This window comes from Fibrobacter intestinalis (genome assembly GCF_900167415.1).
Taxonomy (GTDB): domain Bacteria; phylum Fibrobacterota; class Fibrobacteria; order Fibrobacterales; family Fibrobacteraceae; genus Hallerella; species Hallerella intestinalis.
In genome coordinates this window covers 57,672-98,228 of sequence record NZ_FUWU01000005.1, presented here as the reverse complement: position 1 = coordinate 98,228, position 40,557 = coordinate 57,672, and the positions used below count along the sequence as shown (strand labels likewise).

The following is a 40,557-nucleotide window of genomic DNA, read 5'->3' as shown; positions in this document are numbered from 1 at the left end:
GGCTTGTTTGGCGCACCCATCTTTTCGTCGAACAATTTGGAAAACTCGGTCTCGAACTTGTTCCAGTCAATCTTGTTCGCGAGAACGTAGAGGGGGTGCTTGTGGTTCAACTGCTCCTCAAGGGAACAGAAAAGGCTTGTCTGTGCGTGGGATTTTGGCGGTCTGTACATAAAAAATGCAAGGTTTTCAATCATATTTTAGAAATCCTTGCAATATTTTCACAGGGTAGAAATCAGTTTTTCCCAATAGTTATGCGGGCTGGGCGGGATTTTAAGGGAGGACTAGATAGACGCACCACATTACCAATGTGGCGATATATTCAGCAGTATTCACAAAAGTCATCGCCCACATATATACGGAAGCAGCATCAATTATAATCCAAACTATCCACTGTTCGGCAAAACGTTTTACAGATGCAAACAAGGCATAAATCGACGCGATTGTGGTGAAAGCATCCACAAAGGGGAGTGAGTCCCCCATTTTCTTCAGAATAAAAGCGTACAGAATCGTTCCAGCAAGAATTGCAACAAAGGAAATCAAACGGCCTGTTTTTGTCAAGCGGCGTTTCAACACTTCTCCATTATTGGAATCCATGTGTTTTTTCCAAGAAAACCAGCCGACAAATTGCATCGGCAGATAATACAAGAGGTTTAGCATCGTTTCTCCGTAAAGAGTCGCCCGATAGGCGATATCCGCATAAAGCAGCACATTTATCAAGCCCAAAATATAAGCGGACAGTTTGCCCTTACCCGTAAGGATCACGCAGATAGTTCCCGTAGTCGCAGAAATGATTCCGAGCAAGGTTTCTCCCTGGATGAGAGAAATAGCAACGACAGCAAGGAGAGCAAACAACAACCATACCACCTCCCAAGGCTTCCAGCCCGCCAGTTCCAGTCGAATGAAATCTTTCATAAAAAAAACATAACTTTCAGCATAAAAACCAGGTCGCCAGACAAGCGACATTTTCGACAAGTTCCATGAAAACGGATAAATTCCCGACGCTAATGTCCTCGATATTGGAGCCATACAGCGGATTAGAACACAATTTATCATGTCCAGCACTTGAGAAGGCTCTTCCTTGTCGGCATATCAAATACAATTCCCATCATAGCTTATCATTCTTTTTTGCATAGAGCCATTTGGCGCATACTTTGTCCCAGCAGTAACATCTCCCCGTCCTACCGACAGAAAGCCTCTTCACAACGCCATTTTCCACCGTTTTCAAGCATGTCCGAATCGCCTTGGGCTATATTGCAGTCTTTTGCGCAGTTCCGAAGTCTTCCTGCCTGTTCGCGGAGTTTCCGTTTTTCCCTCCGCAGTTCGTACCATTCCGTGACCGGGATTTGTACCATGTACATTTCGCCTAATGAGAAGTCCGACAACCTTCGCAAATTTTATAGCAGTCATTCAAATTCCTCATCGTTGTTGCGTTTTTGAAACAATCCATGCAATAAGTTCTACCGAAAAGCATCATTCCCCTATTGATAGGCCTACCCTGAAGCCCTCCTTGGTCTTTTATCCAACTTAGAGCATTATGCCGTCCTATAGCGCCCGGATTTCCTCAAGTGAAAGGCCTGTGTTTTGGGAAATGGCTTCAATGGGGAAACCGTTATCGCGGAAGGCTTTGGCCAATTCCCTATTTTTTGCATCAGCTCCTTCGGCCCGCCCTTCCGCAACGCCCTCGGCACGGCCTTTTTCGAGCCCCCTCTTGTATCGGATGTCGAGTTCCTGTTCCAGTGTCATGTATGCCTTCCTCGTGACGGGGTCCTGGCGGTACCTTTCCACCAGGCGGTGTATCTTTCAAATCAGGGTTTCCCTACAGCGCCCGGATTTCTTCGGAAGTGAGGCCTGTGGAAGTAGCAATAACATCGATGCTTACGCCTTGATCGCGGAACGCCTTGGCTAATTCCTTTCTCTCATCAGCCCGCCCTTCCGCAACGCCCTCGGCACGGCCTTTTTCGAGCCCCCTCTTGTATCGGATGTCGAGTTCCTGTTCCAGTGTCATATATGCCTTCCTTGTGACGGGGTCCTGGCGGTACCTTTCCACCAGGCGGTGGATGCGCTCCATCTTCTCGGACCGGTGTTCCTGGGTGGCGAAGTACTGCATGTACTCGCGGATGGAGGCGTCCTTGATTTCGTCGAACTTCTTAAAGATATAATAATTCTTGTAGCAGAGGTCGCCCATCAGGATGCCCGGGTCGGAATCCTCGCGGTTCTGGAACCGGTAGATGGGCTTGCCCTTCCCGAAGATGTCCTTCGAGCACAGGAAGAGGATGTATTGCTCCTGGAGTTCCTCGTAGTTCGCGCCCTTGCCTAGGGCGTCCAGGTCGCACATCCCCTGGTAGTATCGCGCCCGCTTGGGAAGCTCGCCCGTGTCGTCCATCTGCAGCTCGATGTCAAAGTAGCGGCCTGTCCCCGATGCAGTTCTCGGAGTCTTGGAGATCCAAGAGTTAGGATTTCCCGGAGATTTCGGCAGACTTGCGGATTTCAATTCGCTGGCGGATTCCGATGCGCTCAAAGGTTCCTCCCTGACAAGAACGTCGAAGCGGACGCTCTTGTGGAAGGGGTCCTCCTGGGCGGAGGCCTCCGTGACGACTTCGATTTTCTCGATGGTGATTTTCAGGATGTCCTGTAGGAAGTCCTTCGCCACGTCCTCGTTGCTGAACACCTTGGCGAACATGAAGTTGTCGGTGATGTCCAGGTCTTCGTATCTTTTCATTTTTCTCTCCTGTCGCTACAAGCTTAGAAAGCGACGGCTTTGGTTTTGCGTAATGAACATTTGTTCACCACAAATCTAGTATGGAAAAATCGGATTGTCAAGAGGCTTTTGAAAATTTTTGAGCGATTAAGCATCGGGCCTCTCCCATGAGGCTATGCACAATTCATCTAAGTGCTCAAAGAGCCCAAGATTCATGGGTCTTGGGAACTTGTTCCCTTAGACGAATTGGCCATAGAGAGTCCCCTTCATACTAAGGAAACAAAGTTTCCAAGTATTCAGTGTGCAAAGTCGCCGCTTGGCACTACTTGCCCAAGCAAAAATAAGACCGTTGAATTTGGCAGAAAATTTTTCCTTGGCGCACCAAATTCTTTGGACGGTCGGGAGACCGTCCTGACTGCCGGCTGGCCGTCCTTCCTTGGAGTTCACATCGCCAGCCGAAAATTTGCCATTCCTTTTCTCCATATCGCAGGATTCTGGCAAACAGAAAACGAATAGACCTTCCAAAGATTTCCGCCCTAGAAATTTATGCACTTGAAAACTCCGGCTTTTGAGGAAATTGCCTACGCCTTTGGGAACATAAACTCCCACAACGATGACGCCGACTCCCAAGTCTCCATCAAAACCAGAAACAGCCTTATTTGCTAGATTTCACGTTGAATAAAATCTTTCCCCAAACAGTAAAATCATGAAGCCATCAAACTTTTCATTTTTACTTTTCCTTATTGCAGTAGCGACATTCAGTTTATCCGCCTGTAGCGACGACACCTCGTCTTCCTCCAGCAACACCATCGATTCCGCTTCCGAATCGGACTTCGCGTTCAACGTGGAAACTCTCGACGACCTGCCCAATTGCACCGCAAAACACGAACAGGACACCGCATTCATCCAGGAAAACAACAAAATCTATGTTTGCGAGGACAGGCGCTGGGAATACCTCTATTCTATCATCGACTCCGTGGCGACCGTTGATGACCTTTTAACTTGCACAGAGAAGCGCGAAGGCGACAAAACATTTGTGGAAAGCGAAAAAGCCACGCTCATCTGCTCCGACGGCAAATGGACCCTATTAGACACCAAAGAAACGAATCCAGAATCCAGCGGCTCCATATCGCCAAGCTCTTCGTCGGATGGCAGAAAAGAGGAAACATTGTCATCCAGCTCGGCAGCCCTTTCATCCAGTTCTTCGGCAAAAGCGGAATCCTCTTCCGGCATGGAGGAATCTTCCAGCGCCGTTGTCGCATCCTCTTCAAGCGAAGCCGCACCATCCAGTTCCGCGGCATCAAGCGTCTCCAGCAGCGCAAACGAAAAATCCTCCAGCTCCGTGATAATTCCGGAATCCTCATCCAGCCACGTCCCATCTTCCAGTTCCGAGGCAATTCTTTCCAGCTCTAGCGACGAAATCTCCAGCAGCTCGGCAGTCCCTTCCTCCAGTTCTTTGGCAAAAGCAAACTGGCAATACCTGAACCCCGAAATTTCCTACAGCGAAATGATCGACTCCCGCGACGGACAAATTTACAAGACCGTCAAAATCGGCTACCAGACTTGGATGGCAGAAAACCTGAACTACCCCTACAGCGAAAACACCGCCAAAAGCTATTGCTACAACAACAGCGCCGATTCCTGCGCCAAATACGGACGACTCTACCTGTGGAGTGCCGCCATGGACTCCGCAGCGAGATTTTCTACAACCGGAAAAGGTTGCGGATACAAAGCAACCTGCAACCCCAGCGGAACCGTTCGTGGCGTTTGCCCGGAAGGCTGGCACTTGCCCAGCGGCAGCGAATTAGAAACATTACGCACCTTTACAGGAGCAACCAACAACGTTACCACCAAAGCGCTCAACTCCATCACTGGCTGGACTAACGGCGGCACAGACGACTTTGGTTTTTCCGCTCTCCCCGCAGGCTACAGCAGCTTCAACGACATCGGAGTCTTTTATATGTATGCCGGCCAATACGCAAACTTTTGGTCGTCCTCCGCATTCGACGAATCTGACGCTTACTTTATGTACTCGAGCCCCAGCAGCGTCTCTTTTGGCTACACCTACAAAATCCAAGGCCATTCCGTCCGCTGCCTCAAGGACTAAAGTTTGAACCTCTTGGAATTTCTAAACAAAATTTGATATCGGCACAACTCATTTTCGTTTGAAGCATCATATTTTTAGGGAGTTCCCCGCACTCCGTGCAGGTCGGGCTATATTGTAAGGGCAATTCATGGCGCTCCGCACCCCGACTCGCCTCCTACAACGGAGCCTTGCTCCCTAAAAACGCAATACAAAACCGCCGCGGGTCTCCGCCCTTGCGGGTCACTATCCCTAACGCGGAAATGCAAATTTCACTGTGTTTCGTCTAGTAATAAAAGACCCGCAAGCCCAAACACACACAAATTTTCATACAAATGCTGCAATTTTTTGTACGTTTTAGAAATTCTTGCAATAATTTCAAAGGGGCAGCTTCATCGCATTTATCGTATCGCCGCCATGTTTAGTAACCCGCGGTCGAATTAGTATTTTTACAGGTCTTTGTGTAAAAGCCCTATCCGTAGCTTTGTTTGCCCATAAATAGGCCTCACCGGAAGTCAACGATGACATTGCCGTAGGTGTCAGCGTTTGCAAAGCAGTAATAGCTTTTTGAACATGTTTTACCCACGCAGGCGAACTAAACTTATGCATAATCACAATAGAACTAAGCTCTATAATCTCACTCGGCAAGCTCATCGGATCTTGGCTAGCAATCATGATTGACACACCCTTATGCCGCATTTCACGAATTGCTGTGGTAATCGAATCAACAAGTTCCTTGTCATTCATAAAAAAAATACAGACTTTTGCAAATAGCCCTAAATTAGGAAATGCTTTAGGTCTCCATTGAAACATCACGATCATTTAATTAACAATCATTTCTCTTATCTAAACTTCCACACCTCATACCCTTGCCGTTTTGCGGAGTCATACACAGGTTGCATATTCTTTTTCAAAATATCAACGAACAGTTCTTTGCTATTCCCGGGTTTAAATAGTTCGGTTTCAGCCCATATCGAATGAATGTTATCCCGATAGCATTTTTCAAATCGTTCACGAACAAATTCATCATTCCACATTAAGCAATACATTTCATATTGATTTTGCGCAAAACGTTTAAAAAACTCCCAAGGTGGCAAACGGTTGTTCTTCGAAGAATTGAGCGATGGCTCCATCGGAAGCAAGTTCCACAGTTCATCATTCATTACAAATGACCAAGGGATAAAATGGTCTATGTCGTAATTCGATTTATCAAGAGGCTTGTTTGTATAGATGTCTAAAACTGTTTCTCGTTCTAAAACTGTTTCTCGTTCTAATACTATTTCCCATAGTTCACGAACATACTTAAGTTTTCGAGTATTCGCATCCGTCGGAAAAAGTTTATACACAATTCCGGGAACCTCGGGATTATTGATTTGTAACCACTTGGATTTTTCATATTGTATCCATCCCAGAAACGCAACCGAATTGTCTTGAATATACTGTTTCCATAAAGGGTTAAAAATAACTGTACGATTCAATTGCGAATTTTCACCAAATATATATGGCAACAAAATACGATTATTCACCGTTTTCGTGTATTCAACGATTGTCGAAACATTGTTCCAATTAATTTTTGCACCGCCGCCCTCTTCGAAACGATTGTAGAAACCAGCCAATGCACGATACGGCACGTATTTGGTCAAAGCTTCTTTGTACTTTTTTATATCGGCATGGTATTGCCCGATGGCGTTTTTAATTTCAACTTTAGACGCATTCGAGGACAATCCGCTTTTTGCAGCCAGTTCAACAACAGCAAGTTCCAAAGAATCTCGAAATTCACCTTTCAGCATCCCACTCAAATGAATATGATATTCCAGCACCGTGTACCAAGCATTGGCAATCATCTCGTTAATGATTGCATCAAACGTCACCTGAACAGCGTCTTCGTCAACAATCTTGACGAGCGCTTCAAGCCAATAAAACTTATAGCAATAACTTGGATTCTTCATCATGAGTGAAAAACACTCAACATCAAGCTGGTTGCAATAGTTAGAATCTAAATTCAGTGCGCAACTTTGCGGGAAAGAATTGAGTTCATCCATTTTTCTTCACTCCTATTTGACCGAACATCCATTGAAATCCAATATTCTCTACAGACAAGTTCGGGAACTTCCGCAAGCATTTCAAATAAACATTTTTCAGTGAAATCGGTGAAAAATCTGCCATTGCGTTCGCCAGAGAAATCACCATATTTGAATGACGTATAAATCACGCCATCTTTTTTCAGAGCATCAGCCATTTTGTGCAATACAACCAGTAATTCGTCCCATGGTAAATGGAGAATCGATGCGCACGCCCAAATTCCGTCATATTTATCCTTAGCGACAAGTTCATCAAAGAACATGTGTTTGACAGTAATACCCGTATAACGGCGAGCGATTCGGCAGAGGCTCTCGGAACCATCCATTGCATCCACAAAGAATCCTTTGCTCAAGAAATATTTCGTGTCGCGTCCTGAGGCGCATCCGAAATCTAGTATTTTCGCATACGGCGGCAGATACTCCAAAAATTTTTTCTGTGTAGCAGAAAAATCTACACCGACGGTATCCGCAGAATACTCCGCAGCGTTCTTATCGTAGTAATCGATGGTGACATTCATTTTCTGGCAATTTATACAAATAAAAAACTGAAAGAAACGTAAAAAAATTTCCCGGGTCTTAGGGGGCGGGCCCCCTAGGCGAGGGGGTGCGCGAAAGACCCGGGAGGGGCTGTAGCCAGGGGGAGGCCTCCCCCACCAAAAAAGCGACGTCCGATTCTAGGATCCACCGTTTTTGACTATAGTTCCTTTGCTTCAAAAACCAGTTCAAAAGCATCACGGGAAATGGAACTTTTACCGGACAGTAAAAGTAATCTACAAAAAGGCGATACTCTTTTCAAAGTGCATTCCGCCAGAGTGACATGAAATGTACAAGGGCGTTTCCGGACTTTATCAGAGAAACAGCACAAATCCTACAGCACGCCGAAGAGGGCGTTCAGGCGATTTGCGGGGATAATGCGGTCGCTTTTCTTGCTTGCATTTTCGAGCATCTTTTCCACCTTGTTTTCAAGCGCCACGTTGATAAGGCGGTCGGCGTTCAATCCGCGCAGGGTAAAAAAGAGGAACGGATTTTCGTCCAGACGCTTGCCGATACCGTACATGACGGCGGCCACGTGCTTGCACATGATAGCCCAATCGGGGCAATTGCAGTTGAAACTGATGGCCCTGGGGCTCGGGAAAAGTCCATCCTTGCCGATAAACATTTCCTGGAGTTCATCGGGGAACTTTCCGTTAATGAGGGTTTCCATGCTCTCGATTTTGTTGCCGCACTTTTCGACCATGCGGTCGCATTCCTCTACCGTCAAGGGGCTAATTTTGATTTCCACCTTGTACGGCGTGGCCTTGGAACCTTGCACGCGGGCAAGCACCTTGCCAGCCTTGATTTGCAGGTCGATAACGGTTCCTGCCCGCACATAGCGTTTGCCTCGATCAATACGGCTTGCGAAATCGGCATACTGTTCCAGATTCGCACACCAGGCGCGGCCCCACCAACTTTTGCAATATTCGCGGTCGCGGCACGGAGCAACCGGTTCCAGCACACGTCCCTTCTTTTCGGCGTTGCTCTCGCTTTTTTCGATTCGGCGGCGAAGTTCCTCGATGGTGGGCTGAGAGAACTGCATAAAGCTGTTGTTCCAGTACATCTTCATCGGTTAGGCCTCCAATCGCATCAGGTTCAGAATTTCGGTGTTGCTCATTTCGGTAATCCAGTTTTCGCCTCCGGAACCGATTACATTTGCCGCCAATTCTTTCTTGCTTTCAATCATCGCGTCAATTTTTTCTTCGATGGTCTTTTCGGAAACAAACTTGTGAACAACCACATTCTTCTTTTGCCCGATTCTAAACGCTCGGTCGGTAGCCTGGTTTTCGACTGCCGGATTCCACCAGCGGTCAAAATGAATGACGTGGTTTGCGGCAGTCAAATTGAGTCCGGTGCCTCCCGCCTTTACCGAAAGCACCATATAGGGAACATAGTTTTCAGAGTTGAATTCCTTGACCATCTCGGTTCGTTGTGCAGGTTTTACACTCCCATGCAGCACAAGGCCCTTTTCGTGGAAAATGGTTTCGAGGTATTTGGAAAGTTTGTCTGTAATTTCCTTGTACTGCGTAAAGATAAGCACCCGTTCGCGCTTTTCGTAAATGGTTTCGCAAATGTCCCTAAGCATTTGGAACTTTCCGCTTTCCTTGGGGTCGAAAGTATTTTGTCCCAAATACTGGTCGGGGTGATTGCAAATCTGCTTGAGTTTCGTAATTGCAGAAAGGATTAGCCCGCGACGTTTCATGCCGTCGGAATTCTCGATGGCAAAAGCCAAATCGTCCACTTGCTTTTTGTAGAGGACCACCTGTTTCTTGGAAAGTCCCACATGTTCCACCTGCTCCAATTTCTCGGGCAAATCCGATATGATGGACTTGTCCGTCTTGACACGGCGAAGAATGAAGGGCGTAAGCATGTTGCGCAATTTCTGGTAGCCTTCCCGGTCGGTTTCCAAGTTGTTCGAAAATTCCTTGAACTCGTTGGACGTTCCGAGGATGCCCTTGTTCAAAAAGTCAAAAAGCGACCAGAGGTTTGTAAGGTCGTTCTCGATGGGCGTGCCGGTCATGGCAATCTTGTGCCGCGCCTGGATTTTCTTGAGAGTACGGGTCTGTTTGGTAAGCGGATTCTTGATAGCCTGGGCTTCGTCCAGAATCAGGCTGTCCCAAATTATTTTCTGCAGGCTTTCCATGCGCACGGCCATGCCGTAAGTCGTGATGTTCAAAAAATGCCTGTTGGCCTTGATTTCCTTTTCCAGTTCCGCCTGCGGGCGACCATGCAGAATGTTGTAATCCAGGCCTGGAGCGAATTTTTCAAGCTCGTTTTTCCAGTTCCCTAAAAGAGAGGCGGGAACGACCAAGAGCACGCGGGTTCTTTTAGACTTTGTACGCATTTTTTCGAGCAAAGTGATAATCTGCAAAGTTTTCCCTAGGCCCATGTCGTCGGCAAGGCAGGCCCCGAATCCCAGTTTTTGCATATACAAAAGCCAGTTGAATCCTGTTTCTTGGTAAGGGCGGAGCGTCGCGTGGATGTTTTCAGGAACTTTTTCCTTGGATAGTGTTACCGGCTTTCGGAGCGCCGTGAGCATATCGTTTAGCCACTTGCCGTTGGTGACCTTCACCCCCACATCTGGCGAAATGGAGCCGTTCATTCCCGTTTGCGCACGGAGAGCTTCCAAGAGCGTCATTTCGGAACGCTGACTTTCCATATCTTCAAGCAAGCGCTTTAAGCGGGCATGGTTCACTTCAACCCAACGTCCCTTCAAGTACGCAAGTCCCTCGGTCTGTTTGAGCAAATTCAAAATGTCCGTCTTTGTAAGCGGAACGCCACCGACCGAAAGCGTGGGCACCACCGAAACGATTGTATCGAACCCAAGAAACGAAGCCTTCTTTCCGCCAAGGGTCAGTTCCATAGAAACGCTGGCGTATTGCTTTTTCCACCAGTTGGGAACGCGACAGAGAATCCCCTTTTCCTCGATTTGGGGGACCTGTTTCAAAAACTCGTAAGCCTCGGAAGAACTCATGTAAAGCGGATGGAAAAGTTCCCCGGACTCCATGAAGCCCGAAATGAGCGGCGAAATTTCGGCGACCTTGTTCAGGCAAGAAAGCATCGCGACAAGGGGCCCCCGCCTGTTCTTAAATTCCGTCAGGGCGTATGACAGCGGCAAATGCCTTACAAGCCCCGATTTGTCGCAAGTCGCGTAAGTCGCAACGAAAGCGAAGGGGTGCGCCTCCTCTTTGCTTTCAACCAGATGGAAAAATATGCGTTCGGGAACACGGAGGCTCTGGCTCTTTTCGGTCAGATACAGTTGGACCGTCCCCTTGTAATTCTGAATTTCAGCGGCAAAAATTCCGTTCAGTCTCTCGAGATTCTTTTCAATCCATTCCCTGTTGACATTTTCCGTTCCGGGACCAAACGGCACAGAGCGCAAGATGCCTTCGGTAGTATCGTCGGAAAGCCGGACTTTCGCCTTTTCACGGAGCAATTCGATTTCGGGCAAATCCGTAAGCGCCGCATAAAATTTCGATGAAAATTCCCGCAAAAAAGAAAGCGAAGGACTTTCGGCTTTATCGCCTTCATCAAAACCTATCTGGTAAAGCGCATTGTACCTGCCATCCAAAAAACTGTCACGAAGTTTCTTTTCTGCTTCAAGGATTTCCGCGTTGGGATTATCTACAACAAAGGAATCCTCAGTAAAAATAAACTGAAGTTTGCTTTCCGACATAAGAATTCAACTGATTTTAAGAGGTTCAAATTTTTCCGTCTGTATCTACTTTTATACCGCACCACGCCCTTCTCGATGCCTATTTTCAACCGCCACAAATCCCGCGTTGTAGCAAGCATTCAAGTACCGGAAGCTAGGATTTTCAAAAACGACGATCATATTCATAGCTCAAATATAGAAAACGCCGCCAAACCCCTGGAGTTTTTTTTGGATTATCTTAAATCCGTTGCATTGGCGATGAAAACTCGCGTATAAAAATCACGTATTTTTAATTAATTTGCACAAAACTTTTGTCGCCAACCCCTTAATTTGACGCTAATAGTGACAAAAATTTAGATAAACCTCATCGACATCGTCAAGTCATCGTCTCATCAGATCAAGCAATTCCATGAAATAATACATGCGATTCCGCTTGCGGTCATTACCGTAAAGAATTCCTATCCGTTGCAAGGTGTCCAAATAACGATTGGCTTGCAAATTCGATATGTTAAGACGATTTTCTAGCACTTTGGCAGTCATTACCGGTTGTTCGAAAAGGATAGTCATTATGCCGTCAAATTTGGGCGAACTAATGCTTGTTTTGACTTGTTGTCTAGTTTTTTCGTAAAGCGTATTCAACGATTCAATGTAATGGATTTGTTTCTTGGCTTGAACAATAATTTTTTTTAGAAAGAACGATATCCATTCGGACTGATTTCCTGTACGGGAGCTGCTCAGTTTGCTGTAATAAATCAACTTGTCTTGATTTAACGCTTCGCTTAGGTAAAAATGAGGATGTGTGATGATTTTGGACTTGAACATATACAGGCTTGTGAGAGTTCGTCCAACTCTTCCGTTGCCATCTTCAAATGGGTGAATGGATTCAAATTGTGAATGGACAATCGCCGCTTTGATAAGAGGGTTGATATTGTCATGTCGGTTGTTCATATACCCAACAAGGTCGTCCATATATTTTTTCGTTTCTGTGTATTCAGGTGGTTCATAGATGATTTTCTTTTGCCAACCTACAATATAGTTGTTGCGAATCTTGTATTTTCCGACAACGTATTTGCTTGCGTCCAACACGTCCTCCATCATCCACAGGTGTATTTTTTGGATAAAGTCGTTGGAAAAATCATCTACGCGTAAAATATCTTCGCTGCGAGAAAGTGTTCTTATGTGGTTTCGATATTCAATGAAAATCCTTTCATCGGAAGGTGTTGAAGTTATTTGATCTTCAAGAATATTTGTAACCGTTGTCTGAGTTCCTTCTATTTCCATTGAAGCTAGAGCCTCCTTGGTGTGAAGCATCGGCAATAATACTCCGTTAAATCGATAGTCGCTGATTTTTGCTTCCAGCATTCCAAGAAATTTAGAAGAGTCTATCAGCTCATTCAAGAAAGAACTGACATCATATTTAGGGGATATTCCGCAGATAAATTCAAGCATTTTAGAATTTTATGATTTGTTCAGGTATTTTGTAATAGCAATAAATTTCTATTTGGGCACTAGAATCGGCATAGGAAGCGATGTAACGATAAGGGCGCCACCCCTCGTTGCAAACACCACTTATATCCTCATTCCTCTCATATAGAAAACAATGGTCGGGATCTTTTTGTTTGAAAACCATATCGGTGAAAAGTTTCATTGAAAGAGTGTCCGTAAAATCAAAGGATTCGACTTTTTGACATTCAGGATTGTTGCTCCTTTTCTTTTCTGTCGCAACATAGTAGAGATAATTGCCCTCTTCGTATCTTTCCTTATACACGCTATATACAAAATCGGACTTGTCATCCTTAACGCCAAAGCACAAAATATGATCTTCTCCAGGAAGTCCTATCACATCCGTCTTTTTCGGAGTTCCCGCTTCGCAACCATAATAGTTGATAATCGAATCTCCCTCCGCAAGTCGCTGGATTACCCGGATTCTTTTTTGTTCTTCGTTTGCATTGTCACTTGTGTAATGAATGATGGGAATCGGTGTTGAAAAAGTACACTTTACTTTGTCTGCGTTAAAAACTTTTTTACTCCATCCTTTGGGGCAGCTATTTCCGACCGGATCCATGGTATAGACGAAAACACCTTGAATCGTTTTCTGTCCCAAAGATTCATCCTTTGAAACATAAAGAAATTGCGCCAAGAAATCGATTAGATAATGATATTGCCGTGGCCATTGTTCGGGCTCGTTTTTTTGGGCAGCGTAAATATCCGCTACATATCCTTCCACATTGTATGTACCGAGGGAACTGTCGCCCTTGAATTTGAAGGACATCGGGTAGGCTACATTTGGATAGCCTGTAGAATCGTCGACAAATTTCTTTAGAGGATGAAAGGTTTCTGTAATTTCGTTTGGAGCATAACGAATGCTTTCCGCAGAATCGGGCGAAGCTGCATTCTGTACGGCATTGAGATTTGTGCGGTCAATGCGGGAAATCTCGAAAAGAGCGATTCCTGCAATTAGGACTATCGCCAGTATTGTGAAACAAAATCGCTTTTTCGAGAGCATATTTTATCCTTGTTGTTATTTGAGCGCACGAATATATTGATCGATCAAAGAACGTAAAAGCGGATAGACATCACTTTTCTTGTCGATCCAAATCTTTCTTGTTGTGCGGTCCAGTCTGGCCACATCTTGTTGATCCAGCCATTTGTCAATTTCATTGAAGGCGGCCATGATTTTCTCCATAGACTGGTCCGCAATCTAAGGCGCCCGCTTTTTACCCTGTCATAATGATCTTTTTGAATCATCTGACGAGTAGAGATTATGGCTTGGTGCGAAAGCTCGTGATGCATCGCGTTCAACACATAGTCTTGTGCCCATTCTGCCGCAAGATACGTTGTTGATTGAGGTCTTACGTATGTTCCGGCATGGCTTAAGTTGTAACCGTCCTGAGTCGTACATCCGTAGAAATTTCTGGACGAATTCCCCAGAATCTCACCACAAATTCTATTTGTTTCTGAAAGGGGCTTTCGAACAAAAACATCGTTTTTTTCAGAAAAGCGAGCGTTTTCAAAGCCAAGCGCTTCTGCAATCGGCTTGAACATCTCCGTCGCCTGTGCAAGTGCCCAATTCCAATGGCGATTATAAAATCCATTATTCCCTACAGGAGAATCATCAAGGCTGTCGTTGCTGCCATAGGCATTATAGTTGTAATCAATATCGGGGTTGCCGGTATAGCCATAAGTATTGTAATAATTCGGCATTTCATCCTCATCATCTGTATTCCTTGCAAAAATTGCTTGGAACGGGTTTGACATTTGCCGGTTTATGCAAAAAGCAAATCCAAGATAAATATACATCATTTTTACAGAAATAGCAATTTTAAATCCTATTTATAAAAAAAATAGAGCCTTCATCAATCTAAACCTATTTCATTACCAGAAAGGAATTGACGGAAACAAACCGTTAGAGGGCTAAAAATTGTTCTTTCCTTTTGACATGATATGCCCCAAAACTTTTGTCTATCTTTCGCTTTGAATTCCTTTCCTGCGAAACAGACAAACTTGTTTCACCAACGCCATGGAATTTTGCTTCCACCCAAGAATGCCAGATTTTCGATATCCACGGCTATTCCATTGCCGCTACGCAAGATTATTTCACTTCGTCATTTCTGAACTCAATTCCGAAGGCAAAAATCTGGTGGTAAAAGCATATATCATGGCATACTCGGCTTTTCCCGAGGAAGTTGCTGAAATAGGTTTTGTAATGAAATTTCCGTGGCGTTCTCGGCGATAAAAAAGTATTTTTGAGCTATATGGAGGCTTTATGATTCAGGATTCTTTTGAATTGGCTCTGTTCGCCCATTGTATTGCTCGACCCCGTCGCATTGCGACGGGTAGGGCGTAGATTGAACAGAACATTTCATCAGGAAAGACTTGAACAGCCCCGCAGTAGCGGGGCTGTTCCTTTTTCAACAGATTTCAGACGGTAGTGAATACGACCGGACATGTTTTTCATGCAAGAGCAGGCATCGGGAAAGCCTACGCGGCAACGGGGATGGCGGGGCGGAGCATATAGGAGCGCTTCGTACCCGAGTAACGGGCGCGTGCGTTGTGCCTTTGCCAGACTTTCTCGAGGAAGTCGTCGTCTCCCTCGGCAATGTGCGTCATGTTGAACCATACGAGATAGTTGTTCAGGTATTTCGTGGCGACACCGGTAAAGTGGCCGATGAACTTTTTCAGGCGGCTGTGGTAGGAGTTCACTCGCTGGATGTTGAATGCCCCTTTGACGTGCTTCCCGGAGTCTATCTGGACCAGTTCCAGGCCGTTCCTGTCGGCGAAGTCGATGTAGGCCGAGTTCTTGTCGGTGCAGAGGACGGAACCCTCGGATATGCGGCCGTCCAGCAGCCGCGATATGTCGGCGCACGACGCCTTTCCGAGGTTGGTTATGGAGGCGATGGAAAGCCCGCTTCCGTTCACCGCGCATTCGACGCACACCTTCCCGCTTGAAAGGCCTCTCTTCGAGGCGGGCGTGCCGCGGTGGTGCGGCGTCCTGGGCATCGTGAAACGGACAGACCTGCTGTGGTTCCCCTTGAAGGATATGGCGAAGAAGGTCCCGTCAGCCTGGGCCACGCCGTCAAGGGTTACCGAATCCTGCATGCTCTGCAGCGCGTCAAGAATCTTGTGCCTCATGTAGAAGGCGTTCGCGACGCCCATGCCGCAGCTTCCGGCGGTCTCGCGCACGAACATGCCCCGCATCATGCAGTGGACGTGTTGCAGGTAGGTCGATAGCGGCTTCTTGGCCGAACGGAACACGGTTCCCGTGGACGCACCGAAGGTCTTCCCGCAGTCCTTGCAGAGATAGCGCTGCTTGCCGTCCTTGTGGCCGTTCCGCTTCACGCTCTCCGAGCCGCAGTGGACGCAGCAGGGTCTCTTGCCCCCGAAACGAAGTTCGGTGAGGAACGAGTCGATGTCGCCTGCCCCCGGTATGTCGACCGAGTCGAGCACCTTCCTGCCGTAAACCAGGCGGGCGAAAACCTTCCGCTCGGCCGGGGAGAGTTCCCTGTACATTTGGTATACTACGTTGACGGTCGCCATTCTTGTTCCTCACGAACAAATATAGAGACTCCGCAATGTCATTTTATGACAGATTTACGGAGTTTAGCAACACTTTGGGAGAACAGAGCCTTTCCGAATTGTGCATCATGATCGTTGACGTAAATCGCGGACAAGATGGCGATCGGGGTTTTAGGGGTGTCCCCTAGGAGAGGGGGTGCGCGGAAGACCCGGTGACAGTATCAACGTTCGGAAATAAAGCACCGGGGCTGTAGCCAGGGGGAGGCCTCCCCCACCCCAAAAATCCAAGAATTTCCGGGGTGATTATGTTCCCGAAATCTGGGCGGATAAATTTGGGGGAGGAGTTCAGAATTTTCTAAAAATTCATCAGGCCTTTTCTACCGGCACTTGAATTTCCGTGCGATAGGCGGACTCGTCCTCTTTGTTCCAGGGGCCGTCCAAATAGCAAAAACGGGGGAAATCGATTATCCTGTAACCGTTCTTTTCGATGTATTTGACAAGGGCGCCCATGGATTGCTGGAAGAGATTATAACTGCCGATGTGTTCGATGCAGACGGCGGTTTTGACTTCGGCGACTTGTTTGCATTTTAAAATCGGCGAATCCGCAAAGGGGGCGTCAACCGCTTCGCAATATTCCACATCAATGTCTGTTTCCCGATGTTCCGGGTCGTGTTCGACGGTATAGCAATGAGGGTAATTGTTGCATGTGCACCCGCAACGCACCATTTCCGGCCCAATGACATTGCAGCACAAATCGCTCAATTCGTCGTAATTCTTCAGGACTTTTCGGAAGCTGGCGACGATCATTGCCGGCAAAGTTTTCGTAGAAATTTTTTTCATGGAGATTCCTTTTCGAAGACGTTTTTCCAATTCCAACAGTTCGCGGAGCTGCCAATCCAAAAGAGCTTTTTCGTGCTCGCATTCCTGAATTTTTCCTAGGATTTTTTCCGACGAAGGCATCGCCGCGTTTCTCTCGAACATTTCGCGAATTTCCTCTAAAGAGAATCGCAATTTTTTCAAGTAGAGAATCGCGGAAACTTTCTGGAATTGGGAGGCGTCGTAATAGCGATACCCGGTCCAATCGTCCACTTCGTGCGGTTTCAGAAGCTCGATTTCATCGTAATGGCGCAGCGTTTTTACCGAAATCCGATTGAGTTTTGAAAATTCTCCGATTTTGAATTTGTTGTTGTTCACTTTGTATCCTTTTCGCGAAACGGTTACGATGTAAAGATACACCGAGCCCTAGGGGACGAGTCAAGAGGGGGAATCAACTTTTTTGAAATGTCCCGTAAAATTCGACAAGGACCGCCCCTTTTTCCATTTATCCTCCGCCACTTTTAAAAGCAAAACGACAGGAAGGCCGTTTTGCCTATGAACGCATTTTAGGCAAAAATTTCTTCTGTTCAGGCCGCTTGAAGGCATTCAAAAGATTCTTTGCGACAAAAACACGGCGGAGAATGAAAATAGTTTTCGCAATCGTATCATAAAAATTTTGACATTTTTAATAACTTTTCAAAAATATGCAAATTTTTCCATTTTAAGCATTTTTTGTATCATAAAACATTTGCCTTTTGAACTAAAAATGACTATATTCATCTTGATGAAACAGGTAATGCACTATACGGATTTTCGCCTTTTTCTCCAGGACTTCTACGCCGAGCGCAAGCCCTATGGATTTTCCTATCGCGAATTTTCCCGCCTTGCCGGTTACAGTTCCCCGGTTTTTATAAAACTTGTGATGGAAGGCAAAGCCAATCTTTCCGAAGCGGGAACAGAACGCGTTGCCCATGCGACAGGCCTTATCGGAAAAGACGTGGAATACTTCCGCGCTTTAGTCGCCATGAATCAAAGCAAGGACGCTTCACAAAAAAAAGCCAAGTTCAAAGTTCTGCGGGAAATCGCCAAGGCAAATAAAATCAAAATCGTCGGCGAAGAGCAATACGACTATTACGAATCCTGGCTGTCCCCGGTTCTTCGAGAAGCCCTTCCGCAAATGCCATCGGCTAAAATTCCTGAAATCGCAGACAAATTAACTTTCAAGAAATCCTCAACCGAAATCCGAAAAGCCATTCGTATTTTAACCGAAGCGGGATTTTTAACCCAAAAAGACAACCGTTTCACACAAACGGACCGACAAATTTCCACAGGCAATCTGGAAATCCCTTCCCTAGCAGTGCGCGATATGCACCGCCAAATGGGAGAACTCGCTGTTCAATCTCTGGACGCCGTTCCTGTTCAAGAGCGAGACATTTCGGGATTGACTCTGGGCATTCCCGAATCCGCATTGACCAGAATCCGAAACGAAATTGCCGACTTTCGCAGGCGCATCACCAACATCGCCACCGAAAGCGCCACGACAGATAGGGTTTACCGCCTCAACATCCAATTTTTTCCGCTGACGCATAAACTTTCTACAGCCGAGGAGGGCTCGCCATGAAAAAACAAAAATTTTTCAAAACGCTCCTCTCCGTTCTCGCTGTTCTTTTTTTCATTTCCTGCTCTACAGATGTCGCTGGCGGCAGCTCCGAAGAAACCAACACGATCGCCGGCATTTTAAAATTTCCTAACGGAACTGCTGCGGCTCATGCCACCATACAAATGCAATCCATCACCGGCAACAACTCGACGATTTTCTCGGACACAACGGACCGCACCGGAAATTTTTCGATGACGGTCAAAGAAAGAGGACTCTACGGCATCAGCGCCATCGCCGACAGTTTCGCCTTTTACGATACGGTTTCCCTAAACGGGCACTCCATTCGTCGGGAAGCGACGCTCTCCAAAACCTTCGACATTTCGGGACACGTCTATTTACGGGCGCAAATTCCCGCCGGGCAAACGGTCGTACAAATTCCGGGCTCCCCCTGGCTCACTCGCACGGACAGCAGCGGCTATTTTATTCTAGCGGACGTTCCCCAATCTTCCCTATCGATTGCGGTAAACTCCCCCGACAAAAGTTTTGTTCTCAATCAGGAATACGCCATTCCGGCGGACACGGCAAATACGCAATCCCAGTCTTCTTACTCCTGGATTTTGCCGCTTTCAACAGAATATCAAATCGCCGGCTATTGGACTTTTGATTATTTGGCAAGCGATAATTCCATTAGCGATATTCGCAGCATCTCGGGCAAAGCTTTGCTTTACGGCAATGCGGAAATTTCTCAGGGACGTAACAGCGGAAACGCTTTAAAACTAAATGAAGCCGGGGATTTTGCCGTCATCGAAAACGACAACGGCGTTCTGGATAGCGCACAAGCTTTCAGCATCGAAACGTGGGTAAACATCGACGACTTCAAAGCGGAAAACGCCGCAATTAAAAATATCGTCGGCAAACTCGGATTCCAGGGAAACGCCGTATTCAGCGTAGCGCTAGTGCAAGACACCTGCAATATCAGCGGATCCGCCTTCGCGTTCTTTATGGCTTCGGGGAACGGAGATTCCCTGCTTTGCAAGAATGCGGCCATTTCCACAATGCCTGTTCAAAACAATATCTGGTACTATCTCGCCGCCTCCTGGAATGGCGACTCCACAAATCTTTTTATCAACGGAAAACAAGTCGCTTCTGCTCCGACTCCATTTGCCACTCTTTCCGCCCCGAGCAGCATCCCCATTTATTTTGGCAAAGAAAATCTTTCCCTTCGCATCGATGACGTTCGATTGTCCACAGCGGCATTAGAAAGCATCGATGTTTCACACCGTTATAAAGAATAGGAGGTCCGTATGAAAAGCGAAAAATCCGCATTTTGCGAAATCAACGTTCACGGGCGTCTGCTCGCCGCCAATCAAAAATTTTGCAGCCTCTTCGGTTACAAGGCTCAAGAAGTGGAATGGCATTATATTCGGGACATCTTCCGATACAGCAAAGACTGGACGGCATTCATCCATAAAGCGACATCCAAAGCCGCCCATTACATTGTACGCCTCAAAAATCGCAAGGGGCGCAGTTTTATGGCAAGCATTTCTAGGGATGCCATCGAAATCAATGGAAAAATCGTCTATCGCAATACATTTCAAAAAATCAAGGACTCCGCAGAAAATCCCATGAAAGATTGTTCTCTTACCGAGCAAGAGCTTTACGAACCTCAGGCCAGCATTGCCCTATAAAGTTTACTGCTAACTCCCATCAACGAATCGGCCTTTCTCAAGAACCAGAGCAAAGGCCGATTTTTTTTGCCGTTTAAAACCATCAAGCACTTGCGTTCTCCCGCCCAATCCCAACGAGAAAATTCTGATTTTTTATCTTTGTGCAAAAACGAGGATTTTACATGGCCAAGAAAGACGGCAAAAAAATGATGTGGGACGGTCGCTTTGATTGCGGCATGGCTCAAAGCATGATAGATCTCAGCTTCAGTCTGGATTTCGACAAGGAACTTTTGGAAGAAGATATTCAAGGCTCTCTCGGGCACGGAAAAGGTCTGGTTGAATCCGGCGTTTTGAGCAAAGCGGATTATGCAAAAATCAGCAAAGGATTGAAATCCATTCTCGCCGACATTCGTGCAGGGAAAAATCTTTGGCTGCCGACAGACGAAGATGTTCACATGGCGGTAGAACGGGTTCTGACAGAACGCATCGGCGACCTCGGCAAAAAAATCCACACGGGCAGAAGCCGCAACGACCAAGTATCCACGGATTTCAAACTTTATATGCGCCATCGGGCAACAGAAATTCGCGCGCTAGTCGTGGAACTGCAAAAGACCGTTCTCGCTGTTTCTAAAAAGAATTTCGGCAAACTGATGCCCGGTTACACCCACTTGCAGCAAGCCCAGCCGATTCTTTTTAGCCATTACCTGATGAGCCTTTTCTTTGCGCTTTCCCGCGACGTAAAACGCCTGGACAATTTTTTACAGCTCCATGTGGAATTGCCTCTAGGCAGCGGTGCCATGGCCGGTTCCGCATTTCCCTACCAGCGTTCCCTTGTCGCCAAAGAACTCGGATTTGAACGCCCTAGCGCCAACAGCATTGATGCCGTCAGCCATCGCGACATGGCTCTGGAATTTTTGAGCGACCTCGCCATTATCGCCAACACGCTCAGCCGCTACGCCGAAGATTTTGTGATTTGGAGTTCGAGCGAATTCGGCTACCTGAATCTTTCGGACGCCTTCTCCAGCGGGTCTTCTATGATGCCGCAAAAAAAGAATCCGGACTCGATGGAACTCATCCGCGGAAAATCGGGACGCACCCTTGGCAATTTCAGCGCCCTATTCACCTTGGTAAAAGGCGCACCACTTTCTTACAGTCGCGATTTGCAAGAAGACAAGCAGCCCGTATTTGACAGCGTTCACACCGTCAATGTAATCCTGCGCGTCATGAACGAGGCCATTGCCACCGCCAAATGGAATTTTGAAAATATGGAAGACAGGATGCTCCCCGCCCTGCTGGCCACGGACCTTGCCGACATTCTGGTCGAAGACGGCATTCCCTTCCGGGACGCCCACCGCATTGTCGGAAGTCTGGTTGGCGAAGCTGCAAAACTCGGAAAGCAGTTTACGGACTTGCCCGATGAAGAATGGGCCGCGAAAGGCGTTCCCAATCCGAAGAGCGTCAAGAAGCGGCTGACTTTCGCTTATTCCGTGAGCAAACGAAATATCGAAGGCGGAACCGGTTTGAACTCGGTAAAGGAAGAATTCAAAAAAGCGGAAACGATTTTGAAAAAAGAATAGACGGAAATTTTCGGGACCAGCCAATGGCTGGTCTTTTTTATGAATTATTCAAATACACCAGAATCATCAAAAAGTTCTGCCATATATATTTCAACAATTTTTTCAGCAAGCGATTTGGAAATTGCCGACATAGAATCCCCTTCCGAATTTGCGGTCAACTTAAATGCAATTTTACCGGATTTTACATCTTTTAAAATAATTTCAAAACTTATTTGTGGGGAAGAAACTGGGGAAAAAACATTTCCTATTTGGACATAACTGGTCTCTTTAGAAGAAGAAATAACCTCAACGGACAACAACGCATCAATTTTATTTTTCCTCATTATTTTGACAAATTCTTTTTTGGTATAATTTTTTATCGGAGATGCAATTGATATCACTGGGATTGCATCTATTTTTTCCGAATCAAAAGAATTTGCCAAATCATATTCAAGTATTTTCCGAAATGCAATATCGCGAACATTTCCCAAGACCGCTATTTTTTTGTACAAACTAAAATCAACGTTAGGATTTGAAAATCCGCTAATTTCCGTTGTAGCACAACCGATGACACACATGAAACAAAACAGCCAACACAGTCTTTTCATTTTATATGACGCTACTTACCATCCCTACCTCCGCTTCCTCACCGCAGGAGCCAAACGCTCCGTAATTTTAGAAAGGGAGTCGTAGAGTTCCAAAAAATCTTCTACCCAGATGGCGTCACGCTCTCCCACCAAAGAAAGAGCATTTTCCAGAGTTCGCTCCGAATTATACAAACCGACCACTGCCCCCGTAGGCAAACGCCCAAATGCCGTCGATTGTCGACTATAAAGCAGCATCGCAGCGCGTGCCCGGTAAGAACGGCGCAACCGAGCAATCAGCAGATTTCGCAACGAAAAAAGCTCCGAATAAGTGCCGTCCAAATTTCCTTCGGCAAACCGTTTTTTCGCCAGCTCCATACTTTTAGAAAATGAAATTCTTTCCGCCACCGGAATCAAGTGATTTTTTGCGGTAATTTTCGCCTGCAAAGCATCCAGCAACTTTTGAACAAAATCCGCATTCCAAATGGAAATTTTAGCGGGTTCAGGTTTGGCCGTCCGATCCAGTTCCCGTTCATGCTCCTCGACCCAGCGATTTAAACGCCACAACAATTCCTGCGCTTCTCCCGATTTTTCCAGCGTTAGGTATTCCGCAATTCGCGAAAGAGAAAAATCCGCATAAACCAAACGCCAATAAGGCAGACGTTCCTTTTTGCGAAGATCGTCCACCCTATTTTTCAAAGCTGCATATTCGGCTAAAACGGATTCGCTCATTCCTGCGGAACCTCAAAGGTATTGGAGCGGCGAATCGGAGTCACGCCTATTTCTACGCGGCGATTCAGGCTACGATTTTTTTCACTGGTATTCGGCACTCGCGGATGGTTTTCGCCAAAGCCCGCGGCAAATACGCGTTCAGCGGGAAAGCCTTGCCGAATCAAAGCCTTTACCACATTGACGGCGCGTTCCGTCGAAAGATTCCAGTTGGTGTAAGTCGGCGAATTGGTCGGCGTATCGTCGGTAAATCCGGAAACCATGATGGCATCGCCCGTGTCCAGCACATCTTGCAAGCCCGCGCCAATGGAACTGATGACGTTTTCCCCTTCGCTGGTCAAGTCCGCTCCATTTCGCGGAAACAAAACCGAAGTCTGGATTAAAATGTTTCCGTTTTCAAGAGCGATGATTCCCTTTTCCAACGGAGCCTTTAAACTTTGAGAAAGCAGGGCGTTCCGTTCTTTGGCGACCCGGCGCATCTCTTCTTGGCAGCTAACCACTTCTTGTTCCGTTCGGGTCAAAGCTTCAGCTTTTTTTTCTTTCATCGTCGTCATGGCGACAAAGGCCAGAATAAACAACGCCAACAGACCCGCCGTCAAATCGGTAAAAACAAGCCAGTGTTTTTCTTCACTCGGTTTACGCATGAATTATTCAGCCTTCTTTGCGGGAGTCTTTTGAACCTGATCCAAAATTTCCAACAAGATTTCCTGCGTTTTAAGGGCGTTTTCAAGCAGCACTTCGCCGGAGCGTTCCTGGAAGGATTGCAACGACGCGTTCAACTGTTCGATAAAATTCTGTTCGTTTTCCCGTTCGGGAACATCGCCAGAAAGTTTCAAAAGAACCGCTTCGATTCCTTTGCCAAACATTTCCAAATTGGCAGCCAATTCCGACTGATTGACGCGCATCAACTTTGCGGTTTCTTCAATTCCCGTTCCCAGCGAATCCGTGGATTCGTTGAGCTTTTGCACCCGGTTTTCAATGCCAGCAATCAAATCCCGCTCGGAAGCCACAAGCGTTTCCGAAGACTTGGCCAGTTCCGTAAACGACGATTGCACTTTTTGGGAAAGATTTTCGATTTCGCGAGTTACCGTTTCGGAAAGCCCGACAGAAGAGTCGTTCGCCCGCGAAGCCACTTCTTCGGCGACGCCATGAAGAATTTCAAGCCCATTCTTTTCAGCTGCCGCCACCTGTTCCATGGATTCCTTCAGGGACTGCATAAACGAACTCCATTGCTGTTCGGAATTTGTCATCTGCTGTTCTAGATGATTTGAAATCGATGTCGCCACGCTGTCAGAAAGATTTGAAATTTCCTTTTCCAATCCATCGACCACTCCCGATTCAATGGAGCGAACGCTCGTGGACAATTTTTGCATTTCTTCGACAAGCCCTGCCGTAACCTGCGAAAGAGAAGCACAAAGTTCCGCCGAAGCGTTTTTGCCCGACGCAGAAAATTCTTCCAACGTCTTCTTTTGAATAGCGGACAAGTCTTCGGCAGATTTTTGAACAACAGACAGCATGCCTTCCAGCGCCGTTTTCTGTGCTGACGCCAAATCGCCAACAGCCTGTTCGCCAACCTTGGAAACGCTTGCCGCAAAGGAATTTTGCAAGTCCATCAAATTCTGTTTTTGCTGTTGCTGCCATTCCGCGAACGCCTGCTGTTGAGCCGTTTGCAATACATTCATGCTTTCAGCGAGTGCTTGCGTTCGGGAAGCTTCTGCCGATTTCGACGCTTCAATCATTCCGCGGAAATCTTCAGCACGAGCCAAGTCCGAAGCTTTCAAAGCGTCCATCAGATGACGAATTTCATCCACGGCGGAATTTTGGGTCGGCGCCGTCTTCGGGATCAAATAGAAAAGCGTAAATTCGTCCAATTCGCCAATCAAATCGTCATGTTCCTTTTGGTAGGTCGCATGGACCGCGTTTAGAACGAGAGCCGCCCAAAGCCCACAAAGCGAAGAACCGAAAATGCCCTTCATGCTCGCAAAGATATTCTGGATAATTCCCAGCGTCGTTTCCGAAGTTGCCGAAGCGTCAATGGCTCCTCCTGCCGCATTGATGGAAAGCATCAATCCAAAAAACGTTCCCATCAAGCCGAGCAGCACCACAATCCCGCTGTTGTTTTTGACAAGAGAATCTTCCGCTGCGCTCCAGGTCGATTTTAAAATGGGCAAATCCTGCGCCGTCAAGGAAACACGCCGAGCGACCAAATTCTTCATAAAGCGAATTCTGGCGGACAGCAGACCATCCGCTTGAACGTCGCTTGCAAAAGGCTCCTTGCCGGCATCACACGCCTCCCTGCATTTTTCCACAAGATTCCGTTCCGCTTCCGCAGAGGCAATCCCGCGAAAAATTTTCCACGCCGACATCAGATAGATGACAAAAATCGCCGCCATAATCAGCCAGCCAAAAAGAGGCGCTCCAAAATAAAAAGCGCTCCCTGCGAGAATTATCGCCCCGATTCCAGAAAGAATTAAAGTCCAAAATGATTTTTTCATTTTCATCCCACGGTTTTATGAGTAAAAAGATCCAACTGTCCACGCGAAAATCCACGCAGATACAAAAGCCATTTGTCGCGATACCACTTCCCGATGAAAAGCGCAATGCCCTGAACATAATCGCAGAAATCATCCGTAAAAGCGAGAAAAGCGTTTTCATAGGCGATATTCGACGCATTCGCTCCCACATTTTTAGCACAAGCGCGCATCGTCTGAAAGTGGCGAGCCTTTTCTCTGGCCGGTTTAAATTCCGCCAAAAAACGTTTCCGAGAAATTTCGGTGAGGGACGCCCGGAGCCTCGCGACCAGTTCATATTCGCTAGAACGCAATGCGGCCTCTAAAGAAGGCAGTATCTTGGAAACGGCATCGACTGCGCTTTCCCGATACCACATACGGGACAATATATCCTGCATGTGTTCAATCCTTCCCGAAAAATTGACCAGTAATTTTTCCGCATCTCCTTCCATCAAGTGAATCGTCGAATAGTAAAGGGTTTTCAATTTTTCCGCCGGAGCAGAATAAAACCAGCCCGCGTCATCTTTTAAAACATACTGATTCTGCGAAAGCAGACGGGAAATTTCATCCGTTGCAAAACGCTGCATCCACTTCGCCCGAAATTCTTCAAACTTCTGCCGATACTCTTCGAGGATGGCGGGAAAATCTTCTGAAGCCAATTTCCACGCGGCATTCCCGTAGGAAATCATTTCGCTCCCCGACATCATTTCTTCCGGTTTGGATTCCGCCGCGTCCAAATGTTCATAAAGGGCTATCGACCAACGAATATCCATCGACTGCGAAAGGCTTGCCAATTCCGAAATTCGATCCAGGCGAAAACCCAGACCCAACAGGCTCGTGCCCGTCATTCTTCGGATAGCTCGGCGAAATTTTTCGTCCACAGTCAATACCTCTTAAAATTCCGATTCAATCCGTTGCCAGACACTTTTTGAAATTTTGCGGCCCTTGCCGATAAGCTCATCGGATTCCCTGCGAATATCCGCTTCCAAATTATTCGAAACGGCTTTCGGATCGCCATCGAAAGAGGTTCCCGAATACAGATACAGCCCAAAAACGTTGTTATGGATTTTGGTATTGCGAAATCGGACATTTCCCACACCCACCGAAAGCGCAAACCGGTTGCGGACAAATTCGCAGCTCGCCAGTTCAAAATGGGGAGAATTTTCAACCCACAGCCCATAGTAATTATTCACAAAAGTGACATTTTCAAAAAGCCCCTGCGAGCGGATGACCGTGTTGCGAAAAGAATTTTCAATGCGCAGATGTTTGACATGAAAATAATTCTCTCCCGTCGAAATATACAGTCCATTCCAGGATTCCGCAGAATCGGCACTCAAAAAAGAAACCGGTTTTTGTGCCGTTCCGGCAATCCGAACCATTCCCCGCAAATAGAGCTTGGCATATTCACTAAAAAAGACCTCTACGCCGGGCTCGATTTCAAGAGTATCGTCCGCACTCAAAACAAAGCCAGTTTCCAATAAATATGGCGATGCGATTGCCTGCAAGGTCACCTTGTGATGCTTCGCTGCCGGAAAAGGAGTCACCCCAAAGGAAAACGCAAAAAAGAGGACAAGGAACAGAAGAGATTTTTTCATTCGCGAAGTCTCCTCAACGAAATTTTTTGAAGGACCCGCAATTCCGGAATCGTGTCGTCCCGACTTCTTTCTATCACGCGAATTTTGCCGTTGATATTCAATTCCCCTTCCAGAATTTTACCCGCATCGATATCAAAAAGAATCGTTCCCGAACCGAGAATAAAATCCGGACTTTCCATAATTTGCGCTTCGTCTTCGCTTTTCTGTTTATAGCGAATGTTCATTTTTAGCTTGGCAATTCGCCCGCCATCCCGATTAAAAACATCGTCCAATTCAAATCTTTTATAAACAATGCTCTGCTTGCCTTTGTCATTGGCAATCACTTGTTGGCGTTCCCAGGAATCGCCCTTGGCCAGCGGACTAGAAGGCAATACCGGCTGTACTTTCATAAAGATGCGACGAATATCCACGTCGCCGATATCCGGCCAGGCAACCATTTCGTCAAAGCGTACGGAACTCATTTCCCCATCGACTCCCATCTTATATTGCACCGCCTGAGTCTGCAAATACCGACGAATGTGATCGACCTCTTCTACAGACCGATTGTCCGCAAAATACGAAGCGGAATCCACCCGCAATAAAAAGCGTCCCGATCCGTCATCATAAGCCGAAAGTAATTCGGAATGGATGCGGACTTGAACATTGGCCGTCATCGACTGCTGCGCTTCGGCAGGAACCGTATCGGGCAATTCCAAAAAGACCCGCAAAGAACTCCGCAGTTCATAATCTTCCGGCGACGGATTCTGCGTATTAAATCCTAAAGAAACGGTATCTTTGCAGGCGATGAACGCCACAGAAATCACGGCTAAAAAAAAGACGGACGCAAAACGATTCATAATCTAAAAATAATTTAAGAGAGCAATTCTTTGGGAGGCTTTGCGCCGGAATCTCCCTTCTTTTGGCGCATTTCCATAAAGAACGCCTTGATAATTCCCAGACATTCCTCGGCTTTGACGCCTCCCGTCACCTGAACTTCGGCATGGAGCGCATTATTTTTTATCACATCAATTGTCGTTCCACAACCGCCGAAACGCGTATCGGGCGAGCCGTACACAATCCGAGAAATCCGACTGTTCAGTATGGCTCCAGCACACATCGGGCAAGGTTCCAAAGTCACATAAAGAGTCGCCCCGGAAAGCCGCCAATTTTCCAAAGCCGAAGAAGCCGCACCGATGGCGATAATTTCCGCATGAGCCGTCGCGTCTTTCAGCGTTTCCACTTGATTGTAACCGCGGGCAATGCAACGACCGTCCTTGACTATCACGCAACCGATAGGAACTTCGCCCAAATCGTACGCCTTTTCCGCTTCCCGTAAAGCGGCGTCCATCCAACGCAAATCTTCTGCATCTGTCATCCAATTTCCTCTTTTTTCATTGTTCGTTTGGGGAACACAAATCGCAAAATAGATACCACCACCAGAGTGGAAACACAAGAAATCACCGGATTCCAAAAGAAACAGAAAACCCCTTCAAATGGCGGATGGTAAGCGGGTATAAATGGAATCGGATTAAAAAGCAAAATGGATGCCATTCCAAAGAGAACGCCGACGATCACCGCTAAAGATGTTAATTTGTACGAAAAGAAGGCGAGCAGGAACAGGGCCAAAAGCGGACCCGTAAAAAGCCCCGTAAAGAAAAGGGCATTTGAAAGCAACGAACTCTGCATATCCGCAGCAATGAATGCACAAAGCGTGCTGAGTACCGCCCAAAGAATCGTCCACTTTTTTGCCTTGGCCAAAGCCGCCGCATTCTCGGAACGAACGAGTAGAATGTCCTTGACCGTCGTATTGCCCAAGGCGTTGATAGCGCTAGACAAGCTGCTCATCGCTGCCGCATAAATCGCCGCAATCACCAGTCCCGTCGCCCCAGACGGCATCACATGAACAATAAAGTACGGAAAAACGCCATTCAACGGAACGCCCGCAGGAAGTTCTCCTACGCCCGAAACCCGGTAATAAACAAAAAGCCCAGCACCAACCCAAAAGAAAAGAACAGAAACAAACACGCCAAGAATCATGCTGAGAATACTTGACGCATTCGCCGACTTAATGGAATCACAGCTCAAATAACGCTGTACAAATTGCTGGTCACAACCCCGAATCGAAATTTCAATAACAGCATACGCGAGCCCAGCCGAAAGCAAGTTGCGCGCATTCGCCGGATTCCAATTTGAAGCGTCGAAAAATCGGGTTTTGCCCGAAGCAGACGCCAGATTCCACATTTCCGAGAAACCGCCGACACCTTGAGACAAAATATAAAGAGCGATGATGCCGCCGCCAAAAAGCACGGCAAATTGCAGAACATCCGTCCAAATGACCGCCTTGAATCCCCCATACCAAGTATAAATCGTGGCGACGACCGCCGTAACTAAAATGGCCAAATGGATGTCTATTCCTAAAATCGGTGCCAGAACCAACGACGGCGCATACAAAAGAATGCCCATCCGAAGCAGCAAGTGCAGGCTGTAAAAGATCGCCGCCAAACGCCGCACAATCGGAGAGAAGCGAACTTCAAAAAGTTCATAAGCGCTCGAAATTCCAGAGCGGCGAATCCGAGGAATAAAAACAACGCCGACAACAATAATGGCAATCAACGCCCCGATATTATTCATCAGAAAACTCATATCGGCAGAATAAGCTTCCGCCGGATTTCCGAGAAAAGTCGTTGCGCTCACCGATGTGGCAATTAAACTGATGCCTATAGCGAACCACGGCATAGAACCGCCGCCACGCATATATTCGCCAAATCCTTTGTTGCTTCCCCGGGACGCCCACATACCGACGCCGACAGAAAAGAGAATGTAAAAGACAAGAACAATCCAATCAAGAATCGTGAACATCCGAAGTTCCTTCCGAACCGGCATCCGACTTGACGCTTTCATTCAAATCAAAAGGCCGTTCCTGGTATTCGACAACCCGATTTCTACCGGTTTCCTTGGCGCGGTAAAGAGCGTCATCCGCATAGCGAACGGCCCGACTGATTTCTCCACGGAAACCCTTTTCGGCCAAATAGCAACCGATACTTACAGAAACGGGAATCGGCGCAGTCTGGTGGATATCAAAAGGTGACGAGCAGACCGCCATCCGGATTTGTTCCGCGGTTTCTTTTAAAATCTCTGAAGTCGCTCCGGGAATCGCGACAAAAAATTCTTCCCCGCCATAACGGGCCAAAAGATTTTCACCCTTGTCCGCAACCGATGATATGCGCGCGGCTATTCCTTTGAGAATCGCATCGCCCGCCTGATGCCCATAAGTGTCGTTGATATGCTTAAAATGGTCAATGTCCATCATCATGATGCCCACATTCTTTTCCTGATTGGTTCTGCCCAATTCCAAGATGCGTTCGTCAATCGTGCGACGGTTCAAAAGCCCCGTCAAAGCGTCGTGGTAAATTTCAAACTGTTCGTGTTCAAATTGCATTCCCCGCTGGTAGGCAAAATACGCGATGTTCACCATAAAGCGGAGCAAATCCTTTTCCAGCGTTTCAAACTTTTCTTCACTTCGGCGTTCTAGGCAAATCGCCAATTCCGATGGCTCGTTCTGCGCAAAATTTCGCATCGTCATCGAGCAGGGCTGCACAAAAAGATAGTGGAGCATATTGCTTTGCGGTTCATCGTCATTCAACCGAGGAACATATTCCCGGCGATTCAGCACTCGTTCCGTCGGGTAATGGGTTCGCATCGCAAGCGGCAAAATGCCTTTGTCCGAAAGCGAAAAACGGCGTCCTTCAAACCATTTTTCCTCTTCGCCGCGACAAAACGCTACCGTTCCCTGCTCATGTTCCGGATCATCAAACACAAGAATCATGATGCGATCCGAAATAAAATTCTGATTCACATATTCAAAAATTTCCTTATAGGTGTCCTTGAGCAGAGTGGTCGTAAAGAATTTTTGCTGGTAAGCGGCAAGCTCGTAAAATTTCTTCTTTTCCCGATAATTCGCCGCCGACACGTAACTCTTGTAGGAAAGCATATAGAACATCGACGCAAAAGAATCCAAAATCGGGATGATTTCGGGAGTAAAAACATTTTGCTCCAAAGAATCGACAACCAAAGCGCCTACGCGCTGTTTTTTCCCGTTGCATAAAGGAACGCCAGCGACAGAGTGCACAGGAAGAAGCGGCGAAGACACATAATAGCCGAGGCTTTTTCCATTCGGCAAATTCCCTTCTAAAATCCGATTGGTATCCTGGCGAGAGAGCAGCCCGACGACACCGGCACCGTCTGCGATCAAGCAAAATTTATGGATATAATTTTCCGAATCCGAAGCGAACTGGCGAATCGCGAACGATTTTCCGTCTCCCGTCTTGAAAAAAAGCAGCACCGAATGCGCCTTGGGCAACAAAGTTTTTAAAGCACGCAAAATAGGGCGAAAAACCGAATCCAACTCGTCATCAATCTTTTTCCAGATTTCATTCCCTTTCAGTTTGTCCAAAGAAGAATTTCCCTCACCAGGGTAAGCGGAAAACGTATCCCGAGAAGAAAGAATCGGAGCTATCTGGGTTGCGGCGGGGCGCAAAATACGGCCAACTGTCGTCGCATCGGCAATCGTTGGGCGGCGCAAAATAGGACTCGCCTCCGTTGGACTTTTTCCTCCGGCAACCGGCAAACTCGGTCGATTCAACCAAGCCAAAACGAGAGCCACAAGAGCAAACGGAATAGCAAATAGAAAGAGCCCTCCTTGGAACGCAAGGCCGACTAGCAAACCGGAAACGACATATAAAATATCAGACATAACTTTCACCCACAATCCATTTTACAGACGGAATGATCGATACAGCATCCATATCGCAATCATCGCAAAAACAATATGCCCAATCCAAGCACCCAGCATCGGATAAAGCGCACCATTTTCTCCCATCTTCAGACCGATTCTGATAACTACATAATAGCTAAACACCAAAAGAATACCAACCCCGAACTTTTGAGAAAGCCCTCCATTCCGGCTAAAGCGGTGAGCCAGAGCAGCTCCAATGAGGAGTACGATAAAATTCATCACCGAACCGGAAAACTTGAAAAAATACGCCGTTTCCAATTTGTTCGTATTTTCTCCCGATCTCTTTTGCACTTCGATCTTGCGCAAAATGGTTTTGGCGTCCATTTCATCGCCGCGCTGGCGTTCATCCAAAAAATCTTCGGGAAGCAAAGTCGTCTTATTTTTCAAGCTTTCTCGAACAAAATGCCGAATCTGCACCACACCTTCTTTCAAAAACGTACGCCGAAAACCCTCTTCCAAACGCCAATAGCCCTCTTCCAGCAAAGCGACAGAATCGTCGTCGGCCTTAAATCCGTTCGCCGCCCATTCCCAAAATGCTCCAGCCGATTTCAGCAACTTCTGTTTCCAAGAAATTTCTTCATTTTCCAAAAGGGAATCCTGTTTCAAAGAATCAGCGAACGAATCCGGAGCGACTTCCGTCCTTTCCGATTTTTCCACCGATTTTCCTTCTTCCCGACGGACGGCGTGTTTCCGAACTTTATTTAAAGCACCCTGCGATTTCGGCGCGCTCGTATCCGGTTCAATCCAACGCAAACGCTTGGCATCATAACGCTCGTAAAGATCGCCATCGCGGTAAATCAGCAGAACGACATCTCTTCCGACTTTGGTCGTGCCTCCATAAGAGCGCATAAACCAGCTGGTTCTATCGCCGGAAATATACACGAAATCCCTTTTGTCCTTGATTCTCGGATCGCGACGCTGCTGCGAAAGCGGTTCCATAATTTTATAACGCTCGTGATTGGCGTCGGGAAGAATTTTGGCATCGAGATAAAAAGAAAAAAGGGTGACCAAAACGCCCACGCCAAAAACAGGGACAAGGACGCGAAACGGGCTGCGCCCGGATTGCTGAATCGCCGTGATTTCCAAATGGCGCGACATATTGCCAACGGAAGCGACCACTCCGATAAAAAGAGCAACAGGCGTAACCAGATACACGATATAGGGCAAATACGCCAAGTAATATTCTCGAACATCCGCCATATCCCGAAGCAACCACGTCCGGATATTCCCCACAAAATCGATGACGATGAACATGAAGACGGCGCCCAAAAGCACCAGCAGGAACATCCGCAAAAAATTGCCGATCAGGTAGCGGGAAAATTTCATGGCGTATTCTCCGGCAGGGATTTTTTTCGGCGGATTTTTCGCCACAGAACAAGAACGAAATTTTTGAGTTGTCCCAGCGGCGACGTGCCCGAATAGCGGTCCCGATACATTTTCCACATGAAAATAACGCCGACGGTTCCGATGATCGCATTTGAAATCCACATTGCCAAAACCGGCGAAACGATCAAGCGATCCGCCAGATTTTCGCCTCCGATAAGGCACACCCAATACAGCACAAAAAAAGCGATACTGTAAATGATTCCCGTTCCAATGCCCCCCTTGCGAGCCATAATTCCCAAAGGTGCGCCAATCAGTACAAAGACAAAACAAGCAACTCCCGTACTGAATTTTTTGTGCACTTCGACCCAATACTGCGCTTGCCGTTTCCTTTCATTCAGCACACGCTCCGATGTGCGATGCACCAAACGCAACCGGGTTCGTTCCGCAATAGAAACATCCCGCAAAGCGCGAACGTGGCGCAAAGAATCCGAAGTCAATTCCCAATTTTCGTTTCGAGGAATAATCGAATCCCCCAGAACAAGGGAACGCAACCGGTTGAGATCTGGAAATAGCGAACCTCGCGATTCCTGAACAATTGCCCGTTCATTTTTTTCCGCTTCGTGTATCACGTCCAACATCATTTCCACGGGCATTTCCCGATCGCTTCGATGCTTGCGATCCCGGCGTTCCAAACGGTCATTGACATTTTTGACGGCAAAATCCTCCGACGAAAAACGGATGCGGAAATACTGCGCCGGATCGTCTTTTTCCACCATGTGATTTTCTCCGCTTTTCAAGCGAAGCATCAGCGTGGCGCCGTGATCGGCGTAATCCATCGTTGCACTGTCCGCCAAAACAACCCGGGGCGGTCCCATTCCTTCGGTTTCAAATATCTGGATTCCATAGAGCGTTCCCGTCACCGGATCAATCCTATCGACCCAAAGCTGCACTCCGGGAAATTGCGTCGTGAGTTTTCCTGCATCGATAAACGCATGCGGTTTTTTCCGCGAAACGGCACTCATCAATTCGACCGATTTATGATTCGCTTCGGGCAAAATCCAATTGTTAAAAAGGATCAAAAGTTCCGAAATCAAAACGCCCACCAGCAACACGGGTCGCATCATCCGCAAAGGCGAAACCCCAGCCGCTTTCATCGCGGTGATTTCCTGATCCCCAGAAAGCCTCCCGAAAGCCATCAAGCAGGCTACAAGAACCGCCATAGGAATCGACAAGGAAAGCATCCAGACGATATTCAGCGCAAAAATTTCCAGCACGGTAGAAATCGGCAGCCCTTTCGACAGAACATTGTCGAGAATAGTCACCAGAAAATCCACGACAAAAAGGAATGTGATGACAAACAGCGCAAGCAAAAAGGGCGCTATATGTTCTTTCAGCACATACCGAACCAGAATCATAAAATTTCTAAACTCATTTTTTTGCTAATTTAGTAACTTGTTAACCGTTCCATTCTTTCCAAGACGGACCAATGCGCACAAACAAATACATCTCGCTCTTAGGATTTTTCGCTATATTCGCGTTTCTTTTTTCTGCTTGCGCCCCGGAAGGGGGCGGAGACCGCACGCAAATGTGCAAGAACCGTTTCGACAGCGCAGACAAGGATTTTAAAGCCGGACGTTACGGACGGGTAAAAGAACCTCTCGAAGAAATTTTGAACCTTTGCATTGGCACGGGCTACATGGAGCAGACGCAATTTCTGCTTGCCGAAAGCTATTTCAATCTGGAAGAATGGCTCGAAGCAAGAGGGGAATACGGCAGTTTCATCAACAATTTTCCCAGTTCCCCGTTCATAGAAACCGCAGAATTTCGCAAGGCGGTCTCCTCGTTCAATATCGAATACAACATCGACCGGGACGAAACCAACACGACCCTCGCCATGAAAGATTTTGAAAAATTCATTTCCAACTATCCGGAATCTCCGCTGCTGGATTCCGTGAATCATTACATGCTCTTGTTGCTGGAGCGCCGTGCAGAACGGGATTTTCGGACAGCCCGCCTATATCGCAAACTCGGCCACCCCCAATCTACCGTCATCTACATGAAAGAATTTCTGGATCTTTTCCCACAGAGCAAGCGCAGACCGGAAGCTCTCTATTTGCTCGTGGAAAGCTACGCGGAACTCGACCAATTTGAATCCGCACGCTACTATTTGGAAAATTACCGCACGACTGTTCCGGACAGCATTCAAAAGCGCCTGGAATCGGTAGAAAGCCAAGAGAAATACATCGCCAAATTGGAAAAGAAATTCCAGAAACGGATTCAAAAGGAACAGGCCGAAAAACTGCTCGCCAAAAAAGAAGCGAAAGAAGAAGCGGATGCCCACCCGGATGACGAAGAAGAGGACGACGACGAGTGAAAAAGTTTCTGCTTGCCTTGGCATTTTTCTGCGCAAGCCTTTCCGCCGCGGATTCATCCATTGCGTTCACGGTGGATTCCACCCGTTCCCAAGAAACGTCATCATCCAAATCCGGAGACGACAAAAGCATTCTTTCTTTTTTCATTCAGCCGTCCATTTCATTTTTGGGATTTGACAACCGCGATAAATTTCAATCCCAGATAGACACCATCTACAAGAAATTTCGGGAAGATGCTTTGACCGAAGCGGAATCCGCCTACGTCGCCAAGCAGGATTTTCAAAACGTGAATTTTTGCTTCCCGATTACCGCAGGCATTCAATGGCAATGGCGAACCGGGCATTTTATCAGCGCGGGTTTCGGATTCATCTACGACAACGAATCCGTCATCGTCACCGACCGCAAAGATAAAATCCACGATTACAGCTATACGCTGCAAGGATTTCCCTTGTATCTAGAATACCGTATGGCATTTTCTCCCCATCTGATCAGCCTTTCTAACGCGAGCCTTTTTAGCATTGCCGTACGCTGGTACTGGATGCTTCCCGGAACAGAAATATATTCCAGCTGGGGGCATATCGAAGCCGAAACAAAGCCGTGGGGAAATGGATTCGGAGTCAGTTTGGGCTATCTCGTCGCCACCTGGAAAAGCATCAACATCTACGGCGATATCGGATACTCCCGCATTATCGTTCAGTCGGACGATCCGTTTTCCAAAGTAGTCCCGGACACCGATACCGACAAAGCCAAATGGGATTTAGGCGGTCTCATGCTGCAATTCCGATTCAGTTTCGGCGTCATCAACCAGAAATAACAAGAGCGGCCATGCCGGAATATGCGGAAATCCATTACAAGTTCAAGCTTCCCTGGTCCCTTCTTTACAAGAAAGAGCCGGAAATCCTCATCGACGCGCCTTTCCAAATCGTTCCCGATGAATCCGTCAAGCTTTTCGTCGTCATCCGGGAAGCCAACCGGTACCCCATTTTTGTACACTCTTTAACGGCGACATTTTCTTGCGGCAAAGAACGTTTTCAAAAAGAGGAACGCATCGGCGAATCCATCAGCTCGCCATTCTATTTTCGGAGCGTAGATTGCGGGAAAATTCCTCCGGGGAAATACGAAGTGGACGCCGTGCTCCATGTGCAATTCGGCAAATCTGAAAAGCGCATTCGCCGGTTCAACCTCACCGGATTAAATCCCTCGCCGCTTTGCATTACCGTACTCAAAGAACCCGTCCCCAAACCCAAGGATTATCTTGCGGGAGACACTCACGTTCACACCAGCCTATCCGCGGATCCCGTTGAATTTGGCGCATCCCCTGCCGTTTTACAACAAGCGGCAAAAGCCGTCGGTTTGGATTTTGTTTTTTGCACGGACCATTCCTACGACTTTGCTTTTAGCGAATCCGACTATATGCAACGCACCGATGCCAACGCGCGTTACGAGAACCTCCAAAAAAAAATTGCCGAACTTCCTCCCTATCCCCAAATGATTGCGGGAGAAGAAATTTCCGCGGGAAATGCCGAAAATCGCAACGTCCATCTTTTAGTTCCCGGAAACGCTTTTTACCTTCCCGGCGAAGGGGACTGCGGGCGAAAATGGCTGAATAACGCGCCCACGCTTTCGATTGCCGACATCGTTTCTCAAGTCGATCTTCCCTGCATTGCCGCCCACCCCAAAGAACCGATGGGACGACTGGAACGCTTTATTTTTCGACGAGGCGAATGGAAAGAAAGCGATCTGCAAAAAAATTCAAAGAATCCGATTGTCGCATTGGAATTTTGGAATGGTTCCCGAGACAAGGGTTTTATTCTTGGACGAAAATTTTGGATATCCGAATTGGAAAAAGGGAATTACATTCTTCCCTTTGGCGGAAACGATGCCCACGGCGATTTGAATGAATACACAGGCGTTCAAATTCCTTTGTTCAAGCTCAAGCGTTCCCATGCCCACGTTTTCGGTTACGTCCGCACCGTTATTCAAAGCGAATCGCCCAGAAGCCTCCATCGAGGGATGAATTTGTATGTAACAAACGGTCCTGCACTTTGGTGGAAGCTTTCTCCAAGCGGAGCCACTTTTTACTTCAAAAGTTCAACGGACTTTGGGGCTTTAAAAACGCTATGTTTTTTTGGAAAAAAGAAAACGGAAATTCGAGAACGCCAAATCGACATCTCTGCCACTCGTTTTTCGGATTTTGAATTTTCTGCGGAAATTCCTTTTGGCGATTACGCTTACATCCGAGCGGAAGCCGAAACCGAAATAAATCGGTTTGCCCTTACAAGTGCCTGCCCTGCGCCGACAAATAACGTTCATACATGAACATCGCCAGCAAATTTTTGTGATCGATAAACGACTTGCCCGCCTCTTCGTATGGAAGGACAACAGTGCGAATCCACTCGTTTTCATCCGTATATTCTTGCTTTCGACCATCCAACCGTTTCAATTCTTCAGAGGAAACCGTCCGTTCAATCGCAAACAAGCGGATTCTTTCGTCCAAAAGTCCACAGCTGCCCGCATGACCGTCCAATTTTCCATCTGTGTAAAATCCCGTCAAATCGATGAGTTCTTCATCTTTGGCGTCCATCATCGCTTCTTCTTTTAATTCCGACAAAGCCACTTGGCGATAATCGCTCGACCAATCCAAAATGCCGGCGGGAATTTCCAAGGATTCCGGTTCCGAGATGGCAAATCGAGGCTGACGCACCAAAAGCAAATACGGTTTGCCTTCGCACCACAGCACGACTAAAATTCCCACCGCATTGCCGCGAATCAAAACAATTCCATGGACAGGTTTTCCATCGGGCAGCGAGGCCGTTGCCGTCAATTTGATGAACAGCGGCGAATGTTTTTTCTGTCGAAAATCCACCGAAGAAAAATGGATTTTTGAAACCACAAATTTTTTTTGCGAACGAGCAAGCCATGTTTGAAAAAGCGAACTCTCCAAAATCACCGTTCGATCTTCTTCCAAAATTTCCGGAGAAAAAGTATATTCAATGGGCATCATTCTTTTTCCTCTTCATGTCCGATAGAAGCATTTTTCCAAGCCAAGCGCAAGCCTTCCGCTTGAGCCGAATCCAGCATTTCTTTGTTCTGGGTCAAACTGTAAAAAATCCATTCCGATAAGGCTGCTGGGCCGCAGCCCGATTCTTCCGCCGATGGAATAAAAAGAACATACTTCGCATTAAAAAATCTTCCGGCAGACGCATTTCCCGAAAAATCGCCTTCCTGCAAAGCGGCGCACCGAGAAATTTGCCGGACAAAATATTTGGAATTGAACCACGTCGTATCCAGTCGCAACCGAACGGAATCTTCAAAAGACGATGAATCCACCTCCCAATTTTTGGAAAGACAAAACACCAGGGAATCCGAAGATGTATCCGCGCACACAGCCCGAATCGAAACCGCATTCGTATCCTTTAGTCGCCAAGAGATATTCCAAATGGTATCGGGAATGGTTTCGCAGGAGTCATGAATTTCCAGGCACTTCGCTTGTACAAAACGATACGCAAAAGAATCCACTTGAATAGAATCGTTTACCGCGAGCACGCCTGTTTTCTCATCAAATGTTCGACGCGGCAAAGCATACGGATCGTCAAACGCCGAATCCAAATACACCGAAAGGCTTTCTGCCTGTAAAGTTCCACGCCGAACCAAAATGGAATCCTTGAATGTAGCCGAAGCCGCTGCCGACGTATCTACATTTTCCGCAAACAATTCATTGTGCGCATTTCCTTCCACCCGAATTTCCCGGATATTCCTTTCTTTCCAAGAATCGGGGAATGCGATTTGCAGCACCGTATCCGGTCGAAAAAACGGCTGCGGACAATCCGTTTTTCCCGTATTTCCCAAAGCCAGTTTCACTTGAATTGTCGCAACCGTATCATTCGGGTATTGCAGATTCAGTTCAATATTTTTCAGAAAGCAGTTTCCAAAAGTCCACATACTGTCCAAAGAAAGCGCAAAAGAATCGCCGTAAAGATGAAAACGGCGTCCGGAATCCAGCTGCGCAGAAAGAACATAACCGTAACCGTTCAATTCAAAATCGTCCGGATAAATGCTGATTGGCCCATCATCCGATTGAGAACAGGAAAGCAACAGCCATAAAGAAAGCAACAGCAGACGTTTCATGCTAAATCCCTAAATCCATCCGAAAACGTTCCACGTCGCATTCCTCGACCAGATGCGTTTCCCTATAAAACTCATCCCAGCGAACAAAACGGCCATTGCGCAAAACTTCTAAAAAGAAAAAGGATTCGTCTTTGGGCGAAAGGCTTCCTATCGGCTCGGAAGATTCAATCTGCGCGCCGACAACCACATTCGGTTTTAAATACGGCAACCCGGAAATCCGCGAAAACAAATTTCCGCCATGATCCAAAAATAACTTGTATCCCAGCGAGTCCTCGGACACCGAAAGAACCCTGGCCGGAAGAATCGGAAATACCGGAGCTTCTCCAATTCCCATAAAAAGATCTTTCAAAAGCAGATTCTCTCGCCCGTGAAAATCAAAATCATCGGGAATCGGCAGCGCACCGCCAGAAAGCGGATTTCGCGGACAAGCGCCAGGATAACGGCAACCATCCGCCGTCACCCAAGCAAAAGAAGAATCTTCCATCCTGAAATGATAATACCAAGACAAAAGAGAATCCCGTTTCACTCCAACCATGCCCGGATTCCAAAAATCCGAAGTGTCCGCAATCCAGTAAATCTTCAACGGATACGAAGTCCCGGGAACGCTGGCCAAATACCGAAGAAAGGGGTTGTCCGGCAAATAAACCGACGCTCGCGAAGAAGGCACCGTCCAAGCACAACCTCCCCAAAACTTTTTCTTGATGACAAACGCCTCTCCTGTCGTCATGGAGCAGCCTTCCCGCCAGGAAACATCCATATATTCCTTTTCTTCTTCATGCCGAAAAAAATTTTCGACAGCCGAATAGGCTTTATAAAATGTTCCGCTGGCATAG

General features: G+C 47.1%; 37 protein-coding genes and 1 pseudogene (1 of these 38 cut by a window edge). 8 read left to right on the top strand and 30 right to left on the bottom strand.

The features are described from left to right. From B5D40_RS02675 to B5D40_RS02655, 5 genes and pseudogenes are all read right to left on the bottom strand, one after another. Positions 1 to 194, bottom strand: a pseudogene (locus B5D40_RS02675) (hypothetical protein); the annotation flags it as partial. Between the two features lie 76 nt (positions 195 to 270). Further along, positions 271 to 912, bottom strand: coding sequence for a nicotinamide riboside transporter PnuC (gene pnuC, locus B5D40_RS02670; protein WP_078775669.1), 642 nt, complete (start codon positions 910 to 912; stop codon positions 271 to 273). A 266-nt stretch (positions 913 to 1,178) separates the two neighbouring features. After that, the gene (locus B5D40_RS02665) at positions 1,179 to 1,358 is read right to left on the bottom strand and encodes a hypothetical protein (RefSeq protein ID WP_073303152.1); all 180 of its coding nucleotides are present in this window, start codon (positions 1,356 to 1,358) and stop codon (positions 1,179 to 1,181) included. A 184-nt stretch (positions 1,359 to 1,542) separates the two neighbouring features. Then, complete coding sequence (locus tag B5D40_RS02660) at positions 1,543 to 1,743, bottom strand: RpnC/YadD family protein (protein WP_073303280.1); 201 nt, start codon at positions 1,741 to 1,743, stop codon at positions 1,543 to 1,545. A 73-nt stretch (positions 1,744 to 1,816) separates the two neighbouring features. Continuing rightward, positions 1,817 to 2,719 carry an Rpn family recombination-promoting nuclease/putative transposase gene (locus B5D40_RS02655; protein ID WP_078775659.1) on the bottom strand — a complete coding sequence of 301 codons (903 nt, stop codon included), beginning with the start codon at positions 2,717 to 2,719 and terminating at the stop codon, positions 1,817 to 1,819. A 685-nt stretch (positions 2,720 to 3,404) separates the two neighbouring features. Between B5D40_RS02655 and B5D40_RS15175 the strand changes: the two genes are divergently transcribed. Further along, complete coding sequence (locus B5D40_RS15175; protein ID WP_095849540.1) at positions 3,405 to 4,805, top strand: fibrobacter succinogenes major paralogous domain-containing protein; 1,401 nt, start codon at positions 3,405 to 3,407, stop codon at positions 4,803 to 4,805. A 354-nt stretch (positions 4,806 to 5,159) separates the two neighbouring features. Here the strand turns inward: B5D40_RS15175 and B5D40_RS02640 are convergent, their stop codons facing one another. The 10 genes from B5D40_RS02640 to B5D40_RS02585 form a co-directional block, all read right to left on the bottom strand. Next, positions 5,160 to 5,528 (bottom strand): ATP-binding protein, encoded by a 369-nt coding sequence (locus tag B5D40_RS02640; RefSeq protein ID WP_198951029.1) that lies wholly within the window; start codon positions 5,526 to 5,528, stop codon positions 5,160 to 5,162. Between the two features lie 95 nt (positions 5,529 to 5,623). Beyond that, the gene (locus B5D40_RS02635) at positions 5,624 to 6,823 is read right to left on the bottom strand and encodes an HNH endonuclease domain-containing protein (protein WP_078775657.1); all 1,200 of its coding nucleotides are present in this window, start codon (positions 6,821 to 6,823) and stop codon (positions 5,624 to 5,626) included. After that, complete coding sequence (locus B5D40_RS02630) at positions 6,784 to 7,380, bottom strand: class I SAM-dependent methyltransferase (protein WP_078775667.1); 597 nt, start codon at positions 7,378 to 7,380, stop codon at positions 6,784 to 6,786. Before B5D40_RS02630 ends, B5D40_RS02635 begins: the two co-directional genes overlap by 40 nt. Before the next feature lie 350 nt (positions 7,381 to 7,730). Beyond that, complete coding sequence (locus B5D40_RS02625; RefSeq protein ID WP_073303162.1) at positions 7,731 to 8,465, bottom strand: SWIM zinc finger family protein; 735 nt, start codon at positions 8,463 to 8,465, stop codon at positions 7,731 to 7,733. A gap of 3 nt (positions 8,466 to 8,468) precedes the next feature. Next, positions 8,469 to 11,072 carry a DEAD/DEAH box helicase gene (locus B5D40_RS02620; RefSeq protein ID WP_078775656.1) on the bottom strand — a complete coding sequence of 868 codons (2,604 nt, stop codon included), beginning with the start codon at positions 11,070 to 11,072 and terminating at the stop codon, positions 8,469 to 8,471. A 360-nt stretch (positions 11,073 to 11,432) separates the two neighbouring features. Beyond that, positions 11,433 to 12,500, bottom strand: a complete 1,068-nt coding sequence (locus B5D40_RS02610; RefSeq protein ID WP_078775654.1) for a Fic family protein — start codon at positions 12,498 to 12,500, stop codon at positions 11,433 to 11,435. A gap of 1 nt (position 12,501) precedes the next feature. Then, entirely contained in the window at positions 12,502 to 13,557 is a 1,056-nt protein-coding gene (locus B5D40_RS02605) for a hypothetical protein (protein WP_078775653.1), read from the bottom strand. Between the two features lie 44 nt (positions 13,558 to 13,601). Then, positions 13,602 to 14,354 (bottom strand): hypothetical protein, encoded by a 753-nt coding sequence (locus tag B5D40_RS02600; protein WP_095849542.1) that lies wholly within the window; start codon positions 14,352 to 14,354, stop codon positions 13,602 to 13,604. A gap of 678 nt (positions 14,355 to 15,032) precedes the next feature. Next, positions 15,033 to 16,088 carry an IS1595 family transposase gene (locus B5D40_RS02590; protein ID WP_078775650.1) on the bottom strand — a complete coding sequence of 352 codons (1,056 nt, stop codon included), beginning with the start codon at positions 16,086 to 16,088 and terminating at the stop codon, positions 15,033 to 15,035. Between the two features lie 345 nt (positions 16,089 to 16,433). Next, positions 16,434 to 17,261: a MerR family transcriptional regulator gene (locus tag B5D40_RS02585; protein ID WP_198951030.1), complete on the bottom strand. Its 828-nt coding sequence runs from the start codon at positions 17,259 to 17,261 to the stop codon at positions 16,434 to 16,436. A 406-nt stretch (positions 17,262 to 17,667) separates the two neighbouring features. On the opposite strand from B5D40_RS02585, the gene B5D40_RS02580 reads away from it, so the two are divergent. The 4 genes from B5D40_RS02580 (at position 17,668) to argH (ending at position 21,727) form a co-directional block, all read left to right on the top strand. Next, the gene (locus B5D40_RS02580; RefSeq protein WP_158222132.1) at positions 17,668 to 18,504 is read left to right on the top strand and encodes a TIGR02147 family protein; all 837 of its coding nucleotides are present in this window, start codon (positions 17,668 to 17,670) and stop codon (positions 18,502 to 18,504) included. Then, positions 18,501 to 19,778 carry a LamG domain-containing protein gene (locus tag B5D40_RS02575; protein WP_078775648.1) on the top strand — a complete coding sequence of 426 codons (1,278 nt, stop codon included), beginning with the start codon at positions 18,501 to 18,503 and terminating at the stop codon, positions 19,776 to 19,778. Before B5D40_RS02580 ends, B5D40_RS02575 begins: the two co-directional genes overlap by 4 nt. A 9-nt stretch (positions 19,779 to 19,787) precedes the next feature. Beyond that, positions 19,788 to 20,171 (top strand): PAS domain-containing protein, encoded by a 384-nt coding sequence (locus tag B5D40_RS02570; protein ID WP_078775647.1) that lies wholly within the window; start codon positions 19,788 to 19,790, stop codon positions 20,169 to 20,171. A 161-nt stretch (positions 20,172 to 20,332) separates the two neighbouring features. After that, the gene (gene argH, locus B5D40_RS02565) at positions 20,333 to 21,727 is read left to right on the top strand and encodes an argininosuccinate lyase (protein WP_073303172.1); all 1,395 of its coding nucleotides are present in this window, start codon (positions 20,333 to 20,335) and stop codon (positions 21,725 to 21,727) included. Between the two features lie 44 nt (positions 21,728 to 21,771). Here argH and B5D40_RS02560 read toward each other — a convergent pair whose 3' ends face one another. From B5D40_RS02560 to B5D40_RS02505, 12 genes are read right to left on the bottom strand one after another with little or no spacing between them, the layout of a single operon-like run. Then, positions 21,772 to 22,284, bottom strand: coding sequence for a hypothetical protein (locus B5D40_RS02560; RefSeq protein WP_143394426.1), 513 nt, complete (start codon positions 22,282 to 22,284; stop codon positions 21,772 to 21,774). A gap of 54 nt (positions 22,285 to 22,338) precedes the next feature. Next, entirely contained in the window at positions 22,339 to 23,022 is a 684-nt protein-coding gene (locus B5D40_RS02555; RefSeq protein WP_078775646.1) for a hypothetical protein, read from the bottom strand. Then, entirely contained in the window at positions 23,019 to 23,663 is a 645-nt protein-coding gene (locus B5D40_RS02550; RefSeq protein WP_073303178.1) for an OmpA family protein, read from the bottom strand. The genes B5D40_RS02555 and B5D40_RS02550 overlap by 4 nt, the downstream gene beginning before the upstream one ends. Positions 23,664 to 23,666: 3 nt before the next feature. Continuing rightward, on the bottom strand, positions 23,667 to 25,514 hold the full coding sequence (locus tag B5D40_RS02545) for a coiled-coil domain-containing protein (protein ID WP_143394427.1): 1,848 nt from the start codon (positions 25,512 to 25,514) through the stop codon (positions 23,667 to 23,669). Positions 25,515 to 25,516: 2 nt separating this feature from the next. Next, a complete protein-coding gene (locus tag B5D40_RS02540; RefSeq protein ID WP_073303182.1) occupies positions 25,517 to 26,410 on the bottom strand; it encodes a hypothetical protein in 894 nt (297 codons plus the stop codon). Positions 26,411 to 26,422: 12 nt separating this feature from the next. Continuing rightward, positions 26,423 to 27,124, bottom strand: coding sequence for a right-handed parallel beta-helix repeat-containing protein (locus B5D40_RS02535; RefSeq protein ID WP_073303184.1), 702 nt, complete (start codon positions 27,122 to 27,124; stop codon positions 26,423 to 26,425). Beyond that, positions 27,121 to 27,960, bottom strand: a complete 840-nt coding sequence (locus B5D40_RS02530) for a hypothetical protein (RefSeq protein WP_078775644.1) — start codon at positions 27,958 to 27,960, stop codon at positions 27,121 to 27,123. The genes B5D40_RS02535 and B5D40_RS02530 overlap by 4 nt, the downstream gene beginning before the upstream one ends. 14 nt (positions 27,961 to 27,974) lie before the next feature. Then, positions 27,975 to 28,478 carry a tRNA adenosine(34) deaminase TadA gene (gene tadA, locus B5D40_RS02525; protein ID WP_233134272.1) on the bottom strand — a complete coding sequence of 168 codons (504 nt, stop codon included), beginning with the start codon at positions 28,476 to 28,478 and terminating at the stop codon, positions 27,975 to 27,977. Continuing rightward, entirely contained in the window at positions 28,475 to 29,962 is a 1,488-nt protein-coding gene (locus tag B5D40_RS02520; RefSeq protein WP_078775665.1) for a sodium:solute symporter family transporter, read from the bottom strand. Before B5D40_RS02520 ends, tadA begins: the two co-directional genes overlap by 4 nt. Next, complete coding sequence (locus B5D40_RS02515) at positions 29,946 to 31,856, bottom strand: GGDEF domain-containing protein (RefSeq protein ID WP_078775643.1); 1,911 nt, start codon at positions 31,854 to 31,856, stop codon at positions 29,946 to 29,948. The genes B5D40_RS02520 and B5D40_RS02515 overlap by 17 nt, the downstream gene beginning before the upstream one ends. Before the next feature lie 21 nt (positions 31,857 to 31,877). After that, positions 31,878 to 33,269, bottom strand: a complete 1,392-nt coding sequence (locus B5D40_RS02510; protein WP_078775642.1) for an LptF/LptG family permease — start codon at positions 33,267 to 33,269, stop codon at positions 31,878 to 31,880. Continuing rightward, the gene (locus B5D40_RS02505) at positions 33,221 to 34,639 is read right to left on the bottom strand and encodes an LptF/LptG family permease (protein WP_078775641.1); all 1,419 of its coding nucleotides are present in this window, start codon (positions 34,637 to 34,639) and stop codon (positions 33,221 to 33,223) included. The genes B5D40_RS02510 and B5D40_RS02505 overlap by 49 nt, the downstream gene beginning before the upstream one ends. A 71-nt stretch (positions 34,640 to 34,710) precedes the next feature. Here B5D40_RS02505 and B5D40_RS02500 point away from each other — a divergent pair, with 71 nt between their 5' ends. The 3 genes from B5D40_RS02500 to B5D40_RS02490 are packed head-to-tail and all read left to right on the top strand — an operon-like array spanning position 34,711 to position 37,915. Beyond that, on the top strand, positions 34,711 to 35,598 hold the full coding sequence (locus B5D40_RS02500) for an outer membrane protein assembly factor BamD (RefSeq protein WP_073303196.1): 888 nt from the start codon (positions 34,711 to 34,713) through the stop codon (positions 35,596 to 35,598). Beyond that, on the top strand, positions 35,595 to 36,410 hold the full coding sequence (locus B5D40_RS02495; protein WP_078775640.1) for a hypothetical protein: 816 nt from the start codon (positions 35,595 to 35,597) through the stop codon (positions 36,408 to 36,410). Before B5D40_RS02500 ends, B5D40_RS02495 begins: the two co-directional genes overlap by 4 nt. Positions 36,411 to 36,421: 11 nt before the next feature. Then, positions 36,422 to 37,915, top strand: a complete 1,494-nt coding sequence (locus B5D40_RS02490; RefSeq protein ID WP_078775639.1) for a PHP domain-containing protein — start codon at positions 36,422 to 36,424, stop codon at positions 37,913 to 37,915. Here the strand turns inward: B5D40_RS02490 and B5D40_RS02485 are convergent. The 3 genes in view from B5D40_RS02485 to B5D40_RS02475 are tightly spaced (at most 1 nt apart) and all read right to left on the bottom strand, a layout consistent with a single transcriptional unit that may run on beyond the window. Further along, positions 37,872 to 38,600: an NUDIX domain-containing protein gene (locus tag B5D40_RS02485; RefSeq protein WP_233134273.1), complete on the bottom strand. Its 729-nt coding sequence runs from the start codon at positions 38,598 to 38,600 to the stop codon at positions 37,872 to 37,874. The two genes, B5D40_RS02490 and B5D40_RS02485, sit on opposite strands and share 44 nt — an antisense overlap. Beyond that, on the bottom strand, positions 38,597 to 39,724 hold the full coding sequence (locus tag B5D40_RS02480) for a hypothetical protein (RefSeq protein WP_078775638.1): 1,128 nt from the start codon (positions 39,722 to 39,724) through the stop codon (positions 38,597 to 38,599). The genes B5D40_RS02485 and B5D40_RS02480 overlap by 4 nt, the downstream gene beginning before the upstream one ends. Position 39,725: 1 nt before the next feature. Then, positions 39,726 to 40,557: the 3' portion of a hypothetical protein gene (locus B5D40_RS02475; RefSeq protein ID WP_078775637.1), read on the bottom strand. It continues 104 nt past the right edge of the window; 832 of the gene's 936 nt are visible here — the last part of the coding sequence; the start codon falls outside the window, past its right edge; the stop codon is at positions 39,726 to 39,728.

Bases quoted from the DNA above. Each gene is read 5' to 3' on its own strand.
- pnuC (WP_078775669.1), bottom strand. From the start codon at position 912: ATGAAAGATTTCATTCGACTGGAACTGGCGGGCTGGAAGCCTTGGGAG.
- B5D40_RS02665 (WP_073303152.1), bottom strand. From the start codon at position 1,358: ATGTACATGGTACAAATCCCGGTCACGGAATGGTACGAACTGCGGAGG.
- B5D40_RS02660 (WP_073303280.1), bottom strand. From the start codon at position 1,743: ATGACACTGGAACAGGAACTCGACATCCGATACAAGAGGGGGCTCGAA.
- B5D40_RS02655 (WP_078775659.1), bottom strand. From the start codon at position 2,719: ATGAAAAGATACGAAGACCTGGACATCACCGACAACTTCATGTTCGCC.
- B5D40_RS15175 (WP_095849540.1), top strand. From the start codon at position 3,405: ATGAAGCCATCAAACTTTTCATTTTTACTTTTCCTTATTGCAGTAGCG.
- B5D40_RS02640 (WP_198951029.1), bottom strand. From the start codon at position 5,528: ATGAATGACAAGGAACTTGTTGATTCGATTACCACAGCAATTCGTGAA.
- B5D40_RS02635 (WP_078775657.1), bottom strand. From the start codon at position 6,823: ATGGATGAACTCAATTCTTTCCCGCAAAGTTGCGCACTGAATTTAGAT.
- B5D40_RS02630 (WP_078775667.1), bottom strand. From the start codon at position 7,380: ATGAATGTCACCATCGATTACTACGATAAGAACGCTGCGGAGTATTCT.
- B5D40_RS02625 (WP_073303162.1), bottom strand. From the start codon at position 8,465: ATGAAGATGTACTGGAACAACAGCTTTATGCAGTTCTCTCAGCCCACC.
- B5D40_RS02620 (WP_078775656.1), bottom strand. From the start codon at position 11,072: ATGTCGGAAAGCAAACTTCAGTTTATTTTTACTGAGGATTCCTTTGTT.
- B5D40_RS02610 (WP_078775654.1), bottom strand. From the start codon at position 12,500: ATGCTTGAATTTATCTGCGGAATATCCCCTAAATATGATGTCAGTTCT.
- B5D40_RS02605 (WP_078775653.1), bottom strand. From the start codon at position 13,557: ATGCTCTCGAAAAAGCGATTTTGTTTCACAATACTGGCGATAGTCCTA.
- B5D40_RS02600 (WP_095849542.1), bottom strand. From the start codon at position 14,354: ATGATGTATATTTATCTTGGATTTGCTTTTTGCATAAACCGGCAAATG.
- B5D40_RS02590 (WP_078775650.1), bottom strand. From the start codon at position 16,088: ATGGCGACCGTCAACGTAGTATACCAAATGTACAGGGAACTCTCCCCG.
- B5D40_RS02580 (WP_158222132.1), top strand. From the start codon at position 17,668: ATGAAACAGGTAATGCACTATACGGATTTTCGCCTTTTTCTCCAGGAC.
- B5D40_RS02575 (WP_078775648.1), top strand. From the start codon at position 18,501: ATGAAAAAACAAAAATTTTTCAAAACGCTCCTCTCCGTTCTCGCTGTT.
- B5D40_RS02570 (WP_078775647.1), top strand. From the start codon at position 19,788: ATGAAAAGCGAAAAATCCGCATTTTGCGAAATCAACGTTCACGGGCGT.
- argH (WP_073303172.1), top strand. From the start codon at position 20,333: ATGGCCAAGAAAGACGGCAAAAAAATGATGTGGGACGGTCGCTTTGAT.
- B5D40_RS02560 (WP_143394426.1), bottom strand. From the start codon at position 22,284: ATGTGTGTCATCGGTTGTGCTACAACGGAAATTAGCGGATTTTCAAAT.
- B5D40_RS02555 (WP_078775646.1), bottom strand. From the start codon at position 23,022: ATGAGCGAATCCGTTTTAGCCGAATATGCAGCTTTGAAAAATAGGGTG.
- B5D40_RS02550 (WP_073303178.1), bottom strand. From the start codon at position 23,663: ATGCGTAAACCGAGTGAAGAAAAACACTGGCTTGTTTTTACCGATTTG.
- B5D40_RS02545 (WP_143394427.1), bottom strand. From the start codon at position 25,514: ATGAAAAAATCATTTTGGACTTTAATTCTTTCTGGAATCGGGGCGATA.
- B5D40_RS02535 (WP_073303184.1), bottom strand. From the start codon at position 27,124: ATGAAAAAATCTCTTCTGTTCCTTGTCCTCTTTTTTGCGTTTTCCTTT.
- B5D40_RS02530 (WP_078775644.1), bottom strand. From the start codon at position 27,960: ATGAATCGTTTTGCGTCCGTCTTTTTTTTAGCCGTGATTTCTGTGGCG.
- tadA (WP_233134272.1), bottom strand. From the start codon at position 28,478: ATGACAGATGCAGAAGATTTGCGTTGGATGGACGCCGCTTTACGGGAA.
- B5D40_RS02520 (WP_078775665.1), bottom strand. From the start codon at position 29,962: ATGTTCACGATTCTTGATTGGATTGTTCTTGTCTTTTACATTCTCTTT.
- B5D40_RS02515 (WP_078775643.1), bottom strand. From the start codon at position 31,856: ATGTCTGATATTTTATATGTCGTTTCCGGTTTGCTAGTCGGCCTTGCG.
- B5D40_RS02505 (WP_078775641.1), bottom strand. From the start codon at position 34,639: ATGATTCTGGTTCGGTATGTGCTGAAAGAACATATAGCGCCCTTTTTG.
- B5D40_RS02500 (WP_073303196.1), top strand. From the start codon at position 34,711: ATGCGCACAAACAAATACATCTCGCTCTTAGGATTTTTCGCTATATTC.
- B5D40_RS02490 (WP_078775639.1), top strand. From the start codon at position 36,422: ATGCCGGAATATGCGGAAATCCATTACAAGTTCAAGCTTCCCTGGTCC.
- B5D40_RS02485 (WP_233134273.1), bottom strand. From the start codon at position 38,600: ATGATGCCCATTGAATATACTTTTTCTCCGGAAATTTTGGAAGAAGAT.
- B5D40_RS02480 (WP_078775638.1), bottom strand. From the start codon at position 39,724: ATGAAACGTCTGCTGTTGCTTTCTTTATGGCTGTTGCTTTCCTGTTCT.